The sequence below is a fragment of the Streptomyces sp. NPDC057963 genome (assembly GCF_042887155.1).
GTDB lineage: Bacteria > Actinomycetota > Actinomycetes > Streptomycetales > Streptomycetaceae > Streptomyces.
Genome location: NZ_JBHVPX010000008.1, coordinates 113,681 through 170,961, shown reverse-complemented (window position 1 = coordinate 170,961; position 57,281 = coordinate 113,681). Strand labels below are relative to the sequence as shown.

The 57,281-nt window shown below is 70.8% G+C and carries 48 protein-coding genes, 1 pseudogene and 1 riboswitch (1 of these 50 cut by a window edge); of the genes and pseudogenes, 16 read left to right on the top strand and 33 right to left on the bottom strand.

Translation table 11 applies throughout. The features are described from left to right. Positions 1-60: 60 nt before the first annotated feature. Positions 61-1,407: a class II 3-deoxy-7-phosphoheptulonate synthase gene (locus ACFVT1_RS20515; protein ID WP_389797746.1), complete on the bottom strand. Its 1,347-nt coding sequence runs from the start codon at positions 1,405-1,407 to the stop codon at positions 61-63. 73 nt (positions 1,408-1,480) lie between these two features. Here ACFVT1_RS20515 and ACFVT1_RS20510 point away from each other — a divergent pair, with 73 nt between their 5' ends. Further along, positions 1,481-1,567, top strand: a complete 87-nt coding sequence (locus ACFVT1_RS20510) for a trp operon leader peptide (protein ID WP_389797744.1) — start codon at positions 1,481-1,483, stop codon at positions 1,565-1,567. A gap of 93 nt (positions 1,568-1,660) precedes the next feature. Continuing rightward, a complete protein-coding gene (locus ACFVT1_RS20505) occupies positions 1,661-3,586 on the top strand; it encodes an anthranilate synthase family protein (protein ID WP_389797311.1) in 1,926 nt (641 codons plus the stop codon). A 36-nt stretch (positions 3,587-3,622) separates the two neighbouring features. Here ACFVT1_RS20505 and ACFVT1_RS20500 read toward each other — a convergent pair whose 3' ends face one another. From ACFVT1_RS20500 to ACFVT1_RS20480, 5 genes are all read right to left on the bottom strand, one after another. Then, positions 3,623-4,627 (bottom strand): 2-hydroxyacid dehydrogenase, encoded by a 1,005-nt coding sequence (locus ACFVT1_RS20500; RefSeq protein WP_389797309.1) that lies wholly within the window; start codon positions 4,625-4,627, stop codon positions 3,623-3,625. A gap of 91 nt (positions 4,628-4,718) precedes the next feature. Beyond that, a complete protein-coding gene (locus tag ACFVT1_RS20495) occupies positions 4,719-5,747 on the bottom strand; it encodes a 6-phosphofructokinase (RefSeq protein ID WP_389797308.1) in 1,029 nt (342 codons plus the stop codon). A gap of 111 nt (positions 5,748-5,858) precedes the next feature. Next, complete coding sequence (locus ACFVT1_RS20490) at positions 5,859-6,551, bottom strand: response regulator (RefSeq protein ID WP_389797306.1); 693 nt, start codon at positions 6,549-6,551, stop codon at positions 5,859-5,861. 59 nt (positions 6,552-6,610) lie between these two features. Continuing rightward, positions 6,611-7,831: a MacS family sensor histidine kinase gene (gene macS / locus ACFVT1_RS20485; RefSeq protein WP_389797304.1), complete on the bottom strand. Its 1,221-nt coding sequence runs from the start codon at positions 7,829-7,831 to the stop codon at positions 6,611-6,613. A 50-nt stretch (positions 7,832-7,881) separates the two neighbouring features. Continuing rightward, on the bottom strand, positions 7,882-8,625 hold the full coding sequence (locus ACFVT1_RS20480) for a lysophospholipid acyltransferase family protein (protein ID WP_389797301.1): 744 nt from the start codon (positions 8,623-8,625) through the stop codon (positions 7,882-7,884). Positions 8,626-8,860: 235 nt separating this feature from the next. On the opposite strand from ACFVT1_RS20480, the gene ACFVT1_RS20475 reads away from it, so the two are divergent. Then, a complete protein-coding gene (locus ACFVT1_RS20475; RefSeq protein ID WP_389797299.1) occupies positions 8,861-9,640 on the top strand; it encodes an alpha/beta hydrolase in 780 nt (259 codons plus the stop codon). After that, the gene (locus ACFVT1_RS20470; RefSeq protein WP_389797296.1) at positions 9,633-10,358 is read left to right on the top strand and encodes a hypothetical protein; all 726 of its coding nucleotides are present in this window, start codon (positions 9,633-9,635) and stop codon (positions 10,356-10,358) included. Before ACFVT1_RS20475 ends, ACFVT1_RS20470 begins: the two co-directional genes overlap by 8 nt. Before the next feature lie 37 nt (positions 10,359-10,395). Here ACFVT1_RS20470 and ACFVT1_RS20465 read toward each other — a convergent pair whose 3' ends face one another. The 6 genes from ACFVT1_RS20465 to ACFVT1_RS20440 form a co-directional block, all read right to left on the bottom strand. Continuing rightward, positions 10,396-11,178: an endonuclease/exonuclease/phosphatase family protein gene (locus ACFVT1_RS20465; RefSeq protein WP_389797293.1), complete on the bottom strand. Its 783-nt coding sequence runs from the start codon at positions 11,176-11,178 to the stop codon at positions 10,396-10,398. An 80-nt stretch (positions 11,179-11,258) separates the two neighbouring features. Continuing rightward, positions 11,259-12,200 carry an ROK family glucokinase gene (locus tag ACFVT1_RS20460; protein WP_389797290.1) on the bottom strand — a complete coding sequence of 314 codons (942 nt, stop codon included), beginning with the start codon at positions 12,198-12,200 and terminating at the stop codon, positions 11,259-11,261. 74 nt (positions 12,201-12,274) lie between these two features. Further along, positions 12,275-12,733 (bottom strand): DUF5304 domain-containing protein, encoded by a 459-nt coding sequence (locus tag ACFVT1_RS20455; protein WP_389797287.1) that lies wholly within the window; start codon positions 12,731-12,733, stop codon positions 12,275-12,277. A 108-nt stretch (positions 12,734-12,841) separates the two neighbouring features. Beyond that, complete coding sequence (locus ACFVT1_RS20450; protein WP_389797284.1) at positions 12,842-14,158, bottom strand: ArsA family ATPase; 1,317 nt, start codon at positions 14,156-14,158, stop codon at positions 12,842-12,844. A gap of 4 nt (positions 14,159-14,162) precedes the next feature. Then, the gene (locus ACFVT1_RS20445) at positions 14,163-14,612 is read right to left on the bottom strand and encodes an SRPBCC family protein (protein WP_389797281.1); all 450 of its coding nucleotides are present in this window, start codon (positions 14,610-14,612) and stop codon (positions 14,163-14,165) included. 107 nt (positions 14,613-14,719) lie between these two features. Further along, entirely contained in the window at positions 14,720-15,526 is an 807-nt protein-coding gene (locus tag ACFVT1_RS20440; protein ID WP_389797278.1) for a metallophosphoesterase, read from the bottom strand. A gap of 288 nt (positions 15,527-15,814) precedes the next feature. Between ACFVT1_RS20440 and ACFVT1_RS20435 the strand changes: the two genes are divergently transcribed. Continuing rightward, positions 15,815-17,611, top strand: a complete 1,797-nt coding sequence (locus ACFVT1_RS20435; RefSeq protein ID WP_389797276.1) for an AMP-dependent synthetase/ligase — start codon at positions 15,815-15,817, stop codon at positions 17,609-17,611. Between the two features lie 321 nt (positions 17,612-17,932). Here the strand turns inward: ACFVT1_RS20435 and ACFVT1_RS20430 are convergent, their stop codons facing one another. After that, positions 17,933-19,075: a glycosyltransferase family 4 protein gene (locus ACFVT1_RS20430; protein WP_389797275.1), complete on the bottom strand. Its 1,143-nt coding sequence runs from the start codon at positions 19,073-19,075 to the stop codon at positions 17,933-17,935. Positions 19,076-19,219: 144 nt separating this feature from the next. Here ACFVT1_RS20430 and ACFVT1_RS20425 point away from each other — a divergent pair, with 144 nt between their 5' ends. Further along, positions 19,220-20,467 (top strand): glycosyltransferase 87 family protein, encoded by a 1,248-nt coding sequence (locus tag ACFVT1_RS20425; RefSeq protein WP_389797273.1) that lies wholly within the window; start codon positions 19,220-19,222, stop codon positions 20,465-20,467. A gap of 14 nt (positions 20,468-20,481) precedes the next feature. Here the strand turns inward: ACFVT1_RS20425 and ACFVT1_RS20420 are convergent, their stop codons facing one another. The 5 genes from ACFVT1_RS20420 to ACFVT1_RS20400 all read right to left on the bottom strand — a co-directional run bounded on the left by ACFVT1_RS20420 (position 20,482) and on the right by ACFVT1_RS20400 (position 25,978). Further along, complete coding sequence (locus tag ACFVT1_RS20420; protein ID WP_389797271.1) at positions 20,482-21,738, bottom strand: hypothetical protein; 1,257 nt, start codon at positions 21,736-21,738, stop codon at positions 20,482-20,484. Between the two features lie 17 nt (positions 21,739-21,755). Beyond that, complete coding sequence (locus ACFVT1_RS20415) at positions 21,756-22,787, bottom strand: NlpC/P60 family protein (protein ID WP_389797268.1); 1,032 nt, start codon at positions 22,785-22,787, stop codon at positions 21,756-21,758. 236 nt (positions 22,788-23,023) lie between these two features. Continuing rightward, entirely contained in the window at positions 23,024-24,052 is a 1,029-nt protein-coding gene (locus tag ACFVT1_RS20410) for an NlpC/P60 family protein (RefSeq protein WP_389797265.1), read from the bottom strand. Between the two features lie 284 nt (positions 24,053-24,336). Then, entirely contained in the window at positions 24,337-25,698 is a 1,362-nt protein-coding gene (locus ACFVT1_RS20405; RefSeq protein WP_389797262.1) for an NYN domain-containing protein, read from the bottom strand. A gap of 37 nt (positions 25,699-25,735) precedes the next feature. Then, positions 25,736-25,978 carry a hypothetical protein gene (locus tag ACFVT1_RS20400; RefSeq protein WP_266745708.1) on the bottom strand — a complete coding sequence of 81 codons (243 nt, stop codon included), beginning with the start codon at positions 25,976-25,978 and terminating at the stop codon, positions 25,736-25,738. 161 nt (positions 25,979-26,139) lie between these two features. Here ACFVT1_RS20400 and ACFVT1_RS20395 point away from each other — a divergent pair, with 161 nt between their 5' ends. Continuing rightward, positions 26,140-26,892 carry a rhomboid family intramembrane serine protease gene (locus ACFVT1_RS20395; RefSeq protein ID WP_389797258.1) on the top strand — a complete coding sequence of 251 codons (753 nt, stop codon included), beginning with the start codon at positions 26,140-26,142 and terminating at the stop codon, positions 26,890-26,892. Continuing rightward, positions 26,889-27,170 (top strand): Lrp/AsnC family transcriptional regulator, encoded by a 282-nt coding sequence (locus tag ACFVT1_RS20390; protein ID WP_389797256.1) that lies wholly within the window; start codon positions 26,889-26,891, stop codon positions 27,168-27,170. Before ACFVT1_RS20395 ends, ACFVT1_RS20390 begins: the two co-directional genes overlap by 4 nt. Before the next feature lie 80 nt (positions 27,171-27,250). On the opposite strand, the gene ACFVT1_RS20385 is transcribed toward ACFVT1_RS20390, so the two are convergent. The 6 genes from ACFVT1_RS20385 to ACFVT1_RS20360 form a co-directional block, all read right to left on the bottom strand. Further along, positions 27,251-28,627: an aminotransferase class V-fold PLP-dependent enzyme gene (locus ACFVT1_RS20385; protein WP_389797253.1), complete on the bottom strand. Its 1,377-nt coding sequence runs from the start codon at positions 28,625-28,627 to the stop codon at positions 27,251-27,253. A 175-nt stretch (positions 28,628-28,802) separates the two neighbouring features. Continuing rightward, positions 28,803-28,920, bottom strand: a riboswitch (SAM riboswitch). An 83-nt stretch (positions 28,921-29,003) separates the two neighbouring features. Then, entirely contained in the window at positions 29,004-30,068 is a 1,065-nt protein-coding gene (gene trpD, locus ACFVT1_RS20380) for an anthranilate phosphoribosyltransferase (protein ID WP_389797251.1), read from the bottom strand. A gap of 125 nt (positions 30,069-30,193) precedes the next feature. Continuing rightward, entirely contained in the window at positions 30,194-31,819 is a 1,626-nt protein-coding gene (locus ACFVT1_RS20375; protein WP_389797249.1) for a cytochrome bc complex cytochrome b subunit, read from the bottom strand. Next, positions 31,816-32,868 (bottom strand): Rieske 2Fe-2S domain-containing protein, encoded by a 1,053-nt coding sequence (locus ACFVT1_RS20370; RefSeq protein ID WP_389797246.1) that lies wholly within the window; start codon positions 32,866-32,868, stop codon positions 31,816-31,818. The genes ACFVT1_RS20375 and ACFVT1_RS20370 overlap by 4 nt, the downstream gene beginning before the upstream one ends. Then, positions 32,865-33,674, bottom strand: a complete 810-nt coding sequence (locus tag ACFVT1_RS20365; RefSeq protein WP_389797244.1) for a c-type cytochrome — start codon at positions 33,672-33,674, stop codon at positions 32,865-32,867. The genes ACFVT1_RS20370 and ACFVT1_RS20365 overlap by 4 nt, the downstream gene beginning before the upstream one ends. Positions 33,675-33,736: 62 nt before the next feature. After that, complete coding sequence (locus ACFVT1_RS20360; protein WP_389797241.1) at positions 33,737-34,357, bottom strand: heme-copper oxidase subunit III; 621 nt, start codon at positions 34,355-34,357, stop codon at positions 33,737-33,739. Positions 34,358-34,544: 187 nt separating this feature from the next. On the opposite strand from ACFVT1_RS20360, the gene ACFVT1_RS20355 reads away from it, so the two are divergent. Continuing rightward, complete coding sequence (locus ACFVT1_RS20355) at positions 34,545-34,946, top strand: hypothetical protein (RefSeq protein WP_389797238.1); 402 nt, start codon at positions 34,545-34,547, stop codon at positions 34,944-34,946. Positions 34,947-35,015: 69 nt separating this feature from the next. Here the strand turns inward: ACFVT1_RS20355 and ACFVT1_RS20350 are convergent, their stop codons facing one another. The 4 genes from ACFVT1_RS20350 to coxB all read right to left on the bottom strand — a co-directional run bounded on the left by ACFVT1_RS20350 (position 35,016) and on the right by coxB (position 39,484). After that, positions 35,016-36,275, bottom strand: coding sequence for an Ig-like domain-containing protein (locus tag ACFVT1_RS20350; RefSeq protein WP_389797236.1), 1,260 nt, complete (start codon positions 36,273-36,275; stop codon positions 35,016-35,018). A 118-nt stretch (positions 36,276-36,393) separates the two neighbouring features. Beyond that, entirely contained in the window at positions 36,394-36,792 is a 399-nt protein-coding gene (locus tag ACFVT1_RS20345; RefSeq protein ID WP_362204405.1) for a cytochrome c oxidase subunit 4, read from the bottom strand. Continuing rightward, positions 36,789-38,525, bottom strand: coding sequence for a cytochrome c oxidase subunit I (ctaD, locus tag ACFVT1_RS20340; RefSeq protein WP_389797234.1), 1,737 nt, complete (start codon positions 38,523-38,525; stop codon positions 36,789-36,791). The genes ACFVT1_RS20345 and ctaD overlap by 4 nt, the downstream gene beginning before the upstream one ends. Then, the gene (gene coxB / locus ACFVT1_RS20335) at positions 38,522-39,484 is read right to left on the bottom strand and encodes a cytochrome c oxidase subunit II (RefSeq protein WP_389797231.1); all 963 of its coding nucleotides are present in this window, start codon (positions 39,482-39,484) and stop codon (positions 38,522-38,524) included. Before coxB ends, ctaD begins: the two co-directional genes overlap by 4 nt. Positions 39,485-39,754: 270 nt before the next feature. Between coxB and ACFVT1_RS20330 the strand changes: the two genes are divergently transcribed. Beyond that, complete coding sequence (locus ACFVT1_RS20330; protein WP_389797228.1) at positions 39,755-41,137, top strand: cysteine desulfurase/sulfurtransferase TusA family protein; 1,383 nt, start codon at positions 39,755-39,757, stop codon at positions 41,135-41,137. Positions 41,138-41,149: 12 nt separating this feature from the next. Here ACFVT1_RS20330 and ACFVT1_RS20325 read toward each other — a convergent pair whose 3' ends face one another. Continuing rightward, positions 41,150-42,124, bottom strand: a complete 975-nt coding sequence (locus ACFVT1_RS20325; RefSeq protein WP_389797226.1) for a carbohydrate kinase family protein — start codon at positions 42,122-42,124, stop codon at positions 41,150-41,152. A gap of 159 nt (positions 42,125-42,283) precedes the next feature. Here ACFVT1_RS20325 and ACFVT1_RS20320 point away from each other — a divergent pair, with 159 nt between their 5' ends. Together ACFVT1_RS20320 and ACFVT1_RS20315 are read left to right on the top strand one after the other, a co-directional pair. After that, a complete protein-coding gene (locus tag ACFVT1_RS20320; protein ID WP_362204390.1) occupies positions 42,284-42,481 on the top strand; it encodes a hypothetical protein in 198 nt (65 codons plus the stop codon). Between the two features lie 140 nt (positions 42,482-42,621). Beyond that, the gene (locus ACFVT1_RS20315; protein WP_389797223.1) at positions 42,622-44,103 is read left to right on the top strand and encodes a hypothetical protein; all 1,482 of its coding nucleotides are present in this window, start codon (positions 42,622-42,624) and stop codon (positions 44,101-44,103) included. Between the two features lie 193 nt (positions 44,104-44,296). On the opposite strand, the gene ACFVT1_RS20310 is transcribed toward ACFVT1_RS20315, so the two are convergent. Beyond that, complete coding sequence (locus ACFVT1_RS20310) at positions 44,297-44,653, bottom strand: iron-sulfur cluster assembly accessory protein (RefSeq protein ID WP_072483280.1); 357 nt, start codon at positions 44,651-44,653, stop codon at positions 44,297-44,299. A 223-nt stretch (positions 44,654-44,876) separates the two neighbouring features. Here ACFVT1_RS20310 and nadA point away from each other — a divergent pair, with 223 nt between their 5' ends. The 4 genes and pseudogenes from nadA to ACFVT1_RS20290 form a co-directional block, all read left to right on the top strand. Next, the gene (gene nadA, locus ACFVT1_RS20305; protein WP_389797220.1) at positions 44,877-46,073 is read left to right on the top strand and encodes a quinolinate synthase NadA; all 1,197 of its coding nucleotides are present in this window, start codon (positions 44,877-44,879) and stop codon (positions 46,071-46,073) included. A 195-nt stretch (positions 46,074-46,268) separates the two neighbouring features. Continuing rightward, entirely contained in the window at positions 46,269-47,678 is a 1,410-nt protein-coding gene (locus ACFVT1_RS20300) for a hypothetical protein (RefSeq protein WP_389797218.1), read from the top strand. Then, a complete protein-coding gene (locus ACFVT1_RS20295) occupies positions 47,668-52,713 on the top strand; it encodes a tetratricopeptide repeat protein (protein ID WP_389797216.1) in 5,046 nt (1,681 codons plus the stop codon). The genes ACFVT1_RS20300 and ACFVT1_RS20295 overlap by 11 nt, the downstream gene beginning before the upstream one ends. A gap of 22 nt (positions 52,714-52,735) precedes the next feature. Next, a pseudogene (locus tag ACFVT1_RS20290) lies at positions 52,736-52,897 on the top strand (DUF397 domain-containing protein); the annotation flags it as partial. 89 nt (positions 52,898-52,986) lie between these two features. Here the strand turns inward: ACFVT1_RS20290 and ACFVT1_RS20285 are convergent. The 3 genes from ACFVT1_RS20285 to ACFVT1_RS20275 form a co-directional block, all read right to left on the bottom strand. Then, positions 52,987-56,142 (bottom strand): efflux RND transporter permease subunit, encoded by a 3,156-nt coding sequence (locus ACFVT1_RS20285; RefSeq protein WP_389797214.1) that lies wholly within the window; start codon positions 56,140-56,142, stop codon positions 52,987-52,989. A 163-nt stretch (positions 56,143-56,305) separates the two neighbouring features. Continuing rightward, a complete protein-coding gene (locus ACFVT1_RS20280) occupies positions 56,306-57,001 on the bottom strand; it encodes a response regulator (protein ID WP_389797212.1) in 696 nt (231 codons plus the stop codon). Continuing rightward, positions 56,998-57,281 carry the final stretch of a sensor histidine kinase gene (locus tag ACFVT1_RS20275; protein WP_389797209.1) on the bottom strand. 976 nt of this gene lie beyond the right edge of the window, so the window shows 284 of its 1,260 coding nt (coding positions 977-1,260); its start codon lies off the right edge, out of view — the gene reads right to left on this strand; its stop codon occupies positions 56,998-57,000. The genes ACFVT1_RS20280 and ACFVT1_RS20275 overlap by 4 nt, the downstream gene beginning before the upstream one ends.

Sequence of the window (57,281 nt, the reverse complement as noted above, 5' to 3'; positions counted from 1 at the left end):
GGGGCACGGATCACATCGATCCGTGCCCCACAGTCGTACGCATGCCACCCGCAGTGACGGCTACTGGTCCCGGTACATCTCGGCGACCAGGAACGCCAGGTCGAGGGACTGGCTGCGGTTGAGCCGCGGGTCGCAGGCCGTCTCGTAGCGCTGGTGCAGATCGTCCACGAAGATCTCGTGTCCGCCGCCGACGCACTCGGTGACATCGTCGCCGGTGAGCTCGACGTGGATGCCGCCCGGGTGCGTGCCGAGGCCCTTGTGGACCTCGAAGAAGCCCTTGACCTCGTCCAGGACGTCGTCGAAGCGACGGGTCTTGTGGCCGGAGGCGGCCTCGAAGGTGTTGCCGTGCATCGGGTCGGTCACCCACGCCACGGTCGCCCCGGAGGCGGTGACCTTCTCGACCAGGTCGGGCAGCTTGTCGCGGACCTTGTCGGCGCCCATGCGGACGATGAAGGTCAGCCGGCCGGGCTCGCGCTCGGGGTCGAGGCGTTCGACGTAGCCGAGCGCCTCCTCGACGGTGGTCGTCGGGCCGAGCTTGATGCCGATGGGGTTGCGGATCTTCGAGGCGAACTCGATGTGCGCGCCGTCCATCTGCCGGGTGCGCTCACCGATCCAGACCATGTGCCCGGAGGTGTCGTACAGCTGGCCGGTGCGCGAATCGGTGCGGGTCAGTGCCGACTCGTAGTCCAGCAGCAGGCCCTCGTGCGAGGCGTAGAACTCGACCGCCTTGAACTCGGCCGGGTCCGTACCGCACGCCTTCATGAAGTTCAGCGCGTTGTCGATCTCGCGGGCGAGCGCCTCGTAGCGCTGGCCGGACGGCGACGACTTCACGAAGTCCTGGTTCCAGGCGTGCACCTGGCGCAGGTCGGCGTAACCGCCGGTGGTGAAGGCGCGGACCAGGTTCAGCGTGGAAGCGGATGCGTGGTACATCTGCTTCAGCCGGTCGGGGTCCGGGACACGGGCTTCCTCGGTGAAGGCGAAGCCGTTGACGGAGTCGCCGCGGTAGGTCGGCAGGGTGACGCCGTCGCGGGTCTCGGTCGACTTGGAGCGCGGCTTGGAGTACTGCCCGGCGATCCGGCCCACCTTGACGACGGGCACGGAGGCCGCGTAGGTCAGCACGGCGCTCATCTGGAGCAGCGTCTTCAGCTTGGCCCGGATGTGCTCGGCCGACACGGCGTCGAAGGCCTCGGCGCAGTCACCGCCCTGCAGCAGGAACGCCTCGCCCTTGGCGACGGCTCCCATGCGGGCACGCAGCTGGTCGCACTCGCCCGCGAAGACGAGCGGCGGATACGACGCGAGGTCCGCGAGTACATCGCGCAGAGCCTCGGCATCGGGGTACTCGGGCTGCTGCGCCGCGGGAAGGTCTCGCCAGGTGTGGCCACCGGCGACGGAGGTATTGGCGTTCACGGTCACACGGACAACACTACGGGGTCCGGCGGTGCGTCCATCCGTAGGCTCAATAGTTGAGACGCGCGCTCGGATGACGAGGGCATCCGTTAGGGTTCGGAACATGTTCGCGCAGACGCACCAGAACTGGTGGTGGACCGCTCATCCGGCGGCCCACTGATCGATCGCGCGCGACAGACCACGCGAAGGCCGCCCGAGGGGCGGCCTTCTCTGCGTTTCGGGAGCCGTTCCTCCGTATCGAAGGAACACCCCCATGCCCCAGCCCCACCGCACCGGCCTCGTCGTCGAGCGGCTCCTGCGTGACGACTGCCCGCCGTTCGCGCTGCTGCGCAGGCGCACCCCCGGCCACGACCACGACACCGTCGAGGTGCTGATCGGCCGGGTACGGGAGGCGGACCGGCTCGCCGACCTCCCGGTCGGTGCGCTGCCGTCGCTCGCCCTGGTGCCGTTCCGGCAGATCGCCGAGCGCGGCTTCGATGTGCGCGACGACGGGACGCCGCTGTCCGTGCTGGTCGCCGAGGAGACGTACGAGCTGCCGCTCGCCGAGGTGCTGGACCGCCTGCCGGCCCACGACGTGCGGGTCGAGGGCGGCGGCTTCGACGTCCCGGACGAGGAGTACGCGGGGATCGTCCGGCGGGTCGTCGAGGACGAGATCGGGCAGGGCGAGGGCGCGAACTTCGTCGTCCGGCGGACCTTCCGGGGCGAGATCCCCGGCTTCGGCCGGGCGGACGCGCTGGCCCTCTTCCGGCGGTTGCTGGCCGGTGAGCGGGGCGCGTACTGGACCTTCGTCGTCCACACGGGCGACGGCGGACCCGCGGGGTCCTCGTCACCGGGTGGGCGGACGCTCGTCGGCGCGAGCCCCGAGGTGCATGTGCGGATGTCGGGCGGGACGGTCGTGATGAACCCGATCAGCGGCACGTACCGCTACCCCGCCGAGGGCCCGACCGCCGAGGGTCTGCTGGCCTTCCTCTCCGACCGCAAGGAGAGGGACGAGCTCTCCATGGTGGTCGACGAGGAACTCAAGATGATGTGCACCGTCGGTGACATGGGCGGGGTGGTGGTCGGGCCACGGCTCAAGGAGATGGCCCATCTCGCACACACGGAGTACGAGCTGCGCGGGCGCTCCTCGCTGGATGTGCGGGAGGTGCTGAAGGAGACGATGTTCGCGGCGACGGTCACCGGCTCCCCGGTGCAGAACGCCTGCCGGGTCATCAAGCGGTACGAGCCCGGCGGGCGCGGCTACTACGCGGGCGCGCTGGCGCTGCTGCGGCAGGAGCCGGGCGGGGCGCAGACCCTGGACTCGCCGATCCTGATCCGTACCGCCGACATCGGGGCCGACGGGCGGTTGCGGGTACCGGTCGGGGCGACGCTCGTACGCCATTCCGACCCGGACGGCGAGGTCGCCGAGACCCACGCGAAGGCGGCCGGGGTGCTGGCCGCGCTGGGGGTGCGGCCGGGCCGGCCGCGGGACGGGGCGGCGCATCCGCAGCTGGCCGGCGACCCGCGGGTGCAGGCAGCGCTGGACTCCCGGCGGGACGGCCTGGCGCCGTTCTGGCTGCGGATGCAGGAGCATACGCACGAGCTGTCCGGCCGTGCGCTGGTGATCGACGGGGAGGACACCTTCACCGCGATGCTGGCGCATCTGCTGCGCTCGTCGGGTCTGGAGGTGTCGGTGCACCGCTACGACGAGCCGGGGCTGCGCGAGCGCGTACGGGCGCACGCGGGCCCGGTCGTACTGGGTCCCGGGCCCGGGAATCCGGGCGACACGGCCGATCCGAAGATGCGAATGCTGCGCGAGTTCGCCGCGGAGCTGGTCCGTGATCACCGGCACGGTCTGCTGGGGGTCTGCCTCGGCCATGAGCTGATCGCGGCGGAGCTGGGTCTGGAGATCGTCCGCAAGTCCGTGCCGCACCAGGGCGCGCAGACCCGGATCGAGCTGTTCGGACGGCCCGAGACAGTCGGCTTCTACAACAGCTTCACCGCGCGCTGCGACGACGGTGCGGCCGTCGAGCTGGCGGCGCACGGGGTCGAGGCGAGCCTGGACGCGGCGACCGGGGAGCTGCACGCGCTGCGCGGACCGGGCTTCGCCTCGGTGCAGTTCCATCCGGAGTCGGTGCTGACCCTGCGCGGCGCGACGATCGTGGCCGAGCTGCTGGCGGGGCTGCCGGTCGCCGGCTGAACGGGACGGACGGGACCCCGGGGAAGCTCCGGGGTCTCAGCCCGCCGGGGCCGCCGGGACGAGGACGTTGCCGCTGCGGCGGCCGGCCAGGTAGTCGGCGACGTTCCGGACGGTGGTGTCGATGATCTGGGCCACGGCGTCCCGGGTGTAGTACGCCTGGTGCGAGGTCACGACGACGTTCGGGAAGGTGACGAGCCGGGCGAGGGTGTCGTCGTCGACGCCCTCCAGGGACTTGTCGAGGAAGAACAGCCCGGCCTCCGCCTCGTACACATCGAGTCCGACACCCAGGAGACGGCCCGCGCGGAGCTCGGCCACCAGTGCCGTGGTGTCGATGAGACCGCCGCGGCTGGAGTTGATCAGGATCGCGTCGTCCTTCATCTTCGCCAGGGCGTCCTCGCCGATGATGTGGTGGGTCGCGGGCAGCAGCGGGACATGCAGGCTGATCAGGTCGGACTCGGCGAGGAGCCGCTCCTTGCCGACGTACTCCATGCCGAGGCCGACGCAGGCGGGGTTCTCCTCGACGTCCCAGCCGAGCAGCCTCATGCCGAAACCGTGGGCGATCCGGGTGAACGCCTCGCCGATCCTGCCCGTGCCGATCACCCCCGCCGTGCGGCCGTGCATGTCCCGGCCGAGGAGGCCGTCGAGCCGGAAGTCGAAATCACGGGTGCGGCTCGCGGCCCGGATGACGCGGCGGTTGACCGCCATCGCGAGGGTCCAGGCGAATTCCGCGACCGAGTACGGCGAGTAGTGGGAGACCCGGGCGACCCGCAGGGCGAGCCGTTCCGCGACGTCGAGGTCGATGTTGTTGAAGCCGGTGGAGCGCTGGGCGATCATCTGCGTGCCGCCCGCCGCGAGGGTCTGCAGGACGCCGCTGCCCAGGTCGGCGTTGACGCTGGTGGAGATGACCTCGTAGCCCGCCGCGATCGGGGCGGTGTCCCTGTTCAGGAAGACGTCCAGGCATCGGACCTCGTGCTGTCCGGCGAAGGCCTTCTCGATCAGCGGCTTCTCGTCGGACTGCACACCGAATGCCAGGATTTCCACGACTTCTCCATTTTTTTTCATTTCGCACGAAAGAGGGGAGTTGCGTACCGGATGTCCGCGCATAGTACGGCTCGCACCTCCGGTACGCCGCTCAGCCGAAGAAGACACCCACCTCCGCGTAGAGGGCCGGATCGACCGTCTTGAGCCGGGCGGTCGCCTCCGCGATCGGCACGCGCACGATGTCGGTTCCTTTCAGGGCGACCATCGTGCCGAAGTCGCCGTCACGGACGGCGTCGATGGCGTGCAGACCGAAGCGGGTGGCCAGCCAGCGGTCGAAGGCGCTGGGGGTGCCGCCGCGCTGGACATGGCCGAGGACGGTCGTTCTGGCCTCCTTGCCGGTGCGGCTCTCGATCTGCGCGGCCAGCCATTCGCCGACGCCGGAGAGCCGGACATGGCCGAAGGAGTCGTGCGACCCGTCCTTGAGGATCATCTCGCCCCGCGCGGGCATGGCCCCTTCGGCCACCACCACTATCGGCGCGTAACTCGCTCTGAACCGCGAGATCACCCAGGAGCAGACCTGCTCGATGTCGAAGCGCTGCTCCGGGATGAGGATGACGTTCGCACCGCCGGCCAGCCCCGCGTGGAGCGCGATCCAGCCCGCGTGACGGCCCATCACCTCGACGACGAGCACGCGCATATGGGATTCGGCCGTGGTGTGCAGGCGGTCGATGGCCTCGGTCGCGATGGAGACAGCCGTGTCGAAGCCGAAGGTGTAGTCGGTGGCGGAGAGGTCGTTGTCGATGGTCTTGGGCACGCCGACGCACTTGATGCCGTGCTCGCCGGCCAGGGTCGCCGCCACACCGAGGGTGTCCTCGCCGCCGATCACGACGAGTGAGTCGACGCCGTACGCGGCGAGGTTGTCCCTGATCCGGCGGACGCCGTGCTCGGCGCCGAGTGGATTGGTGCGCGAGGAACCGAGGATGGTGCCGCCGCGCGGCAGGATGCCGCGCACCGCCGGGACGGAGAGCGGCACCGTCTCGCCCTCCAGCGGGCCGCGCCAGCCGTCCCGGAATCCGATGAAGTCGTAGCCGTACTCCTGTACACCCTTGCGGACGACGGCGCGGATGACCGCGTTGAGCCCTGGGCAGTCACCGCCGCCGGTCAGTACTCCGACCCGCATGGAAGCGTCCCTTCGCCGAAGTGAGCTCGCCGACGACCACGCTAGTGGTGATCCAGGTCACTCAGGAATGGAGCGGAGGGAGCAAATCCGGCTCAGTCCGGGCGCGTTGGGTCAGGCGTCGTCGAGGCCGCGCTCGATCGCGTACCGCACGAGCTCCACCCGGTTGTGCAGCTGGAGCTTGCCCAGGGTGTTCTGGACGTGGTTCTGGACGGTGCGGTGCGAGATGACCAGACGTTCGGCGATCTGCTTGTACGAGAGCCCCTTGGCGACCAGCCGCAGCACCTCGGTCTCGCGCTCGGTGAGCTGCGGGGCCTTGGGTTCGTCGGACGCGACAGGAGTGGGGTCCGAGGCGAGCCTGCGGTATTCGCCGAGGACCAGTCCGGCCAGGCCCGGGGTGAAGACGGGATCACCGGCGGCGGTGGACCGCACGGCCTCGGTCAGCTCCTGCGTACTGGCCGACTTGAGCAGGTATCCGGTGGCGCCGGACTTGACCGCCTCCAGTACGTCGGCGTGCTCGCCGCTCGCGGAGAGCACCAGCACCCGCAGTCCGGGGTGGGAGCCGACGAGCTCCTTGCAGACCTGCACGCCGGGCATGCCGGGCAGATTGAGGTCCAGGACGAGGACGTCGGGGGTGGCGGCCTTCGCCCTGCGGACGGCCTGCGGTCCGTCGCCGGCGGTCGCCACCACCTCGAAACCGGACTCGGAGAGGTCGCGGGCCACCGCGTCGCGCCACATCGGGTGGTCGTCGACCACCATCACCCTGATGGTGCGCTCCTCGCCGCCCCGGGTGTTCTCCGTACTCATCTGCCTGATCCTGCCTTCCCCCGCGAAACCTGTGAAACCTGTGAGACCTGTGAAGCCTTCTAGGCCCTTGATGCCTTCGAGACCTTAGGGACCTTCAACTCGACCTCTGTGCCCTGGCCGGGCACCGAAATCAACTCCGCCGTGCCGCCCAGGTCACGCAGCCGCCCCCGGATCGACAGGGCCACCCCCATCCGCCCCTCCCCCTCCGCCTGGGCGAGCCGCCCCTCCGGAATGCCGGGGCCGTCGTCCCGGACCGTCACGATCACCTCGTCCGGCCAGTCCTCGACGAGGATCCAGGCCTGGGCGCTCTCCCCTGCATGGATCCTGACATTGTCCAGGGCGGCACCGACGGCGGCCGCCAGTTCCTTGGCGGCCGCCGGGGCGAGCAGCACCGGAGCGCCGGGCTCCGCGAAGCTGATCCGCGAGCCGGCGTGCGGGGCGAGCAGGGAGCGCAGGTCGCAGTCGGCCCATCCGGACGGCCCGTCCTCGTCGTCGACCTCGACGCTGCGGACCACGGCGCCCTCGGCGGCGTCCTCGGAGACCCGGGTGGCGGGCACGAGGCCGCTGGAGACCAGGGTGCGCAGGGCGACTTCCTGCTCACCGGCCATCCGGCCCAGCTCGGCGGCCTCGCCGCCCAGCGCCGTGCCGCGGCGCTGCACCATCGCGAGGACCTGGAGCACGCTGTCGTGGATGTCGCGGGCCAGCCGTTCCCGCTCACGGGTGGCGGCCTCGATCTCCAGGGCGCGGGCGAGGGTGCGCTCACTTGCTCGGGCCACCTCGACGACGTAGCCGATGGCGATGGAGGCGACCCAGACCAGCAGGACGTTGTGGAAGGTGTCCCGGCTCGGCTCGCCGCGCTCGACGATGTTGGCGACGGCGACGAAGGTGGAGGCCAGGGCCGCCCAGCGCCAGCCTCCCTTGATGGCGAAGGCCAGCACGGAGCCCGCCGTCCAGATGGACGGCAGCGTCGGGCCGTCGATGTGCTGGGCGTCGAAGTCGGCGAGCGGGGTGAGAAGGATGCCGACGAGGGCGAGGGTGAGGTCGGCGCCGAGGAAGCGCTTGGTGCAGGCGACGGCGCCCGCGACCTTCGGGAGGGTGCCGAGCGTCCAGACCACCATCACCGCCAGGAAGGCGATGGCCACCCACGGCCGGTCGTACCTGTCCCGGCCGAAGACGGCGAGCAGCACCGCGTAGACCATCGTCAGAATGCGGTACGCCATGAGCGCACGCCACAGCGGCTGCTCGACCGACATCCGTACGACCCGCTCGCGCTTGGCCACTTCCCCACCCCCCGGACGGAAACGACGCGGTTACGCGCCGAACCGTTCCGTCACTCCTGCGATCCGGATTCTCCGCCCGCGCGCTTCGCCTCCTCGGCACGGCGCTTCGCCTCGTCCGCGATCTGCCGCTTGGCGGCGGTCGCGTAGATGTCGACGTACTCCTGGCCGGAGAGCTTCATGATCTCGTACATCACCTCGTCGGTGACCGAGCGGAGGATGAAGCGGTCCCCCTCCATGCCGTGGTAGCGGCTGAAGTCGAGCGGTTTGCCGATCCTGATCCCCGGACGCATCAGCTTGGGCATCACCTGGCCGGGCGGCTGGATCTTCTCCGTATCGATCATCGCGACGGGGATGACGGGCGCTCCGGTGGCCAGCGCCACCCGGGCGAGCCCGCCGGGCTTGCCCCGGTAGAGGCGGCCGTCGGGCGAGCGGGTGCCTTCCGGGTAGATACCGAAGAGCCCGCCGCTCTCGATGACCTCGATGCCCGCCTTGATGGCTGCCTCACCGGCGCCGCGGGCACCCGAGCGGTCCACCGGCAGCTGGCCGACGCCCTTGAAGAAGGCCGCGGTCAGTTTGCCCTTCACCCCCGGTGCGGTGAAGTACTCGGACTTGGCGATGAAAGTGACCTTGCGGTCCAGGACGGCCGGCAGGAAGAAGGAGTCGGAGAACGACAGGTGATTGCTCGCCAGGATCGCCGGTCCTTGCGCGGGGATGTTCTCCAGGCCCTCCACCCATGGCCGAAAGGCGAGCTTCAAGCCTCCGCCGATGGAGAACTTCATTGCGCCGTAGATCAACTCGGGTGCCTCCTGTGTGCTGTCCGACTGACCTTAACCCGTGCGGTCGTCCGCGCTCCCGCCCGGCGTGGAGCCGAAGCGGTGACCCGGGCCGCGAGGGCGCCCGCCGGTGACGGCGCCCCCGGTCGGTGTCGGTGACGGCCCTGGTCGGTGTCAGTCCGGTCGCGTACGGTGAAGTAATCCTTCTGCGCTCCCCCTTTCGCTCCCTTTCGAGCCTCACGAACAGGAGACCCCGGTGCCGGTCCTGCCTGGAGCCGAGCCGTTCCGCCACGAGGGCGGAGAGGTCGGTGTCCTTCTCTGCCACGGATTTACCGGTTCCCCGCAGTCGCTGCGCCCCTGGGCCGACCATCTGGCGGAGCGCGGGCTCACCGTGTCGCTGCCGCTGCTGCCCGGGCACGGCACCCGCTGGGAGGACATGCAGATCACCGGCTGGCAGGACTGGTACGCGGAGGTGGACCGGGAGCTGCGCGCCCTGCTGGAGCGGTGCGCCCAGGTCTTCGTCTTCGGCCTCTCCATGGGAGGCGCGCTGACGCTGCGGCTGGCGGCGAAGCACGGGGACGCCATCAGCGGTCTGGTGCTCGTCAATCCGGCGAACAAGGTGCACGGCCTGTCGGCGTACGCGCTGCCGGTCGCCCGCCATCTGGTGCGGACGACGAAGGGGCTGGCCAGCGACATCGCCCTGGCGGGCTCCGCCGAGACCGGATACGACCGGGTGCCGCTGCACGCGGCGCATTCGCTGCGGAAGTTCCTCCGCCTGGTCGACGCCGAACTGCCGCAGGTCACCCAGCCGATCGTCCTGCTGCACAGCCCGCAGGACCATGTGGTGCCGCCCGCCGACTCGGCCCGGATCCTCAGCAGGATCTCCTCGACGGACGTCGAGGAGATCCTGCTGGAACAGAGCTACCACGTGGCGACGTTGGACCACGATGCGGAGCGGATCTTCGACGAGAGCCACCGGTTCATCGGCCGCCTCGCTCCGAGCGTCGGAAAGAAGGGGAGCACGTCAGGTGGCTGAGCACGACGCGGAGCGCGCGGGCAGCGAGGAGGGGCGCGAGCCCCCTCCCGCGGAAGGAACGACCGTTCCCGAGGACAGCACGGGTACGGACACAGGCGCAGGCACGGACACGGGTGAGGGCACGGGTCCGCAGGATGCCGCTGCCGCCCGGACGGCGCCGCCGGGTGCCGACGGCGACCGGCCCGACCGGTCGATCGACGAGGACGCCGCGTGGAAGGCGATCGTCGCGGGGTACGGCGACGAACCGCCGGACCCGCCGGGCGCCAGGCCGTTCAGGTCGATCGAGGACCTCGCGCTGCCGGAGGACGATCAGTCGGGCGTCCTGGACCCGGACAAGGGGGTCGGGAAGAAGCCCTCGAAACCGCCGGAGAAGCCGCTCGGCAGCTCGATCGTGTTCGCGCCCGGCGTCGCCGGCCCGCGCGACTACGAGGTGGCCGAGCCGAAGGACGGCGACCTCGACGACAGCGACGAGGGGCATTTCGTCCCCCCGGAGCCGCCGCCACTGCCGGAGGCCGATGTCACGGCGAAGTTCGCCTGGCTCGCGGTCGTGGGCGGTCCGGTGCTGATGCTGGTCGCGGTCCTGCTGCGGTGGGACATGACCTGGTGGCTCACGACGGTCTGCGTCGGCGGCTTCCTGGGCGGCTTCGTCACGCTGGTGGCGCGCATGGATGGCGACGACGAGGACGGCGACGACCCGGGCCGCGGCGCGGTCGTCTGAGACCGGGCCGCCGAGGCGGCCGGCGGCGCCCCGCGGCTCAGGGCGCGCTCGCGCCGCGCCGCCCGGAACCGGCCGCGGGCACCCGCAGTGCCGCCAGCACCGGCAGATGGTCCGTGGCCGTCCGCAGGTCCGCGTCGGTGACCCCGGGCAGCCCCGCGGGGACACCGCAGCCGAGCACCTCGATCCCGCCCGTCGCGAACACCGCGTCGATGCGCCGCCGCGGACGGTCCGCCGAGAAGGTGTTCTCGGCGCCCCACGGCCGTACGGCCCGGCAGTCCTGGAGCCGCCCGGCCAGCCGCCGGAACGCGGCCCCGGTCGGTACGTCGTTGAGGTCGCCGGCCGCGACGGCGTGCTCGACGCCCATCGCGTCCAGCCGTTCCAGCAACAGCTCGGTCTGGGCCAGGCGTTCGTCGCGCTGCAGGCTCAGATGGAAGCTCAGCAGACCGATCCGGGTGCCCGCGATCCGTACCACCGACGTGGCGAAGCCCCTGCGGTGCAGCCCGGGGGTGAGCGGCAGCAGGACGTCCTCCGTGCGCTCCACGGCGGCCCGTAGCGAGCAGAGCAGCAGCGGTCCGGCCGCCGTGGCGCCGCCGCTGAGGACGACCAGGTCGGTGTGGGCCGCGAGCCAGGCGGCGCGCTTGCGCCAGCGGAAGAAACGCGGTGCTTCCTGGACGAGGACGAGGTCGGGGACGCAGGCGCTGATGACGCGGGCCAGCGCCTCGCAGTCGTCGCGCATCGACCGGACGTTGTAACTGAGCACTCTGATGACGGCCGAACCATCCGGCTCGGTACGGGAGTCGGGCAATGGCGTCAGGACCATGCGTCTCACGATACGACGGACGCCCGCCGCACCCCGCAGGGGCGCGACGGGCGTCCGGTTCTGTCCGGTTCCGGGGAGGCTCAGCCCTGGCGGGCCAGGTCCGCCGCGCCCACCAGCCCGGCCTTGCCGCCCAGTTGGGCCGCGAGCACCTGGGCGTGCGGGCGCCACTCGCCACCGATCAGCCAGCGCCGGAACGACTTGCGGATCGGGTCGAGGACGAGCTCGCCCTCGTCCGAGACGCCGCCGCCGACGATGAACGCGGACGGGTCGAACAGCGAGGCGAGGTCGGCGAGTCCGGCGCCGGCCCAGCGGGCCAGCTCACGGAACGAGTCGATCGCCACCGGGTCGCCCTGCCGGGCTGCCGCGCTGATGTGCTTGCCCTCGATGCCGTCCACCGTGCCGTCGCCCAGCGAGAGCAGGGTCGTGGCGTTCTCCGGGGTGGCGTTGGCGCGCTGCTTCGCGTACCGCACGAGTGCCCGCCCGGACGCGTACTGCTCCCAGCAGCCCTGGCTGCCGCAGCCGCAGAGCAGCCCGTCCGGGACGACCCGGATGTGACCGAACTCGGCGGCCACACCGAAGCGTCCGCGGCGCAGTTTGTTGCCGATGATGATGCCGCCGCCGAGCCCGGTGCCGAGCGTGATGCAGATGACGTCGTCGTGGCCCTGCCCGGCGCCGAAGCGGTACTCGCCCCAGGCGGCGGCGTTGGCGTCGTTCTCGACGACGACCGGAAGGCCGACGCGCTGTTCGACCTTGTCCTTGAGCGGCTCGTGCCGCCAGTTGATGTTCGGTGCGAACAGCACGGTGGCGCGCTTGTCGTCGACGTAGCCGGCGGCGCCGATGCCGACGGCCTCGATCTGGTGGCCCTCGCTCGCGCCGGACACGGCCGCCGCGATCGCGTCCACGATGCCTTCAGCCGTCTGCGGGGTCGGCACTGTGAACGTCGAGAGGGTCCGGCCCTCTTCGTCGACCACTCCAGCTGCGATCTTCGTGCCGCCGATATCGACGCCGATGGTGAGTCCCATGAATCCCTCAGTTCCGGTCGAGCCCCGCTGCGGCCAACGGTACCCGAGCCGGGGACCCGGCCCCTCCGTGCCGGTCAGTCCAGGTCGATGTGTTCGCCGGCGGCGGGGCCCTCGTCGCGGGGGTCGGTGGGGTCGTCGGCCTTCTTTTCGGTGCCTGCGGGGTCCCCCGCACCCTGGGTCCAGCGGCGTTCCTGACCTTCGACCGCGGAGCGGTAGGCGGCGAGGAGTTCGCTGCCGGCCGCGGCGATGTGGTCGAAGACGTCCGGATTGCGTTCGATGACGGGCTCGACGACGGACTTCGCCTGCCTGATGATCTGCTGCACGGTGCCCTGGGCCGCCGCGCCGAGGAGCGGCGACTGGAGGGACGAGACCTTGCCGGCCACGGCGTCGACCAGCTTGCGCAGCTCGTCGGCGGCGGTGCCGGGCGGCGGGCCGTGCTGGGCGCGGCGGCGGGCCTTCTCCGCTTCGAGGTCCTCGGCGCAGGCCTTCGCCCACGCGTCGTCGTCGGCGGGACGATCGGTGGCTTCGCTCATGGCGGACTCCTGCGACGTGGTTTGCCTGCGGTGCGCATGGACGTGGTTTGCCTGCCGTGCGCATACGGAGCACGTACTACCGACGTTACCCGAACCGTGACGCGCCGTTCAGCTCGTCCGGGGCCAGAGACCGGGGTCCGGTGTGAACCTGACGCGGAGGACGCCGTCGGTCAGGGCCGCTCCGGAGACGGTGCAGCGGCGCAGCCCGGACTCCAGGGGGACGATCCGGTGGAACGGGCCCACGGTGAGAAGCAGTTCGTTGCCGCGGCGCACCAGCTGGAGGTCCTTCTTGGCGGCGCCGGGCAGCGGCAGGCACCAGACGAGGACCGGGCCGCCGTCGCCGGACCGCGGGGCGGCCGCCGACCGGGCGCCGGGCAGCAGTCCGTCGAGGGCGTCCGGGGCGTTCGGGTCCTCGATCCACCACGGGTCGCCGGCCCGGCCGGAGCCGCGGTCGTCGAGTTCCGCGGCGAGCCCGTCGCCCTCGAAGAGACCGCCGCCGGTGCCCGCTTCCCCGAAGACCGTGCAGCCGGCCCCGGTGTCGAGGAGGGTGAGGTCGTCCGGGCCGCGCGGGTCGCGGCCGAGGTGGGGCACTTCGCACAGGGCCGCGGCGGGCACCCATTCCTCGTACCAGTGGCCGACGGTCTTCTCCTGCTGCGCGGCGAGGGCGGCGAACCAGGGGTCGCCGGAGTGCCGGGGCAGTACCCGGTTCGCGACGAGGGTGTCGACGCGCAGTCCGTGCAGGGCGAGTCCGGTGCGGGCGGTGCGCAGGGCGTCCTCGGCGGCGGGGCCGGGCTCGGCGACCAGCCGGAGCGTGGTGCCGCGGTCCTCGATCAGTGCCTGGACGGCGGCCAGCTCGGCGTCCTTGCGGGCGGCGGCCTCGTACAGCCACTGGGCGGGCATGGGTACGCCGGCGAGCTGCGCCAGCATCGGGCGCAGGGCGCGTGCGGCCTGGCGTTCCTGGGGCAGCAGCCGGCGCAGATAGCGGCGCAGCTGTTCGGGCAGGGCGAGCACGGCGAGCGCTTCGCGCAGCGGCGGCAGGTCGACGACGAGGAGGTCGTGGCCGCCCTGCGACCAGTCGCCCTCGGCGGCGCGGCGCAGGGTGTGCAGGAGGGCGAGCTCCGCGCTGCCGGGGAGTTCGGTGAGCTCCTCGCCGTCCAGGCGGTTCCCGCCGAGCAGGTCGAGCACGCCGGAGGCCCGCTCCTGGAGGGCGAGGAGTTCGCCGCGGAAGTGCTCGCCGGAGTCGATGCGGGCGGACCACAGACCGTCGGTGACCTCGGCGGGTTCCGTGCCCTCGGGGAAGCCGGGTATGGCGTCGGCGGAGAGCAGCAGGGCGCGGCGGCCCCGGCGGGCCGCGGCCAGTGCGGTCGCCGCCGCGACGGTGGTACGGCCTGCGCCGCCGGGGCCGGTGACGAGAACCGTACGCACCGGGTCAGGCCTTCGGGACGGACTCGACGCGCTTCTTCAGACCGGCCAGGGCGCGGTCGATGATGACCTTCTCCGCCTTGCGCTTGATCATGCCGAGCATCGGGATCTTGACGTCGACGGTCAGCCGGTAGGTGACCTCGGTGCGGTCGCCGTCGCCGAGCGGGGCCAGTGCGTAGGAGCCGTCGATGGCCCGCAGCATCTGGGACTTGACGAGGGTCCAGCTGACCTCGTGGTCGCCGATCCAGGTGTACGCGAGGGTGTGGTCGTCCTTGATCGCTCCGGCGTCGAGGACGAGGCGGACCTTCTCGGCGCGGCCCCGGTCGTCGGTGGCGAGGATCTCGGCCTCCTTGACCTCGCCGGTCCACTCCGGATAGCGGGCGAAGTCGGCGATCACTCCCATGACGTCGGCCGGCGCCGCCTCGATCGTGATGCTCGAGCTGGTGTGTTCAGCCATCGCCGTGGCTCCTCCAGTGCGGTGTACCGGTGCGTCGGCAGAAGCCTGCCGTCAGAAGGCTATCGCGTGCGCGCGGCGCCTCGGCCCAGGGCCCGGTGCCGGTGCGGTCACCACTCCAGGGCCCAGGGCCTGCCGGTGGACGCGAAGTGGCCGACGTTCACGCATTCGGTGGCACCGATCCGCATCCGGCGGACCAGGGGCTGGTGGACGTGGCCGAAGAGCGCGTACCGGGGCCGGGTCCTGCGGATGGCGTCGAGCAGGGCCCGGCTGCCGCGTTCGAAGCGGCGCGCGACCGTGTCGTACGTCAGCTCCGGCACATCGGGTGGGATGTGGGTGCAGAGCACGTCGACCGGACCGATCGCCTCGACCTTGGCCGCGTACTCCTCGTCGCTGATCTCGTACGGGGTGTTCATCGGGGTCTTCAGGCCGCCGCCGACGAAGCCGACCACGAGGCCGCCGATTTCGACGCGGTCGCCGTCGAGGACGGTGGTGCCCGGGCGCGCGTACTCGGGCCACAGGCCGGGGATGTCGACGTTGCCGTAGGTGGCGTACGTCGGGGTGGGGAAGACCGCGAAGAGCTCGGCGTACTGCTTGCGCACCGCCGAGACGATCGCGGCGTTGCGGTCCATGCCCGCCCACAGGCCGCGGCCGAACTCGCGGGCCTCCTCGAAGCGGCGGGCGGTGCGCAGTTCGACGATCCGGTCGGCGTTCTCCACGCCGAAGAGATCGGGGAAGATGCCGCGCGAGTGGTCGGCGTAGTCGAGGAAGAGCACCAGGTCACCCAGGCAGATCAGGGCATCGGCGCCGTCCCCGGCGCGGGCCAGGGCCTCGGTGTTTCCGTGCACGTCACTGACCACATGGACACGGGTGCGCCGCGCGGCCGGGCTTCCTTTGCTGTGCGGTCCGACTGGCATGCCGATCACCCTAGGACTCCGCCGCCCACCTGGGTAGAGGCCACCGGACCTGCGATTACCTCCGGCCGGTAACGGCGGTGGACTACTGTGCGCCCAAGGATCACGGTTGTGTGTGACGCATAAGACATCTGGCCGGAACCCCCTATCGGGAACCGAGTACTGGTGGGTAACGTCCGGGCAGTCCGGCAGTCCAGTCGTGCTCACCCCACTGAGCACCTGCCAATCCTGGACCGCAGCCGGTGCGTCGCACGGCGCCGTGGCACCGGAGCCCGATGAGGAGCAGCAGTCTTGCGCGAGTTCAGCCTTCCGGCCCTGTACGAGGTCCCTTCGGACGGCAACCTGACGGATCTCATCCGCCGCAATGCCGCACAGCATCCCGATGTCGCGGTGATGAGCCGCAAGGTGGCGGGCACGTGGGCCGATGTCGACGCCGCCCAGTTCCTGGCCGAGGTCAGAGCCGTCGCCAAGGGCCTGATCGCCGCGGGTGTCGAGGCGGGCGACCGGGTGGCCCTGCTCTCCCGTACGCGCTACGAGTGGGTCCTGCTCGACTTCGCGATCTGGAGCGCGGGCGCGGTCACCGTCCCGGTGTACGAGACGAGTTCGCCCGAGCAGATCCAATGGATCCTCGGTGACTCCGGCGCCACGCTGTGCGTCGTGGAGTCCCGGGCGCACCAGGACTCCGTGGCCTCGGTCCGGGCGGATCTGCCGGAGCTGAAGGGCATCTGGCAGATCGAGGACCAGGCGATCCGCCGGCTGACGGAGACCGGCGAGGACGTCTCGGACGAGACCCTCGACCTGCGGATGGCGTCCGCCAAGGCGGACGACCCGGCCACCATCGTCTACACCTCGGGCACCACCGGCCGCCCCAAGGGCTGTGTGCTCACGCACCGCAGCTTCTTCGCGGAGTGCGGCAACGTGGTGGAGCGGCTGAAGCCCCTCTTCCGTACCGGCGAATGCTCGGTGCTGCTCTTCCTGCCCGCCGCGCACGTCTTCGGACGGCTGGTCGAGGTGGCCTCGGTGATGGCCCCGATCAGGCTCGGCTGCGTACCGGACATCAAGCACCTCACCGATGAACTGGCCTCCTTCCGGCCGACGTTGATCCTCGGTGTGCCGCGCGTCTTCGAGAAGGTCTACAACGCGGCGCGCGCCAAGGCGCAGGCCGACGGCAAGGGCGGCATCTTCGACAGGGCCGCGAACACCGCGATCGCGTACAGCCGCGCGCTGAGCACCCCTCAGGGCCCGTCCCTGGGCCTGAAGTTCAAGCACAAGATCTTCGACCGGCTGGTCTACGGCAAGCTGCGGGCCGTGCTCGGCGGCCGCGGCGAGTACGCGATCTCCGGCGGCGCGCCGCTGGGCGAGCGGCTCGGCCACTTCTACCGCGGTATCGGCTTCACCGTCCTGGAGGGCTACGGCCTCACCGAGACCTGTGCGGCCACCGCCTTCAATCCGTGGGACCGGCAGAAGATCGGTACGGTCGGCCAGCCGCTGCCCGGCTCCGTCGTCCGGATCGCCGACGACGGCGAGGTGCTGCTGCACGGCGAGCACCTGTTCACCGGCTACTGGAACAACGAGGCGGCGACGGCCGACGCACTGGCCGACGGCTGGTTCCACACGGGCGACATCGGCACGCTCGACGAGGACGGCTATCTCTCGATCACCGGCCGCAAGAAGGAGATCATCGTGACGGCGGGCGGCAAGAACGTCGCTCCCGCGGTGATCGAGGACCGGATCCGCGGGCACGCCCTGGTCGCCGAGTGCATGGTGGTCGGCGACGGGCGGCCGTTCGTGGGCGCACTGATCACCGTGGACGAGGAGTTCCTGTGCCGCTGGGCCGAGGAGCACGGCAAGCCGGCCGGCGCGTCGGCCGCGTCGCTGCGCGAGGACCCGGAGCTGCTGGCCGAGGTGCAGCGCGCGGTGGACGACGGGAACGCCGCGGTGTCCAAGGCGGAGTCGGTACGCAAGTTCCGCATCCTGCCCTCCCAGTTCACCGAGGAGGCGGGCCACATCACCCCGTCGCTGAAGCTGAAGCGGAATGTGGTGGCGAAGGACTTCGCGGACGAGATCGAGGCGATCTACCGGGGCTGACGGAGAGCCACCGGGACTGAAGGCCGTCTTCCGGAACGTGAAGGCCGGCCGCCGGAGCGGACCGGCCGTCACGGTGGACCGGCCATCGGCCGCGCATCGGCCGTCGGGGCGCGCCGGTCGTCGGCCGCGCATCGGCCGCGTGCCGGTGGTCGGCCGGCGCGAGGTTCCGGATCACCCGCTGATCCGCTTCCCCGGGGCGGCTCCCCGGCGCGTGGCCTTCGAGCGGGCCGGTCCCGTCGTGGCCACGACGGCCTCGGCCGTCGTGGCGGGCACGGCCTCCCCGGCAGTGCCCGCCACCGCGGCAGAACCGGCCCGGCGGTCTCAGAGCAGCGCCTTGAGCCTCTCGGCCAGCAGGTCCCAGCGCCATTTCTCCTCGACCCAGGCCCGTCCCCGCTCCCCCATCCGCCGTCGCAGCTCCGGGTCGCGGAGCAGGGCGACGATCCGTTCGGCCGACTCCTCCGCCGAGCCGCCGCGCACCACCCACCCGGTCTCGCCGTCGAGCACGGCGTCCGGCGCGCCGCCCGAATCACCCGCCACCACCGGCAGCCCGGTCGCGGACGCCTCCAGGAAGACGATGCCGAGGCCCTCCACGTCGAGGCCGCCACGACGGGTCCGGCACGGCATGGCGAAGACATCGCCCGCGCCGCAGTGGGCGGGCAGCTCGTCCCACGGGACCGGCCCGGTGAAGCGCACCGAGTCGGCGACCCCCGTCTCCGCGGCCAGCCGTTGCAGTTCCTTGGCGTACGGCCCGCCGCCGACGATCAGCAGCACCGCGTCCGGTACCTGCGCCAGGATCGCGGGCATCGCGAGGATCAGCGTGTCCTGGCCCTTGCGCGGCACGAGCCGTGACACGCAGACGACGACGGGCCGGTCCGCGAGCCCGAGCCGGGCCCTGATCAGGTCCCCGCCGGAATCCGGGTGGAAGGTCTTCTCGTCGACGCCGGGCGGCAGCTGGACCATGCGGTCCGCCGCCTCGGGGGTGAGCACGGCGGCGATCCGGGAGCGGGTGTACTCCCCCAGATAGGTGATCGTGTCCGTGGTTTCGCCGATCTGCCGCAGCAGCTGCCGGGCCGCGGGCAGCTGGGCCCAGCCCGCCTCGTGTCCGTGCGTGGTGGCGACCAGGCGCCGGGCACCGGCCTTGCGCAGCGCCGGTGCCATCAGCCCGAGCGGGGCCGCGGCGCCGAACCACACGGAGGTGCAGCCGTGTATCCGCAGCAGCTGCGTGGCGCGCCGGGTGACCCGGGGAGTCGGCAGCAGCATCGTCGTACGGTCGCGGACGACGGTGAAGGGCTGCTCGGCGTCGAAGGCGGCGGTGGCCGCGACGCCTTCGGGGCCGCGCTTCCAGGTGGAGGCGTATACGACGATCTGTCCTGGGTCCAGGCGCAGTGCCATGTTGTGCAGAAACGCCTGGATACCGCCGGGGCGGGGCGGGAAGTCATTGGTCACGATCAGGGTCTTGTCCATCTCGGCCGACAGTACCGGGCGACCGCCGCAACGGCTCTCGCACGGGCCGGGCGGGCATCATGGCTCCTCGTACCACCGGGTACCCGCCGGCGTACGCGCCGGGTGCCCGCCGAACCACCCATCGACGAAACGGACGAGGCGGTCATGACCGGACCGACCGGCACGCGGCTCGCTCTCGCGGTCTGGACCCTCACCAGGTTCCTGCTGCTGCTCTGCGTCACCAAGGCGGTCACGCTGTCCGGGCCGGACGTGACCAGTGATGTCTCGGTGATCTACCACGGCTGGTCGGAGGTCCTGAGGACCGGTACGTACCCGCGGTCCGACGTCACCTGGCAGTACCCGCCCCTCGCGGCGCTCGCCGTCCTCTCCCCCGCTCTGCTGCCGTTCCTGGAGTACGCCTCGGCCTTCTTCGTCCTCGCCTTTCTGTGCGACGGGCTGGTGCTGGGGCTGCTGCTGTACGCGGGCCGCGGGACCGGCCGGCGGACGGCGGGTGCCTGGGTGTGGGTGGCCGGGGTGCCGCTGCTCGGGGCGACCGCGTACGCCCGGTACGACGTGATGGTGACGGCGGTGGCGGTGGCGGCGCTGCTGGCGGGGGTGCGGCGTCCGCGGGTGCTGGGGGCGCTGGCCGCCGTCGGCGCGCTGCTGAAGGTGTGGCCGGCGCTGGTCCTGGCCGGTAGCGCGCGCGGGCCGCGGACACGCCGGGCCTGGACGGCCGCGGCGGTGACGGCGGCCGGGCTGCTGGCGGTGTGCACCCTGGCGATGCCCGGCGCACTGGCCTTTCTCGGCTTCCAGCGGGACCGGGGCACCGAGGTCGAGTCGCTGGGGGCACTGGTCTTCCACGTGTGGCGGCAGTTCGGCTGGCGGGGCCGGGTGGAGCTGCACTACGGCTCCATGGAGTTCCTGGGGCCGCACGTGCCGCTGGTGAGCACGCTCGCCCTCGGTCTGTCCGCCGCCGCCGTCGGCTGGCTGCTGGTGTGGCGGCTGCGGGCCCGCGACTTCCGGGTGAGCACCCCGGCCGACGCGGCGTTCGCGGCGGTGCTGCTGTTCACGACCACGAGCCGGGTGCTCAGCCCGCAGTACATGCTCTGGCTGGTCGGCCTGGCGGCGGTCTGCCTGGTCTTCCGTGAGAGCCGGATAGTGCTGCCGGCCGGTCTGGTGCTGCTCGCCACGGGATTCACGCAGTGGGAGTTCCCGTTCGGGTTCGTCCATGTGGTGAGCAGTGACGCGACGGGCGTGGCGCTGCTGCTCCTGCGCAACGGCCTGCTGGTCGCGGCGACGCTCATCGCCTGCCGGCGGCTGTGGCGGCGGACGGTGCCCGGTGCGCCGCGGGGCGGCGGCTCCCCGGCCGCCGTGTCCGGCGCCGGCCAGGAGGCGGAGCCGGTCGGCTCCTGAACCGTGCGCCGCGCTCAGCCGAGCCGGGCGCGCAGGTGGTCCCGCCAGAGCGTGGTGAAGTCCCCCGGGGTCGTGGCGAGCACCTCCCGCATGGCCTGCTCCACCGCTCCGTCCCGCCCATGGTGCCCTCCGACGGCCCGGTAGAAGGCGAACAGCTTCTCCTCGCCCCAGTGGTCGGCGATCAGCTCGCAGGCCAGCCGGCCGCCCTCGTACGCCTCCGCCAGGCGTACGGGGTCGCCCGCGAAGCCGAAGTCCTCGTCCGCGGGGAGCCCGGCGGGCAGCTCGCCGCGCGCGACGGCGTCGGCCAGTTCCGGCGCGGCCTGTGCGGCGGTACGGTCCTCGGCGCGGTAGGCCGCCCAGTCGGCGAAGCCCTCGGAGAGCCAGGCCGGGGTGGCTGCGGAGGTGTGGGCGCGGGTGGCGACATGGGTGATCTCGTGGGTGAGGACGATCCGCCGCCCGAGGGTGCTGAGCGTGCCGTACGCCTGCGGGTTGACGATCACCCGGTCCGCGGGCGCCCGGTCCGGGCCGCCTGCCTGCCCGGTGGTGACGGCCGCGATGCCCCGGTAGTTCGCCCCGGGTGACCCCAGCAGTCCCGCCATGTCCTCCACGGTGTGCGGCACGAGCACCAGCACGCGGCCGGCCCAGCGTTCCGGCCAGGCACCGGAGACGGCGGGCACCGCGCGGTCCGCGGTCCGGGCGATCGCGCGCAGCTCCTGCTCCGTGCGGCCGGCCCCGAGGACGAGGCTGCGCTCTCCGCGCACCACCCGTACGTCGCCCTGCTGCCAGAGCAGCCCGCCGCCGGCCTTGCCCGCCCGGTCACCGGTGATGTACCAGCGGCCGTCCGCCCGGTCCCGTCTCAGGTCGAGCACCCGGTCCACGGAGACCGGGGCGGCGTCGTAGCCCTTGATCCCGTAGCGCAGCCGGACGTCCGCGGTGGCCCGGTCGGCGCCCTGCCCGGTCACGTCCGTCAGCCGGTACGTCCACGAGCTCAGCGGTATGTCCGCGAGGTTCTCCAGCTCCCGGCGCTGGGCCGTGCGCAACCCGGTGGCGCGCGGGTCCACGGCGGCCACGTAGGCATCCGCGTCGTGCGCCCGCACGGCGGCCGCGCGGCGGTCCAGAGTGGCCCGGATGCCTCGGTCGGCGGAGCCCTTGGCAGCGCCGTCGTCCGGGGCCGCGCAGGCGGCGGCGAACAGCAGCCCGGCGAGCAGCGCTCCCGCCGTGCGCCGTCCTGCGCCACGTCCCCGCCGTGCGGTACGCCGTCTGCCGGTCACCCGGTCGAGGGTACGGGTCAGACGCGGGTGACCGACGAGACGGGCATCATGCCGACGGGGTCGTAGCGCACCGGAGCGCCCGGGTACGGGGCGTGGATGACCTGGCCGTTGCCGACGTACATGCCGATGTGGCTGGCGTCCGCGCGGTAGGTGACCAGGTCGCCCGGCCGGGCCTCGGAGAGCGGCACCATGTGTCCCGCGTACCGCTGGGCCTGCGAGGTGCGCGGCAGGCTGACCCCGGCCTGGGCGTACGCCCACTGCATCAGCCCGGAACAGTCGAATCCGGCGGGTCCGTTGGCCCCCCAGATGTACGGGCGGCCCAGCGCCTGGCGGACCGCCGCGACGGCCACCGCCGCGCGTGCCGAGCCGGCCGGCAGATCGGCGATCGCCGGGACCGCGCCGTCGCTGCCGGAGCGCGAGGCCCGCTCGAAATCCGCCCGGTCGGCGTCGGGCAGCGCGTCCAGCAGCTGCTTGGCCCGGGCGAGCTTGTGCTCGACGGTCCGTTTGTGGTGGGTGGCGGCCGCCTGGTTGCGCTCCAGCTCGGCCAGCGCCCGGACGGCCTCCGCACGGGTCTGCGCGAGTTCGCGCTGCGTCTGCTGGAGCTCCCGCAGCTCGGTGGCCCGGTGCTCGGTCAGGCGGTCCAGCACGGCCGCCCGGTCGAGGTAGGTGTCCGGGTCGGAGGAGAGCAGCAGGGCCAGTGACGGGTCGAGGCCGCCGGAACGGTACTGCGCGCTCGCCACCGAACCGAGCGCCGTGCGCATCCGGTTGAGGTGTTCCTGGCCGCGGGCCGCCCGGTCCCTGGCCCGGTTCACCTCGCCGCGCAGCCGGTCGGCGTTCTCCTCGGACTCGTTGTACTGCTCGGTGGCCCGCTCGGCCTCGCCGTACAGCCGGTCGACCCGGGCCTTGGCGCTCCGGGATGTGTCCTGCGGGTCGGCGTTGGCCGTGGCCGCTCCGAGGGTGGCGGCCGCGGTCGCCGCCGCGGCCGACAGGACAGTGATCCGGGCGCCCCTGTTGAGGCCGGGCTGTGTGGAACGGCGATGGGACACCACAGGACGCCGCACTCCCTTCCGCTGTACGCAGATCGCGCAGCCCCTGCCACCCGGGGCGGGCGGACCGACGACCGGGAGCTGCACAGCAGGCAGACAGTAGTCGGACGGTTACGGAGCGGCCACAGGCCGCGCCGGGCGGACGGCTGTCGCAAACATGAACGCCCCGCCGGTGACCTGTGGTCTCCGGCGGGGCGGACTGTCTGCGCGGGCGCGGGAATTCGCCCGTTCGGGCGTCGTCAGCCGACGCGCACGCCGAACTGGAAGCTGCCGATGGTGTTCATCGACTCGTAGCGGACGAACGCGCCCGGGTACGGGGCGTGCAGGATGGTGTTGTTGCCCGCGTAGAGGCCCACGTGCTCGGTGTTGTTGAAGAAGACCAGGTCGCCCGGCTTCAGCGCGCTGCGCCCGATATGGGCGCCGTCGTTGACCTGGGTGTACGTGACCCGGGAGATCTGGACGTTGGCCTGGGCGTAGGCCCACTGGGTCAGCCCGGAGCAGTCGAAGGATCCGGGGCCGGTGCCGCCCCTGCCGTACGGCTTGCCCTCCTGGGTGGCGGCGGCGTTCAGGGCGGCGGCGCCGCGGGCGGAGGCGGGGACCTCGTTGCCCAGGTCGACCCGGTCGCTCGCGGCGCGGCTGGCACGCTGCTCGTCGTTCCGCATCTTCGTACGCTCGGCCGCGGTCATCGTGTTGAGCAGGCGCTGCGCCTCGGACAGCTTGTCCTGGAGCTTCTTCTTCTTCGCGCCGAGCGTCTTGCGCACGTCCGCGAGGTCACCGAGCTTGTCCTGGGCCTCCTTGCGCTCCTGCGCGAGGACCCGCTGCTTCTCCTGGATCTTCCCCAGGGTCTCGGTCTGCTTGGCCGTCAACTGGTCGAGCGCCGAAGCCCTGTCGAGGAAGCTGTCGGGGTCCGAGTCGAGGAAGAGCTGCACCGACGGGTCGATGCCACCGGAGCGGTACTGGGCGGCGGCGAGCGAACCGAGGCCGTTGCGCAGGTTGTTGATCTCCTGCTGGCCGCGGGCCACCTTGTCCTGCAGCGCGCCGACTTCCTTCTCCAGCTTCTGCTGCTTCTCCTTGGCGCCGTAGTACTGCTCATTGGCCGCGCCGGCCTCGTGGTTGAGCTTCTCGACCTTCTCCTTGACCTCGCCCTTGGAGGGCTTCGGGTCGGCATGGGCCGCCTGCGCGGTCAGGGCCATGGCCGCGGCGGCGGTCGCGGTGAGCACGGTCACACGAGCGCGGCTCGGCTGCTTGGGACGACGGTGGGACGCCACGGAGGCGAGCTCCTTCTTCCTCGAGCCGCCTACCGGGCTGTGGGGGATTCGAATCCCCGGCTCCGTGCATGTCACGGACTCGGCGGTGCCTTCGCCGTCACCCCGAATGAGTGATCGACCGTGCGAAGGTTCGAGCCCTGACCCTAGTGACCAACTTGTGATCAGTTCAAATCCTCACAGGAAAAATCTCATCACAGGAGGTACTTCTTTACCCACATCGCACAGGGGGTAGCGACGACTTGACGATCCGTTCCCCGATTTCCACCGAGACCCGGCAAGTGTCGCTAGACGCGCGAAAGGCGCTTCAGGAGCAAGACGGACGCAACGGGCCTGGCGCCCGCCTTCGCCACTCCGTCGGCGACTTCGCGGTCGGTGGAGACCACCACGACCGGCCGGCCCGGCGGTTCGGCCCGCGCCAGCTGGCGGATGAGTTCATCGGCGGTCACACCGGGCTTGCTGAACAGCACCCGGACCCCGCGCGGCGGCGCGAGCAGCACCGGAGCGGCCAGCTCGGCCCCGTCGAAGACACAGGTCATCTCCGCGCCGGTCTGCGCCGCGAGGACCGCGAGACCGCCCAGCAGCCGCAACCGCTGCTTCTCCAGCGGCAGCTGCGGATAGCCGGTCTTGGTGACGTTGTAGCCGTCCACGATCAGATGCGCCTGCGGCAGCGCGAGCAACTGGTCGAGCAGGGCCGGATCCGTCTCCGAAAGGGCCCTGGCCGCAATGTCCTTGGGCGACATCCTGCCCGGCTCGACCGCGTCGGCACTGTCCGCGGGGCGCATCGACGACGGCGGCAGAGCCAGTTCGCGACGGAGCCCGCGGGCCGCGTCGAGCACCGTGTCCAGCAGCAGCCGCAGCCGCATGTCCTCGACCGACCGGCCTTCCCTGGCGGCCCTGCGGCCCGCCTCGACGGCCGCCTCGGCCTCACCGAGCCGCGCCTTGAGCCGACGGGTCTCGCTCTCGGCGGCGGAGACCTGGGCGGCGGCCTCGGACCGCACCGTGTCGGCCTCGGCCCGGCTGCGGCGCAGTGCGGCCTCACCGCGCTTGACCTCGTTGACGGCGCTGCGCAGTTTGCGCTGAAGGGAGTCGGCCTCCTTGCGGACCGTGTCCAGCTCGGCGCGGAGCCGCTCGGTCTCGCTCTTCGTGTGGGAGCGGGACTGGGCGAGCTCCTCGCGCAGCCGTTCCAGCTCGCGGCGGCTCTCCTCGTCGGCGCGCTCGGCGTCGGCCCGCTGGGCCTCCTCGCCGGCCGCGGCGACCAGCTTCACCCAGTCGGCCGGGCGCAGCACATAGGCGGCCGCGGCCACATCGACGGGATCGGCAGCGGCAGGCGGCGAACCGGCCTCCAGCGCGGCGGCCAGCTCCGGCTGCCCCTCCTTGAGCCGTTCACCGATCCGCTGCCGGAACAGTGCGTCGCTCTCCAGGGCGGCCGCCATCGCGTTCCCGGCGAACTTGGCGCGCCGGGTCGGGGTGAAGCGGGCGTACTGTCTCAGCTGGGCCGGGAGTTCGGTGAGCGTGAGGCCGCCGAACGCGTCCGAGACCAGCGCGACGACCCGCCGCCGCACGGCTTCGGGCAGCGGGCGGTCGAGCGCCTCGACGGCGTCGCCGGCCGCCTCGGCCGACTCTGCGCCGCTAGCGGGCTGCTCCACCATCCGTCACCCCAAATTGTCTGTCCGCGCGGCTCCGTCAGGAGTCGGCACCCGGCCTGGCCACCAGTTCGATCTGATCCACCGCGTTGCACCAACGGCAGCGCACCGACTCGATGGTCTCACTGACCACCTCGCGTTCCTCGACGGTGGACTCCCCGGCCAGGTCGAGATGGACGTACTCGACGACCTTGGAGGAGCGCGTCACGTCGAAACGCGTGAGGTTTCCGCAGAGCGTGCAGCGCCAGCGGGTCCCGTCGGTCGGCTGGGGAACCGTCGTCATCGTGCGTCCTCTTTCGTCGAGCCTCGTGCTGCCTGCTTCAAGGATCTCGCGGTGCGCCGTCGAACTGCGGATGTCCTGCGGTTACCCTACGGCCTCGGTGCGTCCCCCCGACACGGCGAGGCGGTCTGTCCCGTTCCCTCCGCTTGCGTCATGCTCTGTTCATGATCGATCGGCGTGCTGCGGCCGGCAGGCTGACCAGGGGGCTGCTACGGACGGTCACCTCGGGCGGCCCCCTGGTGACCCATGCCCTGATCGCCCTGTGCTGTCTGGTGTTCCTGATCAGCCCGCTCTCCGGGCTCAATCCGCCCTCCGGCACCGCCGACGCCCTGCTCGCCGCCCAGGCGGGGTACTTCGAACGCTGGGGGGTGATCCCGAGCGAACTGTGGGACGGCTCCGCACGCGCCCTGCTCACCCCGCTCACCGCCCTCTTCGTGCACGGCAGCTGGCTGCATCTGCTCGGCAACATGCTCTTCCTGTACGTGTTCGGGGCGATGGCCGAGGAGCGCATGGGGCGTATCGAGTTCACCTTCTTCTACGTCGCCTGCGGCTATCTCGCCCTGGTCGCCTACGCCGCCGCGCACGCCACGTCCGACCAGACCCTCGTCGGCGCGTCGGGGGCGATCTCGGCGGTGCTCGGGGCGTTCCTCTACCTGTTCCCCAGGGCCCGGGTCACCAGTCTGTTCCCGTTCCTCTTCTTCCTGCCGCTGCGCTTCCCCGCCTGGATCGTGCTGATCTTCTGGTTCGTCCTGCAGTGGCTGGCGGTCCGGGGCGCGGGCAGCGGAGGGCCCGGCGTGGCCTATCTGGCCCATGTGGTCGGCTTCGCCCTCGGCTTCCTCTACGCCTGGGGACGCTACCGGCGTGCGGATAGAGTGAAGTCACCAGCCGCGGCCACCGAGGGAGAAAACCAGCCGTGATCACCGCGATCGTGCTCATCAAAACCAGCGTGGACCGGATTCCCGAGATCGCCGAGGCCATCGCCGCGCTGGACAGCGTCAGCGAGGTCTTCTCGGTCACCGGTACGTACGACCTGATCGCCATGGTCCGGGTGGCCAAGCACGACGACCTGGCGGACGTCATCCCCGGCCGGATCAGCAAGATCCCCGGCGTCGCCGCCACCGACACGCATGTGGCCTTCCGTACGTACTCGCAGCATGACCTGGAGGCCGCCTTCGCCATCGGCCTCGACGCGTAGGTACGCCGCTCACCGCGGCGTGACACTTCGGCGGGGGACGGGCAGCCGAGCCCGTCCCCCGCCGAAGTGCTGTGCGGCCGTCAGAGCTGCGCCGTGCCCCGGTCCGGGACGCAGCGGCCGCCCTCGGTGCGGTACTTCCACTGGGCGCCCTCGCTCACCAGTTCCCTGACGGCGCGGACGAAGCGCTCGATGTGCTCGTCCGGCGTACCGGCCCCGAAGCTCACCCGGATCGCGTTCAGCGAGCGTTCCCCCGGCTCGGCCTCCGGCGCGCCGCACTCACCGACCTCCTGCGGGTCGCTGCCCAGCAGGGTGCGGACCAGCGGGTGGGCGCAGAACAGTCCGTCGCGGACTCCGATGCCGTACTCGGCGGAGAGTGCGGCGGCGAAGTGCGAGCTGTTCCAGCCCTCCACGACGAAGGAGATGACGCCGACCCTCGGGGCGTCGTCGCCGAACAGCGAGAGCACCTTGACCTCGGAGACGTCGGCGAGTCCGGCCCGGACGGCGGCGACGAGGTGCTGCTCCCGGGCGACCAACTGGTCGAAGCCCGCCTCGGTGAGTGCCTTGCAGGCGGAGGCGATGGAGTACACGCCGATGACGTTGGGGGAACCGGCCTCGTGGCGGGCGGCGGTGGAGTGCCACTCGACGTCCACGCCGCCGTCGGCGCGGCGGGCGACCTTGCGCGAGGCGCCGCCGCCGGCCAGGTACGGCTCGGCGTCCTGCAGCCAGTCGGCCCGGCCCGCGAGCACCCCCGAGCCGAACGGCGCGTACAGCTTGTGCCCGGAGAACGCGACCCAGTCGACGTCCAGCTCCGCGATGTCGACGGGGTGGTGCGGGGCCAGCTGCGCCGCGTCCAGCACGATCCGGGCACCGTGCGCGTGCGCGGCGGCGGCCAGCTCCTTCACCGGCCACAGCTCGCCGGTGACGTTGGAGGCGCCGGTGACGCAGACCAGCGCGGGGCCGTAGGGGTCGCGGTCGGCGAGGGCCCGCTCCAGCGTCTCGACGGCCTGGGCGGGGGTGCGCGGGGCGTTCAGGTAGGTCACCCGGGCGTCGCGCCACGGCAGCAGCGAGGCGTGGTGCTCGGTCTCGTACACGAAGACCTGGCAGTCGGCCGGGACGACCGCGGCCAGCAGGTTGAGGGAGTCGGTGGTCGAGCGGGTGAAGATCACCTGGTCGTCCGCGCGGCAGCCGAGGAACTCGGCGACGGTCGCGCGGCTGTTCTCGAAGAGGTCCGTGGAGAGCTGCGAGAGGTACCCGGCGCCGCGGTGGACGCTGCCGTAGTACGGGGCGTACGCGGCGATGTCGTCCCAGACGCGCTGCAGGGCGGGGGCGCTGGCGGCGTAGTCGAGAGCGGCGTACGCGACCTCGCCGCCCGTGACCAGCGGAACCGTTACATCCTTGCCCAGAACCGACAGAGGGGCACAAAGCGACTGATCGGCGGCAGCGGTGAAGACAGACATGGCGAACTCCCGTAACAGGCAGGCGAATTGCGTGCGCCGGCGGATACGCGGCAGCGCAGCGGAAAGAGAAAAAGGGTGTGCGGAGGAGGGCCGGGAAGCCCTATCGCATTCGCTTGCTCACAAGAGACTCCCTAGGGACCAGGACCCCGGGGGCTGGCATTCACAGATGCCGAGGGGCCCGCGCTTGCCGCAGACCTCGCTGCCTACGGCCTGGTCTTCACCCGGGGCACCCCGCCACGGACGGAGGGTTGCCGGACAGCGGGCCGGGGCCGTAGTCGCTGTCACTCATGACCTGCTCAGCATCTTGCCATACGTACGTCGACGCGCAAGGCGCGGTCCAGGATCCGGACCGCGCCCTGCGTCACATTCCGTCCGCTCAGGCGTTGCTGACCGCCACCCAGCGCTCCAGCACCTGCCGGGCCGCCCCCGAGTCGATGGACTCGGCGGCCTTCGCGATCCCGGCGGCCAGCTGCTCGTTCAGCGTGCCGTCCGTCGGGTCCAGGGCCACCAGCGCCGCCGCCGAGTTGAGCAGCACGGCCTCCCGTACGGGCCCCTGCTCGCCCGCCAGCAACCGGCGGGCCACATCCGCGTTGTACGAGGCGTCGGCGCCGCGCAGCGCCTGTGCCGGCACCAGCTCCAGACCGACGTCGCGCGGGTCGAACGCCTCCTCGCTCACCGCTCCGTCCCGGACCACCCAGACGCGCGAGGTAGCGGTCGTCGCCAGCTCGTCCAGGCCGTCGTCGCCGCGGAAGACCAGCGCCGAATTGCCGCGCTCGGCGAGGACACCGGCGACGATGGGCGCCATCCGCAGATCGGCGACGCCGATCGCCTGGGAGCGGACGTTGGCCGGGTTGGTGAGCGGCCCGAGGATGTTGAACGTCGTCGGGGCGCCGAGCTCCTTGCGGGCCCTGGAGACGTACCGCAGGGCGGGATGGAACTTCACCGCGAAGCAGAAGGTGATCCCCGCCTCCTCGGCGACCTCGACGACCCGCTGCGCGCTGAGCTCCAGATTGACGCCGAGCTTCTCCAGCACGTCGGAGGAACCGCTCGCCGAGGAGGAGGCGCGGTTGCCGTGCTTGACGACCTTGGCGCCGGTACCCGCGACGACGATCGCGGACATCGTGGAGATGTTGACCGTCTTGGCGAGATCGCCGCCGGTGCCGACGATGTCGACCGTGCGACCGGGCACGTGGATGGTGTGGGCGTGCTCGTACATCGCGCGCACCAGGCCCGACACCTCGTCGACCGTCTCGCCCTTGGCACGCAGGGCCACCGCGAAACCGGCGATCTGCACATCGGTCGCCTCACCGGCCATGATGCGGTCCATCGCCCACGCGGTGTCGTCCGCGTTCAGGTCCTCGCCGCGCAGCAGTGGATTCAGCACGCCGGGCCAGGAACGGTCCGCCACGCTGTCGCCGCCGACCGGGGTCACAACGTTCATGGTCCACTCCTGGGGGTCCACAGCCGATAAAAGGGGATGTCCCCACCCTATCGAGCGCCGGGGACAGCGAAGAGCCCCGTCCATCGGATGGACGGGGCTCCTGCTGTGGCGATCAGTTCAGGCGATCAGTGGTGACCGTGGCCGCTGGTGATCTCCTTGTACTCCTCGGTGGTGGGCTTGGCGATCTGGTTGTCCTCGCCGAAGTAGCCCTTGCTGAGCTTGGCGCGCAGCTTCTGCAGGGCGGAGACCTTGCGCTCGACACCGTTCTCGTCGACCGTCGGGCCGATCTCGACCGGCTGGTACTGCTCGTGCGCGGTGAGCGTGTGCAGCTGCTCCGGACCGAGCGGCTCGTGGATCTCGACGAACTCACCGTGCGGCAGGCGCTTGATGATGCCGGACTCGCGCCCGTGCAGCACCTTCTCCTTGTCGCGGCGCTGGAGGCCGAGGCAGATCCGGCGAGTGATGACGAACGCGAGGACCGGGCCGACGAAGATGAAGATCCGGACGAACCAGGAGATGGCGTTCAGCGACAGGTGGAAGTGCGTGGCCCACAGGTCGTTGCCACCGCCGATGAAGACGATGACGTACTCGGTGATCCAGGCGACGCCGAAGGCCGTCCGGGTCGGGGCGTTGCGCGGGCGGTCCAGGATGTGGTGCTCGCGCTTGTCCCCGGTGATCCAGGACTCGACGAACGGGTAGACCGCGATGATCGCGAGCACCAGTCCGAAGGCCATCAGCGGGATGAACACGCCCAGGACCAGCGTGTGGCCCCAGAGGTTGATCTCCCAGCCCGGCATCACTCGGATCAGACCCTCGGCGAAGCCCATGTACCAGTCGGGCTGGGCGCCGGTGGACACCTGGTCCGGGCGGTACGGGCCGATCGCCCAGATCGGGTTGATCGAGGCGATGGCCGCGATGACGGCGATGATGCCGAAGACCAGGAAGAAGAACCCGCCGGCCTTCGCCATGTACACCGGCAGCAGCGGCATGCCGACGACGTTCTTGTTGCTGCGGCCGGGACCCGCGAACTGCGTGTGCTTGTGGTAGAAGACCAGGATCAGGTGCGCCACCAGCAGACCGAGCATGATGCCCGGCAGCAGCAGGATGTGGATCGAGTAGAACCGGGCGACGAAGTCGTGGCCGGGGAACTCTCCGCCGAACAGGAACATCGAGATGTACGTGCCGACGATCGGCATCGACAGGATCGCGCCCTGGGTGAAGCGGACACCCGTACCGGAGAGCAGGTCGTCCGGGAGCGAGTAGCCGGTGAAGCCGGTGAACATGCCCAGCACGAACAGCAGGAAGCCGAAGAGCCAGTTGATCTCGCGCGGCTTGCGGAACGCACCCGTGAAGAAGACGCGCATCATGTGCACGAACATGCCGGCCAGGAAGATCAGCGCGGCCCAGTGGTGGATCTGGCGAACCAGCAGACCACCGCGGACGTCGAAGCTGATGTCCAGCGTCGAGGCGTAGGCCTCGGACATCCGGATGCCCTGCATCGGCTCGTACGAGCCGTGGTACACGACCTCGTTCATGCTCGGGTGGAAGAACAGCGTCAGGTACACACCCGTGAGGATGATGATGACGAAGCTGTAGAGGGCGATCTCACCGAGCATGAAGGACCAGTGGTCCGGGAAGATCTTGCGCATGTTGGCCTTGGCCAGGGAGTAGATCCCGAGCCGGCCGTCCGCCCAGTCGGCCACCCGCTCACCGGCGGGCGCCTTGCGCTGTGTGTCGGTCGCAGTACTCATCCGCGCTCCCAGAATGCAGGACCGACGGGCTCATCGAAGTCACCGAGCGCCTCGAGGTTGCCCTCGCTGTTCACGCCGATCCGCAGCTGCGGAAGGGCGTGACCGGCCGGACCGAAGATGACGCGGGCGCCGTCGGAGAGGTCGAAGGTGGACTGGTGGCACGGGCAGAGCACGTGGTGCGTCTGCTGCTCGTACAGGCTGATCGGGCAGCCGACGTGAGTGCAGATCTTGGAGAAGGCCACGATGCCCTCGTGGGCCCACTCGCGCTCGCGCTTGTCCTTGATGTTCTCCGGCTGGATACGGATGATCATCAGTGCGGCCTTGGCGATCTGGTTCTGGAAGTCCTCCGCGTCCTCCGACAGCCCCTCGGGCATGGCGAAGGTCAGCGAACCGACGGCGACGTCCTCGGGACGCAGCGGCTCCATCGTGTTCATGTTGATGAGCTGCTTGCCCTTGGCCCACAGGGTGTTGCGGAGCTTCTTCTCCGGCAGCGGACCGAGGTCGCGCAGCAGCACCACACCGGAGAGCGGCACCAGGGCCAGCGCGCCGAACATGGTGTTGCGGATCAGCTTGCGCCGGCCGAGCGCGGACTCCTCGGCACCGGCCGCGAAGTCCGCGAGGACCTTCGCCTTGACCTCGGGCGTGGCCTCGATGGCGTGCCGGTCGTCGGCGACCTCCACGTCGGACATCAGGGTGCGTGCCCAGTGGACGGCACCGGCGCCGATCGCGAAGAGGGCCACACCCAGGGTCAGCCCCAGGGAGAAGTTGAGCGCGCTCACATGGCCGAAGGGCCAGATGTACACGATCTTGTCGACCGGGAAGACGACGTACGAGGCGATGAAGCCCACCGTCGCCAGCATGGACACGGTGAACATGAGCGCGACGGTGCGCTCGGAGCGCTTCGCGGCACGTTCGTCGATGTCCTGGATGCGCGGCTTGTGAGCCGGCAGCCCGGGGTCGGCGAACGGGTCGTCCGCAACCTTTACCGCGCCGTGCGCGGGGTCCTGCTCAGCGGGCAGGTTCTCGTCTGGAATCTCTTGGCTACTCATGACTTCTTGGCCTTAGCGGTGTGGGCCGCGACCCAAATGGCAAGTGCGATCAGTGCGCCGAGCCCGAAGATCCAGGCGAACAAGCCTTCGCTGACCGGCCCCAGGCCACCCAGCTTGAGACCACCCGGGTTCTCCGACTGGGCGCTGTTCACGGTCTTGATGTACGCGATGATGTCCCGCTTCTGCTGCTCGGGCATCGTCGTGTCCGGGAAGGACGGCATGCTCTGCGGGCCGGTCTGCATGGCCTCGTAGACGTGCTTCGGGTCCACGCCTTCGAGGCTGGGCGCGTACTTGCCGTTCGTCAGCGCGCCCCCCTCACCGGTGAAGTTGTGACACTGAGCGCAGTTGGTACGGAACAGGTCGCCACCCTTGGCGATGTCCGCGCCTTCAGGGCTGACCTGGCTCTTGGTCGGAACAATCGGACCGGCGCCCAGCGAGGCGACGTACGCCGCGAGCTGGTCGATCTCGGCCTGGCTGTAGATGACCTTCTTCTTCGGTACCTGGGCGCCCGGCTGCTGCGCCGGCATACGGCCCGTACCGACCTGGAAGTCCACGGCGGCGGAGCCCACGCCGACCAGGCTCGGCCCGTCGGTGGTGCCCTGACCGCCGGTTCCGTGGCAGCTGGCGCAACCGACGGAGTACAGCTTCTTGCCCTCGTCGATGGCGAGGGACTGGGCGGTTTCGTCGGCCTGCGCCTTACTCACGGGCGCAAACGCGGCGTACAGCCCCCCAGTGGCCGCCAGCGCGAGGAGTAGTACGACGACCGCCGCCAACGGATGGCGTCGTCGTGCGGAGAGCTTTTTCACGGATTACCCCGGTGTCAGGATCTTCTGCGTCGATGCTGGATGTGGTTCGGGTTCGAGCCCGGTTACTTGATCATGTAGATCGTGGCGAAGAGGCCGATCCACACGACATCGACGAAGTGCCAGTAATAGGACACGACGATGGCTGCGGTCGCCTGTTCGTGGGTGAACCTCTTGGCTGCGTATGTCCTGCCCAGAACGAGCAGGAAGGCGATGAGACCGCCTGTCACGTGCAGCCCGTGGAAGCCGGTCGTCAGGTAGAACACCGAGCCGTACGGGTCGGAGGACAGCGAGAGGCCGTCCTTCTTCACCAGCTCGGTGTACTCGAAGACCTGGCCTCCGATGAAGATCGCACCCATCACGAAAGTGATCGTGAACCAGGTACGGAGCTTCTTCACGTCGCCCCGCTCCGCGGCGAAGACGCCGAGCTGGCAGGTGAGTGAGGAGAGCACCAGGATCGTGGTGTTCGTCGCCGAGAACGGGAAGTTCAGGGCCGAAGCCATTTCCTTCCAGTGGTCGGGTCCCATCACCGATCGCAGGGTGAAGTACATCGCGAAGAGGGCCGCGAAGAACATCAGCTCGGAACTCAACCAGATGATGGTTCCGACGCTGGTGAGGTTCGGTCGATTGACCGACGGGTGCGCGTGCCCGGTTTCTACTGTCGTTGCTGTCGCCACGACCGACATTATGTCGGTCCCTTATCCCGCCCTCACTCCGGGGGGTGCCGTTCGGTGTGTCAACAGGGTGTGCCCTCCCCGAACGGCCCATGAATCCCCTGTCCCGAGCGGTGCTGACAGGCCATCCGGCAGAGTACGATCCGCGCATCGGTTCATGCCCGGAAAGCCCCGAAGACACAGATGTCACGGAGGAACAATGCAGCCGACCGCCACGGTCCTGGTCTACAGCGACGACGCCAACATCCGTGAGCAGGTGAGGCTGGCAGCCGGGCGCAGGCCCGCGGCCGACGTACCACCGGTGGAGTTCCTGGAGTGCGCCACGCTGCCCGCCGTCCTGGACGCGCTGGACAACGGAGGCATCGACGTCTGCGTCCTGGACGGCGAGACGGCTCCCGCGGGCGGCATGGGCGTCTGCAGGCAGATCAAGGACGAGATCTTCCACTGCCCGCCCGTGCTGCTGCTGATGGGACGCCCCCAGGACGCCTGGCTGGCCACCTGGAGCCGCGCGGACGCCGCGGTGACCCTGCCGGTCGAACCGGTCGAGTTCGCGGACGCCCTGGCGTCCCTGCTGCGCAGCAGGGACTGCGTGGACGCCTGAGGACCGCCGCGCCCCTGTCCGCGGTCCCGCGTGCGGTCCCGCCGGGGAGGCGCGCACCCCCCGGGCCGGTCAGACCTCGGGGCGCAGCCGCGCCGCCTGGATCGTGTCCGAGCGGTCCGGGGTGGCGTTCTTCTGCAGCGCACTGCCCTGCTGCCATTTCGCCCAGGACAGGTTCCAGTCGCCGAAGCCGTTGTCGAACGGCGTCATCGTCTCGCCCTGGCTGCCGACGACCTGGACGACGTCGCCCGTGCGCACGGTGTTGAAGAACCACTCGGCGAGGCTGGTGCTCATGCCCGTACAGCCGTGGCTGACGTTCGCGTACCCCTGCGAACCGGTGGACCAGGGGGCCGCGTGCACGTACTCGCCGCTCCAGGTGACGCGGGTCGCGTAGTAGACCAGCAGGTCGTACGAGTCGTCCGAGTTCTCCGAGATGCCGATCGTCTCTCCGCGCATGCGTACGGAGTACTCCTTGCTCAGCACGACCTTGACGCCGTTTCGAGTGGAGAAGCCGGGTTTGCCGGTGGTCACCGGAATGGTGTTGATCACTTTCCCGTTGCGCTTGACGGTCATCGTGTGCGCGGCGGCGTCCGTGATGGCCTCGACGCGGTCGCCCGTGGTCAGCTTCAGCGCCTTCGACGGGGCTCCGTAGAGGGTGTCGGTGACCTTGATGCCGGCCAGGCCGCTGGTCACGTCGATGGTGGCCTTGGCGGGCCAGTACTCCTTGGGCCGGTAGTGCAGGATCTTGTCGTCGACCCAGTACCAGGAGCCGGTCACGGCGGGCTTGGAGCGGACCCGCAGGGCACGCTCCACGACGGCCCTGGACGCCTTGTCCTTGACCGGGGCACTGAGTTCCGCCGTGATGGGCTGCCCGACGCCGTAGGTGCCCGCCTGAGGGCCGAAGGTGACCTTCAGGAGCTTCTTGGCCCGGGCGGTGGCGGTCTCGAAGGAGAGCGTGCGGCTGCCCGGGTCGCCGTCGTCGTCCTCCATGCTGACCCGGACGGTGTAGTGGGTGCCGGCGGCGAGCGGTGAGGTGGAGCGCCAGCGCCTCCCGTCGGCGTCGAGCTCGCCGGCCACGTGGCGGCCGGTCGCGTCCACGGCCGACACGTCCGTGATCCGCCCGTCGTCGTCGACGGTGACTTCGAGCGGCTTCTCGGAGTCGGCCTTCTCGTCGCCCGCGGGGATGTTGGAGGAGATCTCGTCCACCGCGTCGTACGGTTTCGCCGCGAGCGGGTGGCCGCCCGACCCCCCGCAGGCGGTCACACCAGCGACCAGGGTCACGACCAGCAGGATGCTGCTCACTACGGGGCGGAAGCGCGGCGTGTGGTCCATGAACACACGTTATGGAGATTCATCCCTATTAGCGCGCAATGTGACTGCGAACGGGGGGCCCGTACTTCTTTTGGTGGAGAAGTACGGGCCCCCCGTCAGGTGGAGCGGTGACGCGAGGTCACTGGGTGCGGTTCTCACCGCGGTAGTACTCGAAGACCCAGCCGAACAGGCCGATCAGGATCATCGGGGCCGAGAAGTAGAGCAGCCACCAGCCGAAGACGATGCCCAGGAAGGCGAGGGCACCGCCGACGGCCAGCGAGAGCGGCTGCCAGCTGTGCGGGGAGAAGAACCCCACCTCGCCGGCCTCGTCCGCGACATCGGCCTCTTTGTTGTCCTGAGCCATGGCGTCGACCCGCTGCGCCGTGAAGGCCAGGTAGAAGCCGATCATGACGCTCAGGCCGAAGGCCAGGACGAGCGCGGTGGTACCGGCCGGCTCCTTCGACCACACGCCGTACGTGACGGCCATGGCGAGGATGAAGACGCTCAGCCAGAGGAACATCTTGCCCTGGATCTTCACTTGCCGGCCTCCTTGCCACCAGCGAGGGCCTTGTCACCCTCGGAGGGGTGCTCCAGCAGTTCGAGCGCCGCGATCTCCGGGTGGTGCAGGTCGAACGCCGGGGATTCGGAACGGATCCGCGGCAGGGTGAGGAAGTTGTGCCGCGGCGGCGGGCAGGAGGTCGCCCACTCCAGCGAACGGCCGTAGCCCCACGGGTCGTCGACCTCGACCTTCTTGCCGTACTTGGCGGTCTTCCACACGTTGTAGAAGAACGGCAGCATCGACAGGCCGAGCAGGAACGAGGAGATCGTCGAGATCGTGTTCAGCGCGGTGAAGCCGTCCGCGGCGAGGTAGTCCGCGTAACGACGCGGCATGCCCTCGGCACCCAGCCAGTGCTGCACCAGGAACGTGCCGTGGAAGCCCACGAACAGCGTCCAGAACGTGATCTTGCCGAGCCGCTCGTCCAGCATCTTCCCGGTGAACTTCGGCCACCAGAAGTGGAATCCGGAGAACATCGCGAAGACCACGGTGCCGAAGATGACGTAGTGGAAGTGCGCGACGACGAAGTACGAGTCCGAGACGTGGAAGTCCATCGGGGGCGACGCCAGGATCACACCGGTCAGACCACCGAAGGTGAAGGTGATCAGGAAGCCGACGGCCCAGAGCATCGGTGTCTCGAAGGACAGCGATCCCTTCCACATCGTGCCGATCCAGTTGAAGAACTTCACACCGGTCGGTACCGCGATGAGGAATGTCATGAACGAGAAGAACGGCAGCAGCACACCGCCGGTGACGTACATGTGGTGCGCCCACACGGTCACGGAGAGGCCCGCGATCGCGATCGTCGCGCTGATCAGGCCGATGTAGCCGAACATCGGCTTGCGGCTGAACACCGGGATCACTTCGGAAATGATTCCGAAGAATGGCAGGGCGATGATGTACACCTCTGGATGGCCGAAGAACCAGAAGAGGTGTTGCCAGAGCAATGCGCCGCCATTGGCCGCATCGAATACATGCGCACCGAATTTGCGGTCCGCCTCCAGCGCGAAGAGCGCGGCGGCGAGAACCGGGAAGGCCAGCAGGACCAGCACACCGGTCAGCAGGACGTTCCAGACGAAGATCGGCATGCGGAACATCGTCATGCCAGGGGCACGCATGCAGATGATCGTGGTGATGAAGTTGACCGAGCCGAGGATCGTGCCGAAGCCGGAGAAGGCCAGACCCATGATCCACATGTCGGCGCCGACACCCGGCGAACGGACCGCGTCCGAGAGCGGGGAGTAGGCGAACCAGCCGAAGTCCGCCGCACCCTGCGGGGTGAGGAAGCCGGCCACCGCGATGATCGAGCCGAAGAGGTACAGCCAGTACGCGAACATGTTCAGCCGCGGGAACGCCACATCGGGCGCACCGATCTGCAACGGCATGATCCAGTTCGCGAATCCGGCGAACAGCGGCGTCGCGAACATCAGCAGCATGATCGTGCCGTGCATCGTGAACGCCTGGTTGAACTGCTCGTTCGACATGATCTGCGTGCCGGGACGGGCCAGTTCGGCGCGCATGAAGAGCGCCATCAGACCGCCGATGCAGAAGAACGCGAACGATGTGACCAGGTACATCGTGCCGATCGTCTTGTGGTCAGTGGTGGTCAGCCACTTGATGACGACGTTTCCCGGCTGCTTGCGCCGGACCGGCAGCTCGTCCTCGTACGAGTCGTCTGCTGCCGCGGCACCCTGAGGTTCGTTGAGGATGCTCACAGTTTGTTCGTCTCCGCATTCCTGGCCGGGTCAGTCTGCTCGATGCCGGCCGGCACGTAGCCCGTCTGGCCCTTCTTCGCCAGCTCCTTGAGGTGCGCCTGGTAGCGCTCCGGGGAGACGACCTTGACGTTGAAGAGCATCCGGGAGTGGTCGACGCCGCAGAGCTCGGCGCACTTGCCCATGAAGGTGCCCTCCTGGTTGGGAGTCACCTCGAAGGCGTTGGTGTGGCCCGGAATGACGTCCTGCTTCATGAGGAACGGCACCACCCAGAAGGAGTGGATGACGTCACGCGAAGTCAGGACGAAGCGGACCTTCTCGCCCTTCGGCAGCCACAGGGTCGGACCCGGGTGGCCGTTCTGCGGGTTCCGCGTTCCCGGGATGCCGTAGTCGTAGACGCCCTCGGCACCCTTGGGGAAGTCCTTGCGGAACCGGTCCGGGATGGCGTCCAGTTCCTTGGGGATCTTGTTGCCCGTGGCGGTCGAGCCGTCCACGTTCTCGATGTAGTTGAATCCCCAGCTCCACTGGTAGCCGACCACGTTGACCGTGTGGGCGGGCTTCGGGGAGAGCGTGAGGAGCTTCGATTCATCGCGCGCGGTGAAGTAGAACAACACCGAGACGATGATCAGAGGGACCACGGTGTACAGCGCCTCGATGGGCATGTTGTACCTGGTCTGCGGAGGAACCTCGACCTTGGTGCGACTGCGCCGGTGGAAGATGACGCTCCACAGGATCAGACCCCAGACCAGCACACCCGTGGCGAGCGCTGCCGCCCACGAGCCCTGCCAGAGGGAAAGGATCCTAGGTGCCTCTTCCGTTACCGGCGTGGGCATACCAAGGCGGGGGAAGTCCTTGTATGTGCAACCGGTTGCGGTCGCCAGGATCAGGCCCGCAGTCAGCACCTGCGGCAGCTTCCGCCGCATCGGGCGCCGCGACGAGCGGTCGGAGCCGTTGGGACTCACGTAGCGCCTTCCCGAGAGTCTCGCCCGCGCGGTCGGCGCGGCCGTCTTTCTGGTCGGTCGCCGCCCTGACGCGGGCAGGGGTTTGGATGTTTATGCGGACCAAACCCTACTGGACGCCATTTGGGGTCGCGCGGGGAGGGTGCCCAACGCGCCGCCCGAGTCCCCGAAGGGGTGGAATACGGGCCTCCGGCCGCCATCTGACGCCCCCTCTCCCGGCCGTCCGGGCGGCCCCTCCCCGGGCCCGGCCCCGGCGCGGGCTAGCGTGGCGGCGTGCCCTACTTCGACGCCGCTTCCTCCGCCCCCCTCCACCCCGTCGCCCGCCAGGCGCTGCTTGCCGCGCTGGACGAGGGGTGGGCCGACCCGGCCAGGCTCTACCGCGAGGGGCGGCGGGCCCGGCTGCTGCTCGACGCGGCCCGGGAGGCCGCCGCGGAGGCCGTGGGGTGCCGTCCGGACGAGCTCACGTTCACTCCTTCGGGGACCCTGGCGGTGCACTCCGGGATGTCCGGAGCGCTTGCGGGGCGTCGGCGTGTCGGCCGCCATCTGGTCGTCTCCTCGGTCGAGCACTCGTCGGTGCTCCATTCGGCCGCCGCCCATGAGGCGGGGGGCGGATCGGTCTCCGAGGTCGCGGTCGACCGGTCGGGGGCGGTGAGCGCGGCGGCCTACGCGGACGCGCTGTGCGAGGACACCGCACTGGCCTGTCTGCAGTCGGCCAATCACGAGGTCGGCACCGAGCAGCCGGTGGGCGAGGTGGCGGAGGTCTGCCGGGCGGCGGGGGTGCCGCTGCTGGTGGACGCCGCGCAGTCGCTGGGCTGGGGGCGGGTGCCGGACGGCTGGTCGCTGCTGGCGGCCAGCGCGCACAAGTGGGGCGGGCCCTCGGGGGTCGGGCTGCTGGCGGTGCGCAAGGGGGTGCGGTTCGCGGCTCAAGGACCGGCCGGCGAACGGGAGTCCGGTCGGGCCGCGGGGTTCGAGAACCTTCCGGCGATCGTGGCCGCGGCGGCGTCGCTGCGGGCGGTGCGGACGGAGGCGGTGGCCGAATCCGTACGGCTGCGGGCCCTGGTGGACCGCATCAGGGCCCGGATGCCGCAGTTGGTGCCCGATGTGGAGGTGGTCGGCGATCCGGTGCGGCGGCTGCCGCATCTGGTGACCTTCTCCTGTCTCTATGTCGACGGAGAGACACTGCTCCACGAGCTGGACCGGGCCGGTTTCTCCGTGTCGTCCGGCTCCTCCTGCACCAGCAGCACGCTGATTCCGAGCCATGTGCTCAAGGCGATGGGGGTGCTGTCGGAGGGGAACGTACGGGTGTCGCTGCCGTCCGGCACGGCGGACGAGGACGTCGACCGCTTCCTGGACGTGCTGCCCCGGGTGGTGGCGGAGGTGCGGGAGAGGCTGGGAGCACCCGTTTCGGCTCCCCCCTCCCCCGCCGCGGCACCGTCCCTGGTGGTCGATGCCCTCGGGAGGCGGTGCCCGATCCCCGTGATCGAGCTCGCAAAGGTGATCGGGGAGGTACCGCTGGGCGGGACGGTGACCGTGCTCTCCGACGACGAGGCGGCGCACCTGGACATCCCCGCCTGGTGCGTGATGCGCGAGCAGGAGTACGTGGGCGAGGAGCCGGCGGACCGCGGCTCGGCCCATGTGGTCCGCCGGCTCACCTGAGGTTCTCCGGGGTCAGCCCAGGTGCGTGTGGACCTCGGCGGCGGCCGCGTGGCCGTACGCCTTGGTGAAGCGGTCCATGAAGTGGGCGCGGCGCAGGGTGTACTCCTGGGTGCCGACGGTCTCGATGACCAGGGTGGCGAGCATGCAGCCGACCTGGGCGGCGCGCTCCAGGCCGACGCCCCAGGCGAGACCGGAGAGGAAACCGGCGCGGAAGGCGTCGCCGACACCGGTCGGGTCGGCCTTGATCTCCTCCTCCGGGCAGCCGACCTCGATGGCCTCGTGGCCGGCCCGCTCGATCCGGACACCGCGGGCGCCGAGCGTGGTGACCCGGTGGCCGACCTTGGCCAGGATCTGCTCGTCGCTCCAGCCGGTCTTGGCCTCGATGAGCCCCTTCTCGTACTCGTTGGAGAAGAGGTACGTGGCCCCGTCGAGGAGGATCCGGATCTCGTCGCCGTTCATCCGGGCGATCTGCTGCGAGAAGTCCGCGGCGAACGGGATGCCGCGCGAGCGGCACTCCTCGGTGTGGCGGAGCATCCCCTCGGGGTCGTCGGCGCCGATGGAGACGAGGTCGAGGCCGCCGACGCGGTCGGCGACGGCCTTCAGCTCGATGAGCCGGGCCTCGCTCATCGCGCCCGTGTAGAAGGAGCCGATCTGGTTGTGGTCCGCGTCCGTCGTGCAGACGAAGCGCGCGGTGTGCAGGACCTCGGAGATCCGGACCGAGCCCGTGTCGACGCCGTGGCGGTCCAGCCAGGCGCGGTACTCGTCGAAGTCGGAGCCCGCGGCGCCGACCAGGATCGGACGGGTGCCGAGCAGGCCCATGCCGAAGCAGATGTTGGCGGCGACACCGCCCCGGCGCACGTCGAGGTTGTCGACCAGGAAGGAGAGCGAGACCGTGTGCAGCTGATCCGCGACCAGCTGGTCGGCAAAACGGCCGGGGAAGGTCATGAGGTGATCGGTGGCAATGGAGCCGGTGACTGCGATTCGCACGGGAAACTGCTCCTGCGGAGATCGGGGGGAACGGGTGACTGCGTTCCCGGGGCGGCGTGACAGTTCACGCTACCCGCTTCGCACGCGTGCCCTGAAGGGGGGAAAACTACCCGATAGTAGGTCTTTCTTCTCAGGGCGTGCAATGCCTACGGTGCGGTCATGTCGAACCACAGCGCCATGCGCGAGTCCGAGATCAGCCTGGCCGAGCTGCGCGGTGACTGCGCGCGGATGGCTCCGCACTGGGTGGTCCCCGCGAAGTCCGCCCCCGCTCCGGTCGCCCCGTCCCTGATCCACGGTGTGACGGTGCCGGCCGCCTCCGCGCGGCTGATCGACGCCATGTCCGAGTACGGCGACTGAGACCGGCACCGACCGCGCCCGACGCCCCCGGGGGAACCGAGCGCCCCTGCGCCCCGTCCCACCGTTGTCCCCCACCCGCTGGACGGACGGCAGGCCGCGTGAGGGCCTGTGACGGCAACGCAGGCGAAGGAGCGGATCCGGTGAGCACCGAGCGACCCGACAACGACGTGACCGGCCCCCGGCGGCGTTCGCCGCTCGCCGTGGCCTCGGTGGCGGCAGCCGTACTGCTGGCCGGCGGCGGCGGCGCGTACTGGGCCGCCACCGCCGCGGACGGTGACGGCAGGAGCGGCGGCAACGCGGCCGACCGCGGGGAGCCCACCCCTCCCCCGCTGGCCCTGGACGGACGCGCGGGCGCCCCGGCGGCCCCCGGCGGATCCTCCCCCGGGGCCGCACCGGGCATCGCACCGGGCGAGCCCGATCCGCACGGCGGCCGGGTGGTCTACCGCGCCTCCGGCGAACTGCCCGAGGGCCCGCGCACGGCGGCGGTGCGGCGCGCGGAGGGGACGGTGACCGCGGCGGAGGTGGCCCGGCTGGCGAAGGCGCTGGGCCTCGGGGGCACGCCGCGAACCGAGGGCACGTCCTGGAAGGTGGGGTCCGAGGGGGACGGATCGGGCCCGGTCCTCCGGGTGGACAAGCAGGCCCCCGGCACCTGGAGTTTCGCCCGGTACGGCTCCGGCGGTACGGACAACTGCGTGAAGACCACGGCCTGTTCGGGCAGGCAGACGGCCCCGGGCGGCGGCGGATCCCCGGTGGGCGAGAGCGCCGCCAGGGCTGCCGCGGCGCCGGTCCTGAAGGCGGTGGGCCAGGACGGTGCCGCCCTCGACTCCCGCCGGCTCATGGGCTCGGTACGGGTGGTGAGCGCCGACCCGATGGTCGACGGACTACCCACCCATGGCTGGTCGACCGGGATCCAGGTGAGTTCCGAAGGTGAAGTCGTCGGCGGCAGCGGGCAGTTGAAGGACCTGGAGAAGGGCGACAGCTACCCGGTCATCAGCGCGGGCGAGGCGCTGAAGCAGTTGAACGGGGCGACGTCCCGGACGGACGGGCGCGCGGACATCGGCGGCTGCGCCACCCCCGTACCGCTGCGGGACGGCCTGAAATCGCCGGCGGCCCACTGCGGGACGCGGACCGGTGCGGAGCGGCCGACGACGACCGTGACGATCGACAGGGCGGCGTTCGGGCTGACGAAACAGTACGTGGCGGGCAAGCAGACGCTCGTACCGTCCTGGCTCTTCTCGGTGCGGCCGGCCACGGGCGGCACGGGCACCACCGTGTCGCAGATCGCCGTGGACCCCGCGTACCTGACGAAGGCCGCGCCCTCCTCGGCGACCCCGCCCCCGGGGGACGCCGGAAGGCCCTCGCGGCAGATCCTGTCGTACAGCACCGACGGGAGGAGGACCCTGTCGGTGACGTTCTGGGGCGGGGTGTGCGGCACGTACACCGCGAGCGCGACCGAGAGCGGGACGGCGGTGCGGGTGGCGGTGGCGGAGTCGAAGCCGGCCGGGAAGAAGACCTGCATCATGATCGCCAAGGAGCTGACCCGAACGGTGACGCTGGACGCGCCGCTCGGTGACCGGACGGTGGTCGACGCCGCGTCGGGCGACGACGTGCCCCGCGCCTGACGCCGGAGCCCGTGCACAACAGAGGCGGGGGGGGCGCGCCGGCCGGGGCGCCGCCCCCGGGGGGGGTGCGGGCCCCCCCGGCACTCGGGGGCCCGCCGCCTCTGTGTGGTTCCGCCGCCGCCTTCAGGCCCTGCGGCCTCTCGTCGGGATCACGCCGGGCTCGCGGGGTCCGGCCCGATCCAAACGGAGGACCCTAGTTGAAGGAGTCGCCGCAGGCGCAGGAGCCCGTGGCGTTCGGGTTGTCGATCGTGAAGCCCTGCTTCTCGATGGTGTCGACGAAGTCGATGGAGGCGCCGCCCAGGTACGGGGCGCTCATCCGGTCGGTGACGACCTTGACGCCGTCGAAGTCCTTCACGACGTCGCCGTCGAGCGAACGCTCGTCGAAGAAGAGCTGGTAGCGCAGGCCCGAGCAGCCGCCGGGCTGGACGGCGACGCGCAGCGCCAGGTCGTCACGGCCTTCCTGCTCCAGCAGGCCCTTGACCTTGGCTGCGGCGGCGTCGGACAGGAGGATGCCGTCGCTCACGGTGGTGGTCTCGTCCGATACGGACATCTGCTTCTCTCCCGGGTTGTACGGAGACTGCTTGCCGACGTTGCAACCGACGGGACCTCGGATTCATTCCGAGCCGAGCGCTTGCCTGTTCCATTCATGCTCGCACACCGGCCGTCCCGGGGGATGCGTCACATCGACACTATGGCCATCGTCAAAGTGACGTGAACCGGATATGATAGATAGCGTCAATTAGACGAAAAGGCATTTCCGCAGAGAAGAAAGGGTGCGTGACGTGACCACGGCCCACCCCGTCCAGGACCTCGACGTCCAGCCGACGCCCCTCGCCCTGCTCCTGCTCGGCCGCGAGGCCGACCCGAGGAGCGAGCGCGGCGTCGAGTGCCCCGGCGACCTTCCTTCCCCGTCCGACCCGGACCTGGTGGAGCGTGCCCGCGCGGCCAAGGAGAAGCTCGGGGACAAGGTGTTCGTCCTCGGGCACCACTACCAGCGCGACGAGGTCATCCAGTTCGCCGACGTCACCGGGGACTCCTTCAAGCTCGCCCGGGACGCGGCCGCGCGCCCGGAGGCGGAGTACATCGTCTTCTGCGGCGTGCACTTCATGGCCGAGTCCGCGGACATCCTGACCACCGGCGACCAGAAGGTCGTGCTGCCGGACCTGGCGGCGGGCTGCTCCATGGCCGACATGGCCACCGCCGAGCAGGTGGCCGAGTGCTGGGACGTGCTGACCGAGGCCGGGGTCGCCGAGCAGGTCGTGCCGGTCTCGTACATGAACTCCTCCGCCGACATCAAGGCCTTCACCGGCCGGCACGGCGGGACGATCTGCACCTCGTCCAATGCGGAGCGGGCGCTGGAATGGGCCTTCGAGCAGAGGGAGAAGGTCCTGTTCCTGCCCGACCAGCACCTGGGGCGGAACACCGCGGTCCGGGACATGGGCATGTCGCTGGAGGACTGCGTCCTGTACAACCCGCACAAGCCGAACGGCGGCCTGACCGCCGAGGAGCTGCGCGACGCGAAGATGATCCTGTGGCGCGGGCACTGCTCGGTGCACGGGCGCTTCTCGGTCGAGTCCGTCGCCGACGTGCGCGAGCGGATACCGGGCGTCAATGTGCTGGTGCACCCGGAGTGCAGGCACGAGGTCGTGGCGGCGGCGGACTACGTCGGCTCGACGGAGTACATCATCAAGGCCCTGGAGGCGGCCCCGGCCGGCTCGAAGTGGGCCATCGGCACCGAGCTGAACCTGGTGCGCCGCCTGGCCAACCGGTTCGCGGCCGAGGACAAGGAGATCGTCTTCCTCGACAAGACGGTGTGCTTCTGCTCGACGATGAACCGGATCGACCTGCCGCACCTGGTGTGGGCCCTGGAGTCGCTGGCCGAGGGGAACCTGGTCAACCGGATCGAGGTCGACCCGGAGACGGAGAAGTACGCGAAGCTGGCGCTGGAGCGGATGCTGGCGCTGCCGTAGCGGGTGCCGCTTGCGGCATGGCCGTGAGGCCCGGTCCACCGTTGAACGGCCGGTGGACCGGGCCTTCCGTTCTCGTACGGGTACGGAACCTCCCGAGCCGACTGGTTTCCTCCATTTGGCACTCGAACAGCCCTCTCCGTAATTACGCTGCTTTATCCACGGCAGCAGCGCACATTCACGGGGGTACGGCGCCACATGACGTCTCGCAGCCGGGTCGACGACATGGTGGTCGTCGTCCCGGGCATTCTCGGCAGCCGGCTGGCGGACGCGGACGGGCACGAGGTCTGGGGCCTCTCGGGCCCGGCCCTCCTCCGCGGGATCCGTACGTTCGGCCGGTCCGTCAAGGGCCTGGCGCTGCCCCCGGACCTGGGCGACGAGCACCCGGGCGACGGTGTGCGCCCGCTCGGCCCGATGCGCGACCTGCACGGACTGCTGGGCATCGGGACGCTCGTGGACGGCTACGACGGCTTCCTGGAGTGGCTGGAAGACAACTTCACGCTCCGGCGCCGGGGCGAAGAGGACGAAGCGGACGCCCCCGCCAACCTGATCGGCTTCGCCTACGACTGGCGGCTGTCCTGCCGCTACAACGCGGACCGGCTGGCCGAGCGGGTGGACGAGGAGCTCGGCCGCTGGCGAGCCTCGGCGCCGGAGCGGGCGGAGGCCCGGGTCGTCTTCGTCTGCCACTCGATGGGCGGCCTGGTCACCCGCCAGTACGTGGAGCGGTGCGGCGGCGCGGAGGTGACGCGCCGCGTGATCACGCTCGGAACCCCGTACCGGGGCTCCCTGGACGCCCTGCTCTCTCTGGTCGACGGGGTAGGCCCGGCCGGTGTCGGCCTCACCGCGTTCGCCCGCAGCCTTCCGTCCCTCCACCAGCTCGTCCCCGACTACGCCGCGCTGATCACCGCGCCGGGCGAGCCGCTGCGATACGCCCGTGAGGTGACCGGCCTGCCCGGGACCGACGCGGCACTGCTCAAGGACGCCGCCCGCTTCCACGAGGCGCTGCGGGAGTCCGGGGCGGGGACGGCGTACGGAGTGGAGTACGTACCGATCAGCGGGGTGCTCCAGCCGACCCCGACCACCGCCGAGGTCCAGGGCGAGAAGCTGACCGGACTGCTCACGATCGACGGGGCCGACGAGGGCGGCGACGGCCGCGTGCCCAGACTCTCCAGCGCCCACGTGGGGGCGGCGGGGCGGCCCGCGTACACGCCCTGGGAGAAGCACGGCTCGCTCCAGAACAACACGGCGCTGCGCCAGGCCCTCTACAACTGGCTCACCCCGGACCCGCCGGTCCACCGGGGTCCGGAGGCCGCGGACATCCCGCTGGTGGTGGACGCCCCGGACGCGATCGCCGAGGGCGAGGTGTACGAGCTGCGGGCCGCGGTCCCGCCGGACATACGGGGCCAGGACCGGGTGGCCGTCTTCGCGGCGGCCGGGGGCGGACCGGTGCGGACGCTGAACAACCTGGGCGGGGGCCGTTACGTGGCACGCCTGGCCGGACTGCCGGCCGGGCCGCACCGGGTGCGGGTGAGTACGGGGAACGCGGGCCATGTCGTGATGACCGCGCTGGTGCTGGTACTGGAGAGCGGGGCGGACGATGGTGCGTGAGGCGGGCGTGGCGGGCGACGACGGACGCGAGCCGGTGGGGACGGCGCTGTGCGTGGCGTGTGAGGAGTACACCGACCGGCGGAGCTTTCCCCCGCTGACCGGGGCGGTGGCCCAGGTGGAGGAGATCGCCGGACTGCTGGAGGGTCTGGGGATCGCGGCGCATGTGGCGGGCGGCGGGAACCCGTCCTGGGCGGCCTTCGACGAGGCCCTCACCGCCTGGAGCGAGGGCTGGCGGGAGACGGGAGCGGCGAAGCCCGCGATCATCGTCTGGTCGGGGCACGGCGTGCTGATCGACGACGAACTGCGCCTCGCGCTCTGTGACCTGGATCTCGACGTCGAGCAGGTGACGCGTGACGCACGCGCCCTCAAGCGGGGCGTCTCGGCCGAGACGCTGGTCAATGACGCGGTGGCGTCGGGCGCCGACCAGATCCTGGTGCTCATCGACACCTGCCACGCGGGAGACGCGGTGGGCCGGGGCCTGGAGAAGGCCCTGCGGCGCTGGGAGGCCACCTCCACGCCGCCCGGCCAGGTCAAGTGGTTCGGGATCATGGCGAGTTGTCGGCGCAACGAGACGTCGGACGGCAGCGGCCCTCTGCTCACCGCGTTGGCACAGGTGCTGAAGGCCGGCCCGGCCACCACCGAGTACCGCTCGGCATGGAGCGCCCACAACGCGTTGGTCAGCGGCCCGGACCTGCTGGCCGCGCTGGGTGAGCGATGGAACGGAGAGGGCCGGACACCGGTGCCCGCCACCCTCGGCACCGGGCGGCCGGTCTTCCCGAACCCGCGCCATGTGCCCGGGGCTCCCGCCCGGCTGGTGGAGCACCTGGTGCTCGCGGCGCGCGGGGTCGGGTACCGCGAGGAGGGCTGGTTCTTCACGGGCCGGAAGGAGGTGCTGGGTCGGATCGCCGCATGGCTGGAGGCGGACGAGGCCGGGCTCTTCCTGGTGACCGGCCCGGCGGGCTGCGGCAAGTCGGCCGTGCTGGGCCGGATCGCGACGCTCACCGATCCCGTGCAGCGGAAGGAGACCGAGGCGCACGGGGGCCTGCGCGAGGACGACCCGGACCCGGGCCTCCGCCCCGACCGCTCCCTCGCCTCCGTGCATCTGCGAGGTCTGAGCCCTCTCCAGGCGGCCTCGGAGCTGGCCCGGCAACTCGGACTGCCGGAACCCCGCAACGTGGACGACTTCCGGGGCGAGCTCCGTGAGTTGTCCCCGCAGCCGGTGCTGGTGCTCGACGGCCTGGACGAAGTACCCGCCGAGCACCTCCGTGCCGTGATCGAGGAGCTGGTCTTCCCGCTCAGCCGGACGACCCCGGTCCTGCTCGGCTCCCGCGACCGTGCGTTCCGCAGCCGTATCGAGGAGGACGGGCAGGGGAACGAGACCCTGCCGGACGCCCTGGCCCGGCTGATCGGTACGGGCGTCACCACGGCGGACCTGGAGCGGGAGCCGCACACGCAGGAGGACATCGGTGAGTACGTGTTCCGCCGGTGCGCGGCGGCCGGTGTCCCGGAGGACCGGGCGCGGGAGGCGGGCGACGCGGTCGCCGCGCGTGCCACGGCGGTGGGCGGCGGATTCCTGTTCGCGCGACTGGTGACCGGCTCGCTGTCGGCAGCGGGTCGTGCCGCCGAGGAGGGCCAGTGGCCGGCCGGGCTCCCCGACTCCATCGAGGCCGCGTTCGAGGAGGACTTGCGGGCCGGGCCGGTACGGGTCCTGGCGGACGGCACCGAACAGCCGTCCGCCGCACGGGATCTGCTGACCGCGCTGGCGTGGACGGTCGGGCGCGGCATGCCCGCCGGGGGCGTGTGGGAGGAGGTCGCCGGAGCGCTGGGCGGCGGTGACGTGTCGTACGACGAGAGCGACGTGGACTGGGTGCTGTCCGCCTACGGCCGCTACATCGTCGAGGACTCCGAGGACGGGCAGGCGGTGTACCGCCTGTACCACCGCGAGTTCGTGTCACATCTCGCGGACCGGGAGGTGCCGGGGGGTTCCGAGGCCGGAGAGGTGGCGTTGGCCGCGCTCGTCGCGCACGTCGAGCGGCGAGCGGTGGGCGGCGACCGGGGAGCGGTCGATCCGTACGTGGTGCGGGGGCTCGCGCTGCATGCGGCGCGGGCGGGTGCGACGGGGATCGGGATGCTGCGGGGGCTGGTGGAGCGGGGCGGGACGGGCGCGACGCCGGTTCTGGCCGAGGCGTTGCACCGCTTCTCCGAGCGGCTCGGGGCGGAGGGGGATCTGGACGGTGCGCTGTCCACCGCGCGGGAGTCGCTGTCGCTGTGCGAGGAACTGGAGCGAGAATCTCCCGGAAGCCATCGGACCGAGGTGGCCCGTGCCCTGATGAATGTCTCCGTCCGCTGCGCCGGCACCGGCGACCTCGCAGGGGCTCTGGCACCCGCACGGGAGGCAGTCCTTGTCCAGCGGGCACGGGCCGATTCCGGGGCCGACGGCACGCTCCCGGCTCTCGCGGACGCCCTCAGCGCCCTCGGCAACCGCCTCGCAGGCGTCGGCGACCGGGAAGGCGCACTCGATCCGGCGCGGGAGGCCGTACGCATCTACCGCGAGCTCGCCACGCAGAGCCCGACAACCTTCCGCCTGGGTCTCGCCCGTACACTCACCAACCTTGCGGCGCACCTGGGTTCCGACGGACACCACCGGGCCGCGCTGCCGCACGCGAAGGAAGCGGTCGGCATCTACCGCGAACTCGACGCGCTCCACCCCGGCGCATTCCTGGACGGCCTCGCCGCCGTCCTCACCAATCTGGCAGGCAATCTCAGCAGGACTGGCGCCCACGCGGACGCACTGCCGCCCGCAGAGGAGGCGGTCCGCATCCGGCGGGCCGTGGCCCGAGGCCACTCCGGCGCTCTGCTCCCGTTGGCCCGCTCCCTGAACAATTTGTCCGCGCACCGCGCCGACGCCGGGGACCGGGAGGGGGCCCTCGCGTCCGCCCAGGAGGCGGTACGCATCTACCGAGACCTCGGTTCGCGCCATCCGACCGCGTTCCTGCCCGGTCTGGCCGGCGCCCTCACCAATCTGTCCCAGCGAATCTCCGCCGCCGGAGACCCCAAGGGGGCGCGCGCCCCGGCTCGGGAGGCCGCGCGCCTGTACGCCAAGCTGGCTGCGGAGCACCCCGGCGCGTTCCGGGCGGACCTCGCGCTGTCCCTGAGCACCCTGGCCGGAACGTCCACCGCCGGAGACCGGGAATCCGCCGTGGCGTTGATGCGAGAAGCCGTACGCATCCAGCGCGAACTGGCCGCAGAACAAACGGCCGCACACCTCCCGGCGCTCGCCGACTTCCTCCACAACCTCGCCAAGGCGCTCGTCGCTGCCGGGGAGCCCACGGCAGCCCTGCCCCAGGCCGAAGAAGCGGTCAGCGTCTGTCGCCGCCTCGTCCTGCGGGACCCGGGCGCTTCCTCCGCCAAGCTCGCCACGGCGCTCTGCCACCTGGGCAGCAACCGTGCTGTCGTCGGCGACGTCTCGGGGGCGCTCGCATCGGCCCGAGAAGCCCTCGCCCTCCAGCGCGAACTCGCCGCACAGCGGCCTGTCTTCCGCCTGGGCCTCGCCGCGACGCTCAACAACCTGGCCAACCACCTCAACGACACCGGGGACCCCTCCGCCGCGTTGCGGGCAGCGGAGGAATCCGTTGCCATCCACCGCGAGCTCACCGCACGGAACCCGGCCGCCTTCCGCTCCGGCCTCGCCTGCGCCCTCACCCCTCTTGCGGAGAGTCTCGCCGCCACAGGCAGTCCGGAGAAAGCACTGTCACCAGCGCACGAGTCCGTGCGGCTATGGCGTGAACTCGTCGCCGACCAGGCCGACGCCTTCCTTCCCGATCTCGCCACCGCCCTCAACAACCTCGGCGTGTACCTGGGGCAGAACCGCGACTACGACGGGGCGGTGACCACAGCGCGGGAAGCCGTCGCCATCCGGCGGAGCCTGGCCATGGCGAATCCTGGCGCCTTCGGGACCGTGTTCGTCACCGCTCTCAACAACCTGGCCGAGGCTCTCACCCGCACGGACGACCACACATCGGCGATCTGCGCATTCGACGAGGCCGTGGAGGGTTTCGCGGCAGTCCACCCCGCAACCGCCCGCCGCCTCGGCGTCGAGCGCGGCGTCTTCCTCCTGTCCTGCCCCGCCCCCCGGACCGAGGGCGGCGTACGTGAGCTGGTGGCGTTGCTGGACAAGGAATCCGGAGGGACGGGAGGGCCGGACCCCGTGACCGTACGGGCCCGGCAGGCGCTTCGCGCCTGCAGCGACACCGACGCCGTACGCACCGCGTGGGAAGAAGAGACCTTCGCCCCCGCACCGGCCTGGCTCGCCCTGTCTCCGGAGACTCTGGACCTCGTCAGTTCCTGGATGTTCGCGCCCAACTGGCCCCGGTCGCGCGACGTCTGGTCCCAGAATGCCGAAGTGCTCAAGCGCGAGGAGGCAGCGACAGCCCTCGAAGAGCTGGCACTCCTGGACCCTCGCACCGCACGGCAGCACGCCGCACTCCGCAGGGCCGTCCTCGTCCACGGCGTGACCGCCGCCTACGATCCGCTGATCCTCGCGGAGCAGGTGGCGGAGTGGGTGGACTGCGCCACCTGGGCGGAGTCACGGGTCTTCCTCCAGGACCACCCGCGCGTCCTCCAGGCCCAGCCGTCCGAGGCCACCCCGCTCGCGCACGTCGCCGTCCTCGATGTCGCCCGCGCCGAAGGACTGGACGCCGCGTACCGCCTCGTCGAGGACCGCGACGCCCTCCAGGCTTACGTGGAAAGGGCGTTGGCAGCCGGGGACGGCAACGCACTGCTGCACGCCGCGGCCGTCGAGGGGCAGGTCTTCGACGACAGGCTGTCCTCCCTCACCCACGCCCAGGCGGGCATGGTGCTCGCCGGAGCCGTCGAGGGCGTCGAGCCGGACGAGCTGGCCACGCTCCTCCCCCGCGCACCCGAGGAGACCCGTGCCCGGCTGCTCAGGGAGATCCTCGCTCTCAGCGTCCGGCACGCCGACCCGCACGGCGAGACGTGGCTCCGGATCGTCCAGGCTCTCAGCGGGGCCGCCTGACGCTCACCGCCCCGCCGTCAGCCGACGTTCCCGCCGCTCCGGCAATTCCCATGGGGGCGAATGCGTCGGGATCAGCGACGACTTCCCCGGCGTCGTCCCCGTACGCGACAGCAAGAGCCCCTCCGGCCCGGCGCTCGTCGTCCAGGCCACGGCCCGGGGCGCGTTCGTCTCCTCGCTCACGTAGCAGCAGCGCTCAAGCCGCAGGCGGACAACCCGAAGGGCCCTGTCCCACGCAGGTGCGTGGGACAGGGCCCTCTCGTCGTGCCAGTCGGGTCAGGCCTTCGCGGGCTCCGGCTCCTCGACGGTGGAGTCCGCCGCCTCGGCCGGGGCCGGCAGGCCGGCCTTCCGCGCCCGCTTGACGGCCTTCTTCTTCGCGCGGCGCTCCTTGCGGAGTTCGACCATCGCGTAGAGCGTCGGCACCAGGAGCAGCGTCAGCAGGGTCGAGGTGACCAGGCCGCCGATCACCACCACCGCGAGCGGCTGCGAGATGAAGCCGCCCTCGCCGGTGACGCCGAGCGCCATCGGGAGCAGGGCGAAGATCGTCGCCAGGGCGGTCATCAGGATCGGGCGGAGCCGGTGGCGGCCACCCTCGACGACCGCTTCGACGATGCCCATGCCCTGCGTCCGGTACTGGTTGATCAGGTCGATCAGCACGATCGCGTTGGTGACCACGATCCCGATCAGCATCAGCATGCCGATCATCGCCGGGACACCCATCGGAGTGCCGGTGATCACGAGCAGGCCGATCGCGCCGGTGGCCGCGAACGGGACGGAGACCAGCAGGATCAGCGGCTGGATCAGGGACTTGAAGGTCGCCACCAGCAGCATGAAGACGATCGCGATCGCGGCCAGCATGGCCAGGCCGAGCTTCAGGAACGCGTTGTTCTGGTCCTCGGAGACACCGCCGATGGTGGCGGTGGCGCCGTCCGGGAGCTTCAGCGCGTTGATCTTCGTCTGGAGCGAGGCGCTGACCGCGCCGGTGTTGTCACCGGTGGGCTTGGCGGTGATGGTCGCGGCGCGCTGGCCGTCGATCCGGGTCATCGAGACCGGTCCGGGGACCAGCTCGACGTCGGCGATCTGGCCGAGCTCGACCGGTCCGAGGGAGAGGTTCTTCAGCTCGGCCATCGTGGTCGCCGGGTGGGCCGACCTGATGACGACGTCCCGCTCGGTGTCGTCCATGATCGCCTTGCCGGACGGGGTGCCGCGCACCGCTCCGGCGACGGCCGCGCCGAGCGCGGCCTGGTTGAAGCCCGCCTCCGCGGCCTTGGCGTTGGCCTTGACCGAGATCCGCGGCACGCTCTGCGCCAGGTCGCTCTGGACGTCGGTGACGTCCTTGAGCCCGGCCACCTCGGCCCGTACCTCTTCGGACGCCTTCTTCAGGACGTCCGCGTCGGCGGCCTTGACCACGACGCTGAGGTCCTGGCTGCCGAAGCCGCCGCCCGCGGAGATGGTGGTGTCACCGATGCCGTCGAGCTTGCCCAGCTCCGTGTCGAGGCGCTTCTGCACGGCCTCGGAGTCGCCCGCGTCCTTCAGGGTGATCTGGTACGAGGCCTGGTTGGAGCCCGTACCGCCGCCGAAGGCCGCCATGAAGCCGGAGGAGCCGACGGTGACCTGGTAGTCCTTGACGCCCTTGTCGTCGGCGAGGACCTTCTCGACCTTCTCGGCCGCCGCGTCGGCGGCCGCCAGGCTGGTGCCGGGGGTCAGCTCCTGCTTGATGGAGAGGACTTCCTGCTCGCCCTGGTCGAAGAAGTTGGTCTTCAGCAGCGGAGCCATGCCGAAGGTGCCGAGCAGCACCACGCCGGCGATAACGATGCTGGTGACGCGGCGCCGGGTCGCGAAGCCCAGCACCGGGACGTACAGCCGCTGGAGCCGGCTGCCGGCTTCCTTCTCCTCGGCCTTGCGCCGGGCCTCGTCCGGGTTCTCGGTGCTGCCCTTCGGGGCGCGCAGGAACCAGTACGACAGGACGGGGACGACGGTCAGCGAGACCAGCAGGGAGGCCAGCAGGGCCGAGGTGACGGTCAGCGAGAACGAGCCGAAGAGCTCGCCGACCATGCCGCCCACGAGACCGATCGGCAGGAAGACGGCGACCGTGGTGAGGGTCGAGGAGGTGACCGCGCCGGCCACTTCCTTCACCGCGGTGATGATCGCCGACTGGCGCTCCTCGCCGTAGCCGAGGTGGCGCTTGATGTTCTCCAGGACCACGATCGAGTCGTCGACGACCCGGCCGATCGCGATGGTCAGCGCGCCGAGCGTGAGCATGTTGAGCGACAGGTCGCGGGTCCAGAGCACGATCAGCGCGAGGACCACGGAGAGCGGGATGGAGACCGCGGTGACCAGGGTCGAGCGCAGCGAGGCGAGGAAGACCAGGATCACGATGACCGCGAAGAGGAGACCGAGCGCACCCTCGGTGGTCAGACCGGAGATCGCCTTGGAGACGGCGGGGCCCTGGTCGGAGACGACGGTCAGTTCGGCGCCCTCGCCGAGGTCCTTGCGGAGGTCGGGGAGCTTGTCCTTGACCGCGTCCGAGATGGCGACGGCGCTGCCGTCCTTGTCCATCGTGGCCATCACGGCGAGGCTCGGCTTGCCGTTGGTACGGGTGATGGAGACCGCGGTGGACGGCTCCTGCTTCACCGTGGCGATGTCACCGACGCGGACCGGCTCGCCGGGCTTGCCCGTCGCCGGGTCCTGGCCGGTGACCCGCAGGTCCTCGATCTGCTTCAGGGAGGTGAAGGCGCCGCCGACCTGGACGGTGCGGCTCTTGCCCGACTCGGAGAAGGAACCGGCGGGGACGGTCGCGCCGCCCGCCTGGAGCGCCTGGGAGAGCGTCGTGGCGTTCAGACCCGCGGCGGCGAGCTTCTTGTCGTCGGGGGTGATGGAGACCTGGAGGTCCTGGACGCCGTCGATGCTGACCTGGCCGACGCCGTCGATGTCCTCCAGTGCGGGGACGACGGTGCGGTTCAGCTGGTCGGCGAGCGCCTGCTGGTCCTTGTCGGAGGTGACGGCGAGGACGACGGTCGGCATGTCGTCCGTCGAGCCCGCGACGACCTGCGGGTCCACACCGTCGGGAAGCTGGGCGCGGGCTCGGTTCACCGCCTGCTGGATGTCGGCGACGAGCTGCTTGGTGCCCTCGCTGCCGAAGTCGAAGGTCGCCATGATGACGGCGTTGCCCTCGCTGGCGGTCGAGGTGGTGCCCGTGACGCCGTCGACGGCCTTGATGGAATTCTCGAGCGGTTCGACGACCTGCTTCTCGACCACATCGGGGGACGCACCCTGATAGGGGGCGAGCACCGACACCATCGGGAGTTCGATGGTGGGCAGCAGCTGCTGCTTGAGCTGCGGGATCGCGATCGCTCCGAATACGAGGGCGACGATCGAGATCAGTCCGATCAGGGCCCGTTGCGCGAGGCTGAATCTGGACAGCCAGGACATGGGTGGGTCTCTCTTCTGTGGCTTACGCGGCAGATGGGCGGGTTACTGGGGACAGACCCGACCCATCCATACGATCGCTCACCCGCAAGGGCTCGGGCGTCGGCCCAGGGTCGCTTTCTTATGCCGCGCATACCGCAGGTGGAGTACGCCATATCTCCACCTGTCACTCCACCCTGGGGCGCACCAGGCCCGATTCGTACGCTATTACCACCAATTGAGCCCGGTCCCGTGCGCCCAGCTTCGCCATCGCCCTGTTCACATGCGTCTTGACGGTGAGCGGGCTGACGACGAGCCGCTCGGCGATCTCGTCGTTGGAGTGGCCGCCCGCGACCAGGACCAGCACCTCGCGCTCGCGGCCGGTGAGCGCGTCGAGCCGCTCGGAGTACTCCGCGGCGCTCGGCCCGTCGCCGTCCGAACTGCCGCCCTGCGCAAGGAAGGTGGCGATCAGGCCCTTGGTCGCGGCGGGCGAGAGCAGCGCCTCGCCCGCCGCGGCGACACGGATGGCGTTGAGCAGTTCCTCCGGCTCCGCTCCTTTCCCGAGGAAGCCGGACGCCCCGGCACGCAGCGACTGCACCACGTACTCGTCCACCTCGAAGGTGGTGAGCATGACGACCCGTACGTCCGCCAGTTCCGGATCGGCGCTGATCATGCGGGTCGCGGCGAGTCCGTCCGTACCGGGCATCCGGATGTCCATCAGCACGACGTCGGCGCGGGTCGACCGGGCGAGCTCGACGGCCTGCGCGCCGTCCGCCGCCTCGCCGACCACCTCCATGTCGGACTCCGAGTCGACCAGCACCCGGAACGCGCTGCGCAGCAGCGCCTGGTCGTCGACGAGCAGCACCTTGATGGGCGGTGTCATGCGTTCTCCCCCGTCCGGCCCGCCGCGTCCGGCTCCTCCGGCTCTGCCGCACGGGCCTTGACGGGCAGGATCGCATGGACCCGGAATCCGCCGCCGTAGCGGGGCCCCGCGGTGAGGGAGCCGCCGAGTGCGGTGACCCGTTCGCGCATGCCGAGGAGGCCGTGGCCGCCGCCGTCGCCCCCGCCGCAGCCCCCGCCCGAGCCGTTGTCGATGACGGTGATCTCGGCCGTGGCCCCGACCCGTACGACGCTCACCTCGGCCTTCGCGCCGGGGCCCGCGT

Excerpts from the sequence above, each read along its gene's own strand:
- ACFVT1_RS20510 (WP_389797744.1), top strand. The coding sequence starts at position 1,481 with ATGACGAGGGCATCCGTTAGGGTTCGGAACATGTTCGCGCAGACGCAC.
- ACFVT1_RS20505 (WP_389797311.1), top strand. The coding sequence starts at position 1,661 with ATGCCCCAGCCCCACCGCACCGGCCTCGTCGTCGAGCGGCTCCTGCGT.
- ACFVT1_RS20495 (WP_389797308.1), bottom strand. The coding sequence starts at position 5,747 with ATGCGGGTCGGAGTACTGACCGGCGGCGGTGACTGCCCAGGGCTCAAC.
- ACFVT1_RS20490 (WP_389797306.1), bottom strand. The coding sequence starts at position 6,551 with ATGAGTACGGAGAACACCCGGGGCGGCGAGGAGCGCACCATCAGGGTG.
- ACFVT1_RS20465 (WP_389797293.1), bottom strand. The coding sequence starts at position 11,178 with ATGGTCCTGACGCCATTGCCCGACTCCCGTACCGAGCCGGATGGTTCG.
- ACFVT1_RS20460 (WP_389797290.1), bottom strand. The coding sequence starts at position 12,200 with ATGGGACTCACCATCGGCGTCGATATCGGCGGCACGAAGATCGCAGCT.
- ACFVT1_RS20455 (WP_389797287.1), bottom strand. The coding sequence starts at position 12,733 with ATGAGCGAAGCCACCGATCGTCCCGCCGACGACGACGCGTGGGCGAAG.
- ACFVT1_RS20445 (WP_389797281.1), bottom strand. The coding sequence starts at position 14,612 with ATGGCTGAACACACCAGCTCGAGCATCACGATCGAGGCGGCGCCGGCC.
- ACFVT1_RS20440 (WP_389797278.1), bottom strand. The coding sequence starts at position 15,526 with ATGCCAGTCGGACCGCACAGCAAAGGAAGCCCGGCCGCGCGGCGCACC.
- ACFVT1_RS20430 (WP_389797275.1), bottom strand. The coding sequence starts at position 19,075 with ATGGACAAGACCCTGATCGTGACCAATGACTTCCCGCCCCGCCCCGGC.
- ACFVT1_RS20425 (WP_389797273.1), top strand. The coding sequence starts at position 19,220 with ATGACCGGACCGACCGGCACGCGGCTCGCTCTCGCGGTCTGGACCCTC.
- ACFVT1_RS20400 (WP_266745708.1), bottom strand. The coding sequence starts at position 25,978 with ATGACGACGGTTCCCCAGCCGACCGACGGGACCCGCTGGCGCTGCACG.
- ACFVT1_RS20395 (WP_389797258.1), top strand. The coding sequence starts at position 26,140 with ATGATCGATCGGCGTGCTGCGGCCGGCAGGCTGACCAGGGGGCTGCTA.
- ACFVT1_RS20385 (WP_389797253.1), bottom strand. The coding sequence starts at position 28,627 with ATGTCTGTCTTCACCGCTGCCGCCGATCAGTCGCTTTGTGCCCCTCTG.
- trpD (WP_389797251.1), bottom strand. The coding sequence starts at position 30,068 with ATGAACGTTGTGACCCCGGTCGGCGGCGACAGCGTGGCGGACCGTTCC.
- ACFVT1_RS20375 (WP_389797249.1), bottom strand. The coding sequence starts at position 31,819 with ATGAGTACTGCGACCGACACACAGCGCAAGGCGCCCGCCGGTGAGCGG.
- ACFVT1_RS20370 (WP_389797246.1), bottom strand. The coding sequence starts at position 32,868 with ATGAGTAGCCAAGAGATTCCAGACGAGAACCTGCCCGCTGAGCAGGAC.
- ACFVT1_RS20360 (WP_389797241.1), bottom strand. The coding sequence starts at position 34,357 with ATGTCGGTCGTGGCGACAGCAACGACAGTAGAAACCGGGCACGCGCAC.
- ACFVT1_RS20355 (WP_389797238.1), top strand. The coding sequence starts at position 34,545 with ATGCAGCCGACCGCCACGGTCCTGGTCTACAGCGACGACGCCAACATC.
- ACFVT1_RS20350 (WP_389797236.1), bottom strand. The coding sequence starts at position 36,275 with ATGGACCACACGCCGCGCTTCCGCCCCGTAGTGAGCAGCATCCTGCTG.
- ACFVT1_RS20320 (WP_362204390.1), top strand. The coding sequence starts at position 42,284 with ATGTCGAACCACAGCGCCATGCGCGAGTCCGAGATCAGCCTGGCCGAG.
- ACFVT1_RS20310 (WP_072483280.1), bottom strand. The coding sequence starts at position 44,653 with ATGTCCGTATCGGACGAGACCACCACCGTGAGCGACGGCATCCTCCTG.
- ACFVT1_RS20300 (WP_389797218.1), top strand. The coding sequence starts at position 46,269 with ATGACGTCTCGCAGCCGGGTCGACGACATGGTGGTCGTCGTCCCGGGC.
- ACFVT1_RS20295 (WP_389797216.1), top strand. The coding sequence starts at position 47,668 with ATGGTGCGTGAGGCGGGCGTGGCGGGCGACGACGGACGCGAGCCGGTG.
- ACFVT1_RS20285 (WP_389797214.1), bottom strand. The coding sequence starts at position 56,142 with ATGTCCTGGCTGTCCAGATTCAGCCTCGCGCAACGGGCCCTGATCGGA.
- ACFVT1_RS20280 (WP_389797212.1), bottom strand. The coding sequence starts at position 57,001 with ATGACACCGCCCATCAAGGTGCTGCTCGTCGACGACCAGGCGCTGCTG.